The sequence below is a fragment of the Kitasatospora sp. NPDC059462 genome (genome assembly GCF_042749955.1).
Classification (GTDB): domain Bacteria; phylum Actinomycetota; class Actinomycetes; order Streptomycetales; family Streptomycetaceae; genus Kitasatospora.
Genome location: NZ_JBHYUU010000006.1, coordinates 1 through 57063, shown reverse-complemented (window position 1 = coordinate 57063; position 57063 = coordinate 1). Strand labels below are relative to the sequence as shown.

General features: G+C 74.8%; 45 protein-coding genes and 1 pseudogene (1 of these 46 only partly in view). 27 read left to right on the top strand and 19 right to left on the bottom strand.

Translation table 11 applies throughout. The annotated features are described in order from the left end of the window. On the top strand, positions 1-1925 hold the 3' portion of the coding sequence (locus ACFXAM_RS03145; RefSeq protein WP_380287261.1) for a SpoIIE family protein phosphatase. It extends 1765 nt beyond the left edge of the window; only the last 1925 of its 3690 coding nucleotides appear in the window; its start codon lies off the left edge, out of view; it ends in the stop codon at positions 1923-1925. A gap of 19 nt (positions 1926-1944) precedes the next feature. On the opposite strand, the gene ACFXAM_RS03140 is transcribed toward ACFXAM_RS03145, so the two are convergent. After that, a complete protein-coding gene (locus tag ACFXAM_RS03140; protein WP_380287260.1) occupies positions 1945-3141 on the bottom strand; it encodes an MFS transporter in 1197 nt (398 codons plus the stop codon). A gap of 143 nt (positions 3142-3284) precedes the next feature. Between ACFXAM_RS03140 and ACFXAM_RS03135 the strand changes: the two genes are divergently transcribed. From ACFXAM_RS03135 to ACFXAM_RS03125, 3 genes are all read left to right on the top strand, one after another. Beyond that, positions 3285-4187, top strand: a complete 903-nt coding sequence (locus ACFXAM_RS03135; protein ID WP_380287259.1) for a winged helix-turn-helix transcriptional regulator — start codon at positions 3285-3287, stop codon at positions 4185-4187. A 331-nt stretch (positions 4188-4518) separates the two neighbouring features. Next, the gene (gene uppS / locus ACFXAM_RS03130; RefSeq protein ID WP_380287258.1) at positions 4519-5262 is read left to right on the top strand and encodes a polyprenyl diphosphate synthase; all 744 of its coding nucleotides are present in this window, start codon (positions 4519-4521) and stop codon (positions 5260-5262) included. A gap of 25 nt (positions 5263-5287) precedes the next feature. Beyond that, on the top strand, positions 5288-6553 hold the full coding sequence (locus ACFXAM_RS03125) for a hypothetical protein (protein ID WP_380287257.1): 1266 nt from the start codon (positions 5288-5290) through the stop codon (positions 6551-6553). A 121-nt stretch (positions 6554-6674) separates the two neighbouring features. Here the strand turns inward: ACFXAM_RS03125 and ACFXAM_RS03120 are convergent, their stop codons facing one another. Next, positions 6675-7625 carry a pseudouridine synthase gene (locus tag ACFXAM_RS03120; protein ID WP_380287256.1) on the bottom strand — a complete coding sequence of 317 codons (951 nt, stop codon included), beginning with the start codon at positions 7623-7625 and terminating at the stop codon, positions 6675-6677. Between the two features lie 149 nt (positions 7626-7774). Here ACFXAM_RS03120 and ACFXAM_RS03115 point away from each other — a divergent pair, with 149 nt between their 5' ends. Next, positions 7775-8866 carry a PP2C family protein-serine/threonine phosphatase gene (locus ACFXAM_RS03115; RefSeq protein WP_380287255.1) on the top strand — a complete coding sequence of 364 codons (1092 nt, stop codon included), beginning with the start codon at positions 7775-7777 and terminating at the stop codon, positions 8864-8866. Between the two features lie 102 nt (positions 8867-8968). Then, a pseudogene (locus ACFXAM_RS03110) lies at positions 8969-9652 on the top strand (DUF5995 family protein); the annotation flags it as partial. A 107-nt stretch (positions 9653-9759) separates the two neighbouring features. Here ACFXAM_RS03110 and ACFXAM_RS03105 read toward each other — a convergent pair. Next, positions 9760-11199 carry a GuaB1 family IMP dehydrogenase-related protein gene (locus ACFXAM_RS03105; RefSeq protein WP_380287254.1) on the bottom strand — a complete coding sequence of 480 codons (1440 nt, stop codon included), beginning with the start codon at positions 11197-11199 and terminating at the stop codon, positions 9760-9762. A gap of 301 nt (positions 11200-11500) precedes the next feature. On the opposite strand from ACFXAM_RS03105, the gene ACFXAM_RS03100 reads away from it, so the two are divergent. Both ACFXAM_RS03100 and ACFXAM_RS03095 read left to right on the top strand, forming a co-directional pair. Beyond that, the gene (locus ACFXAM_RS03100) at positions 11501-13012 is read left to right on the top strand and encodes an SDR family NAD(P)-dependent oxidoreductase (protein ID WP_380287253.1); all 1512 of its coding nucleotides are present in this window, start codon (positions 11501-11503) and stop codon (positions 13010-13012) included. Between the two features lie 38 nt (positions 13013-13050). Continuing rightward, on the top strand, positions 13051-13506 hold the full coding sequence (locus ACFXAM_RS03095; protein ID WP_380287252.1) for an NUDIX hydrolase: 456 nt from the start codon (positions 13051-13053) through the stop codon (positions 13504-13506). A 99-nt stretch (positions 13507-13605) separates the two neighbouring features. Here the strand turns inward: ACFXAM_RS03095 and ACFXAM_RS03090 are convergent, their stop codons facing one another. The 3 genes from ACFXAM_RS03090 to ACFXAM_RS03080 are packed head-to-tail and all read right to left on the bottom strand — an operon-like array spanning position 13606 to position 17068. After that, complete coding sequence (locus tag ACFXAM_RS03090; protein ID WP_380287251.1) at positions 13606-15837, bottom strand: FtsX-like permease family protein; 2232 nt, start codon at positions 15835-15837, stop codon at positions 13606-13608. Then, the gene (locus tag ACFXAM_RS03085; protein WP_380287250.1) at positions 15834-16547 is read right to left on the bottom strand and encodes an ABC transporter ATP-binding protein; all 714 of its coding nucleotides are present in this window, start codon (positions 16545-16547) and stop codon (positions 15834-15836) included. Before ACFXAM_RS03085 ends, ACFXAM_RS03090 begins: the two co-directional genes overlap by 4 nt. Next, on the bottom strand, positions 16544-17068 hold the full coding sequence (locus ACFXAM_RS03080) for a PadR family transcriptional regulator (RefSeq protein ID WP_380287249.1): 525 nt from the start codon (positions 17066-17068) through the stop codon (positions 16544-16546). Before ACFXAM_RS03080 ends, ACFXAM_RS03085 begins: the two co-directional genes overlap by 4 nt. Positions 17069-17456: 388 nt before the next feature. On the opposite strand from ACFXAM_RS03080, the gene ACFXAM_RS03075 reads away from it, so the two are divergent. Together ACFXAM_RS03075 and ACFXAM_RS03070 are read left to right on the top strand one after the other, a co-directional pair. Continuing rightward, positions 17457-18128 carry a hypothetical protein gene (locus ACFXAM_RS03075; protein WP_380287248.1) on the top strand — a complete coding sequence of 224 codons (672 nt, stop codon included), beginning with the start codon at positions 17457-17459 and terminating at the stop codon, positions 18126-18128. Positions 18129-18213: 85 nt separating this feature from the next. After that, positions 18214-18741 (top strand): GNAT family N-acetyltransferase, encoded by a 528-nt coding sequence (locus ACFXAM_RS03070; RefSeq protein WP_380287247.1) that lies wholly within the window; start codon positions 18214-18216, stop codon positions 18739-18741. Positions 18742-18783: 42 nt separating this feature from the next. On the opposite strand, the gene ACFXAM_RS03065 is transcribed toward ACFXAM_RS03070, so the two are convergent. Both ACFXAM_RS03065 and asnB read right to left on the bottom strand, forming a co-directional pair. After that, positions 18784-19491: a YoaK family protein gene (locus tag ACFXAM_RS03065; RefSeq protein ID WP_380287246.1), complete on the bottom strand. Its 708-nt coding sequence runs from the start codon at positions 19489-19491 to the stop codon at positions 18784-18786. 83 nt (positions 19492-19574) lie between these two features. Next, the gene (gene asnB / locus ACFXAM_RS03060; RefSeq protein ID WP_380287245.1) at positions 19575-21407 is read right to left on the bottom strand and encodes an asparagine synthase (glutamine-hydrolyzing); all 1833 of its coding nucleotides are present in this window, start codon (positions 21405-21407) and stop codon (positions 19575-19577) included. Positions 21408-21585: 178 nt separating this feature from the next. On the opposite strand from asnB, the gene ACFXAM_RS03055 reads away from it, so the two are divergent. The 6 genes from ACFXAM_RS03055 to ACFXAM_RS03030 all read left to right on the top strand — a co-directional run bounded on the left by ACFXAM_RS03055 (position 21586) and on the right by ACFXAM_RS03030 (position 25546). Further along, on the top strand, positions 21586-22524 hold the full coding sequence (locus tag ACFXAM_RS03055) for a TIGR01777 family oxidoreductase (RefSeq protein ID WP_380287244.1): 939 nt from the start codon (positions 21586-21588) through the stop codon (positions 22522-22524). A gap of 100 nt (positions 22525-22624) precedes the next feature. Further along, positions 22625-22996: a BlaI/MecI/CopY family transcriptional regulator gene (locus ACFXAM_RS03050; protein WP_380287306.1), complete on the top strand. Its 372-nt coding sequence runs from the start codon at positions 22625-22627 to the stop codon at positions 22994-22996. After that, positions 22993-23886, top strand: coding sequence for a M56 family metallopeptidase (locus tag ACFXAM_RS03045; protein WP_380287243.1), 894 nt, complete (start codon positions 22993-22995; stop codon positions 23884-23886). Before ACFXAM_RS03050 ends, ACFXAM_RS03045 begins: the two co-directional genes overlap by 4 nt. A 274-nt stretch (positions 23887-24160) precedes the next feature. Next, positions 24161-24733: a carboxymuconolactone decarboxylase family protein gene (locus tag ACFXAM_RS03040; protein ID WP_380287242.1), complete on the top strand. Its 573-nt coding sequence runs from the start codon at positions 24161-24163 to the stop codon at positions 24731-24733. After that, entirely contained in the window at positions 24730-24942 is a 213-nt protein-coding gene (locus ACFXAM_RS03035) for a hypothetical protein (protein ID WP_380287241.1), read from the top strand. The genes ACFXAM_RS03040 and ACFXAM_RS03035 overlap by 4 nt, the downstream gene beginning before the upstream one ends. A gap of 28 nt (positions 24943-24970) precedes the next feature. Then, a complete protein-coding gene (locus ACFXAM_RS03030; protein ID WP_380287240.1) occupies positions 24971-25546 on the top strand; it encodes a hypothetical protein in 576 nt (191 codons plus the stop codon). A gap of 26 nt (positions 25547-25572) precedes the next feature. Here the strand turns inward: ACFXAM_RS03030 and ACFXAM_RS03025 are convergent, their stop codons facing one another. After that, entirely contained in the window at positions 25573-26601 is a 1029-nt protein-coding gene (locus tag ACFXAM_RS03025; protein ID WP_380287239.1) for an NlpC/P60 family protein, read from the bottom strand. Between the two features lie 256 nt (positions 26602-26857). Here ACFXAM_RS03025 and ACFXAM_RS03020 point away from each other — a divergent pair, with 256 nt between their 5' ends. The 3 genes from ACFXAM_RS03020 to meaB are packed head-to-tail and all read left to right on the top strand — an operon-like array spanning position 26858 to position 31992. Beyond that, positions 26858-28765, top strand: coding sequence for a methylmalonyl-CoA mutase family protein (locus tag ACFXAM_RS03020; RefSeq protein WP_380287238.1), 1908 nt, complete (start codon positions 26858-26860; stop codon positions 28763-28765). Next, positions 28762-30990 carry a methylmalonyl-CoA mutase gene (gene scpA / locus ACFXAM_RS03015; protein WP_380287237.1) on the top strand — a complete coding sequence of 743 codons (2229 nt, stop codon included), beginning with the start codon at positions 28762-28764 and terminating at the stop codon, positions 30988-30990. The genes ACFXAM_RS03020 and scpA overlap by 4 nt, the downstream gene beginning before the upstream one ends. Positions 30991-31002: 12 nt before the next feature. After that, on the top strand, positions 31003-31992 hold the full coding sequence (meaB, locus tag ACFXAM_RS03010) for a methylmalonyl Co-A mutase-associated GTPase MeaB (protein WP_380287236.1): 990 nt from the start codon (positions 31003-31005) through the stop codon (positions 31990-31992). Positions 31993-31996: 4 nt separating this feature from the next. Here meaB and ACFXAM_RS03005 read toward each other — a convergent pair whose 3' ends face one another. Further along, on the bottom strand, positions 31997-32476 hold the full coding sequence (locus ACFXAM_RS03005) for an ATP-binding protein (protein ID WP_380287235.1): 480 nt from the start codon (positions 32474-32476) through the stop codon (positions 31997-31999). 185 nt (positions 32477-32661) lie between these two features. Here ACFXAM_RS03005 and ACFXAM_RS03000 point away from each other — a divergent pair, with 185 nt between their 5' ends. Beyond that, a complete protein-coding gene (locus tag ACFXAM_RS03000) occupies positions 32662-32988 on the top strand; it encodes a putative quinol monooxygenase (protein WP_380287234.1) in 327 nt (108 codons plus the stop codon). Continuing rightward, a complete protein-coding gene (locus ACFXAM_RS02995; RefSeq protein WP_380287233.1) occupies positions 32985-34217 on the top strand; it encodes a helix-turn-helix domain-containing protein in 1233 nt (410 codons plus the stop codon). Before ACFXAM_RS03000 ends, ACFXAM_RS02995 begins: the two co-directional genes overlap by 4 nt. 146 nt (positions 34218-34363) lie before the next feature. On the opposite strand, the gene ACFXAM_RS02990 is transcribed toward ACFXAM_RS02995, so the two are convergent. After that, positions 34364-34966, bottom strand: coding sequence for a superoxide dismutase (locus ACFXAM_RS02990; protein WP_380287232.1), 603 nt, complete (start codon positions 34964-34966; stop codon positions 34364-34366). A 163-nt stretch (positions 34967-35129) separates the two neighbouring features. Here ACFXAM_RS02990 and tsaD point away from each other — a divergent pair, with 163 nt between their 5' ends. Then, complete coding sequence (tsaD, locus tag ACFXAM_RS02985) at positions 35130-36194, top strand: tRNA (adenosine(37)-N6)-threonylcarbamoyltransferase complex transferase subunit TsaD (RefSeq protein ID WP_380287231.1); 1065 nt, start codon at positions 35130-35132, stop codon at positions 36192-36194. 139 nt (positions 36195-36333) lie between these two features. Then, positions 36334-38667, top strand: a complete 2334-nt coding sequence (locus tag ACFXAM_RS02980) for a collagenase (RefSeq protein WP_380287230.1) — start codon at positions 36334-36336, stop codon at positions 38665-38667. 139 nt (positions 38668-38806) lie between these two features. On the opposite strand, the gene ACFXAM_RS02975 is transcribed toward ACFXAM_RS02980, so the two are convergent. Then, entirely contained in the window at positions 38807-44740 is a 5934-nt protein-coding gene (locus tag ACFXAM_RS02975; protein WP_380287229.1) for a TIR domain-containing protein, read from the bottom strand. Between the two features lie 160 nt (positions 44741-44900). Here ACFXAM_RS02975 and ACFXAM_RS02970 point away from each other — a divergent pair, with 160 nt between their 5' ends. Further along, positions 44901-46103, top strand: coding sequence for an SLC13 family permease (locus tag ACFXAM_RS02970; RefSeq protein WP_380287228.1), 1203 nt, complete (start codon positions 44901-44903; stop codon positions 46101-46103). A 27-nt stretch (positions 46104-46130) separates the two neighbouring features. On the opposite strand, the gene ACFXAM_RS02965 is transcribed toward ACFXAM_RS02970, so the two are convergent. Together ACFXAM_RS02965 and ACFXAM_RS02960 are read right to left on the bottom strand one after the other, a co-directional pair. Further along, entirely contained in the window at positions 46131-46988 is an 858-nt protein-coding gene (locus ACFXAM_RS02965; protein WP_380287227.1) for an inositol monophosphatase family protein, read from the bottom strand. Next, positions 46960-47634, bottom strand: a complete 675-nt coding sequence (locus ACFXAM_RS02960) for a hypothetical protein (protein ID WP_380287226.1) — start codon at positions 47632-47634, stop codon at positions 46960-46962. The genes ACFXAM_RS02965 and ACFXAM_RS02960 overlap by 29 nt, the downstream gene beginning before the upstream one ends. A 233-nt stretch (positions 47635-47867) precedes the next feature. On the opposite strand from ACFXAM_RS02960, the gene ACFXAM_RS02955 reads away from it, so the two are divergent. Further along, positions 47868-48509 (top strand): RHS repeat-associated core domain-containing protein, encoded by a 642-nt coding sequence (locus ACFXAM_RS02955; RefSeq protein WP_380287305.1) that lies wholly within the window; start codon positions 47868-47870, stop codon positions 48507-48509. Further along, positions 48488-48820 (top strand): hypothetical protein, encoded by a 333-nt coding sequence (locus ACFXAM_RS02950; protein ID WP_380287225.1) that lies wholly within the window; start codon positions 48488-48490, stop codon positions 48818-48820. Before ACFXAM_RS02955 ends, ACFXAM_RS02950 begins: the two co-directional genes overlap by 22 nt. Before the next feature lie 84 nt (positions 48821-48904). On the opposite strand, the gene ACFXAM_RS02945 is transcribed toward ACFXAM_RS02950, so the two are convergent. From ACFXAM_RS02945 to ACFXAM_RS02925, 5 genes are all read right to left on the bottom strand, one after another. Beyond that, the gene (locus tag ACFXAM_RS02945) at positions 48905-51442 is read right to left on the bottom strand and encodes a ricin-type beta-trefoil lectin domain protein (protein ID WP_380287224.1); all 2538 of its coding nucleotides are present in this window, start codon (positions 51440-51442) and stop codon (positions 48905-48907) included. Positions 51443-51830: 388 nt separating this feature from the next. Beyond that, entirely contained in the window at positions 51831-52844 is a 1014-nt protein-coding gene (gene adhP, locus ACFXAM_RS02940; RefSeq protein ID WP_380287223.1) for an alcohol dehydrogenase AdhP, read from the bottom strand. A gap of 153 nt (positions 52845-52997) precedes the next feature. Beyond that, complete coding sequence (locus ACFXAM_RS02935) at positions 52998-53381, bottom strand: VOC family protein (RefSeq protein ID WP_380287222.1); 384 nt, start codon at positions 53379-53381, stop codon at positions 52998-53000. Between the two features lie 82 nt (positions 53382-53463). After that, positions 53464-54387: a helix-turn-helix domain-containing protein gene (locus ACFXAM_RS02930; RefSeq protein ID WP_380287221.1), complete on the bottom strand. Its 924-nt coding sequence runs from the start codon at positions 54385-54387 to the stop codon at positions 53464-53466. Positions 54388-54458: 71 nt separating this feature from the next. Continuing rightward, entirely contained in the window at positions 54459-55361 is a 903-nt protein-coding gene (locus ACFXAM_RS02925) for a glucose 1-dehydrogenase (RefSeq protein ID WP_380287220.1), read from the bottom strand. A 149-nt stretch (positions 55362-55510) separates the two neighbouring features. On the opposite strand from ACFXAM_RS02925, the gene ACFXAM_RS02920 reads away from it, so the two are divergent. Further along, complete coding sequence (locus ACFXAM_RS02920; RefSeq protein WP_380287219.1) at positions 55511-56944, top strand: MFS transporter; 1434 nt, start codon at positions 55511-55513, stop codon at positions 56942-56944. Positions 56945-57063: the final 119 nt, after the last annotated feature.

Below are 57063 nucleotides of genomic sequence, written 5' to 3'. Positions count from 1 at the left end.
TCCGGGACGATCCGGTGCGTGCGGCGGCGGTGCACGAGCAGCAGGTCCGCTCGTTCATGGTGGTGCCGCTGATCGCCCGCGGCTCGCCGGTCGGGGTGGCCGCGTTCTACCGGACCGTCTCCGAGCACCCGTACGAGGACGACGATCTGGCGCTGGCCGGGGAGTTGGCGGTGCGGGCGGCCGTGTCGATCGACAACGCGCTGCTGTTCACCCGGGAGCGGGACGCGGCGGCCGCCCGGCAGCGGGCGCTCGACGAGGCGCGGGCCGCGCAGCAGCGGCTGTCGCTGCTCAACGAGGCGTCCGGGCGGATCGGCACCACGCTCGATCTGTACCGCACCGCCCGGGAGTTGGTGGAAGTGGTGATCCCCCGGTTCGCCGACTTCGTGACCGTCGACCTGCGCGAGGCGGTGCTCGACGGCGAGGACCCGGCGCCGGTGCCGCCCGACGGCTCGGTGCTGATGCGGGCGGTGGCCGTCGGCGACCTGGACGACCACGGCGTGATGGCCGACGCGGCCGACGGGATCGGGGAGACCTCGCAGTCGGCGCCGGTGTACGCGCAGAGCCTGCGCACCGGGCGGTCGATCCTGGTCTCGGAGGTGAACGAGGCGGCGCTGCGCCGGATCGTGGCCGCGCCGGACCGGGTGCAGCCGAGCCTGGACGCCGGGGTGCACTCGTACCTGATGGTGCCGCTGCTGGCGCGCGGACTGGTGCTGGGCGGCGCGGAGTTCATCCGCACCCGCAACCCGCTGCCGTTCGGCCCGGCGGACCGCGCGCTGGCCGAGGAGCTGGTCGCCCGCACCGCGCTGGCGATCGACAACGGCCGGCTCTACCGGCGGGAGCGGGAGACCGCGCTCACCCTGCAGCGCAGCCTGCTGCCGCAGGAGATCCACCGCACCCTGGGGCTGGAGCTCGCCTACCGGTACCTGCCGAGCAGTGTGGTCAGCGAGGTCGGCGGCGACTGGTTCGACGTCGTGCCGCTCTCCTCCGGGCGGGTCGCGCTGGTGGTCGGCGACGTGATGGGCCACGGCATCAGGGCCGCCGCGACGATGGGCCAACTGCGGACCGTCGCCCGGACGTTGATCACCCTGGAGATCGCCCCGGACCGGGTGCTGCAGCGGCTGGACGAGGCCACCACGGCGCTCGGCGAGGGCCAGTTCGCGACCTGCGTGTGCGTGGTGTACGACCCGGTCGACCGGCGGTGCACCGCGGCCTGCGCGGGCCATCTGCCGCCGGTGGTGGCCGACACCGAGGGCCACGCCGAGCTGGTCGAGCTGCCGCCCGGCGCACCGCTCGGGGTCGGCGGGGTGCCGTTCGAGAGCGTCGAGTTCACCCTCCCCGAGGAGGGCATCCTGACCGTGTACACCGACGGCCTGGTCGAGCGGCGCGGCCGTGACCTCGACGAGGGGCTGCAGTTGCTGTGCCGCACCGTCGCCGGCCGGCGCGGCTCGCTGGAGCAGACCTGCGACGCCGTGCTCGCCGAACTCACCGGGCGCACCAGCGAGGACGACATCGCCGTCATCATGGCGCAGGCCCGGCCCGCCGGTTCGGACCGGATCGCGACCCTGCCGCTCGGCGACGACCACGCGATGGTGGCCCACTCGCGGCGCTTCACCCGGGAGACGCTCACCGAGTGGGGGCTGGGGGCCCTCGCCGACTGGGCCGAGCTGCTCACCAGCGAGCTGATCACCAACGCCCTGGTGCACGCGGGATCGCCCACCCAGCTGCGGCTGTTCTGCAACCGCACGCTCACCGTGGAGGTGGCGGACCGGGATTCCGCCACGCCGCGGATCCGGCGCGCCGACGAGGAGGACGAGGGCGGGCGCGGCATCCACCTGGTGAACGAGCTCGCCCACCGCTGGGGCAGCCGGCGCACGCCGGAGGGGAAGGTGGTCTGGTTCGAGCTGGAGCTGCCGCCGGGGCGGTAGCTCCGGTCCCGCGCGGGCGTCAGAGCAGCTCGCGCATCCGGCGGACCGGGCTCGTCAGCAGGATCACCGGGCCGGCCACGCCGCCGAGCGCGAACAGCAGCAACGCGGTGCGCGGGTCCCAGGCCGAGGCGGCGGCGCCGGCGGCGAGCGCGCCGAGCGGTATCGCACCCCAGGAGACGAAGCGGACGGTGGCCGCCACCCGGGGCAGCAGCTCGGGCGGGGTACGGGTCTGGCGGTGGGTGCGGGCCACGATGCTCGTGACGACGACCCCGGCGGAGAACCCCGCGTTGCCGACCGCGAAGACCAGCGTGCCCCAGCCGGCGCCGGCCGCCGGGAGCAGGAAGGCGAAGACGGCCGCGGTCGTCGCCGCCCGGCACAGGGCGCGCCCGCCGCCCAGCCGGGCGACCAGGCGCGGGGTGAGGGCGGCGCCGATCAGGCTGCCGAGGCCGCCGGTGGCGACCAGGGCGCCGACGGCGGCGGCCGGGGCGTCGAGGGTGCGGACCAGGAAGAGCGGGGTGAGCGTCATCAGCCCGCCGCTGACGGCGTTCACCGCGGCGGCGTGGGTGGCGACCGGCCGGAGCACCGGGTGCCGGGTGACGTACCGCCGGCCCTCGCGGATCTGCGCGCGCATCCCGGCGCCGGCCGTCCGCGCGGTGAGCGGCGGTCCGGCCGGCCGGACGCTGAACAGCAGGGCCGCCGAGACCAGGTAGCTGACCGCGTCCAGCAGGATCGCCGTGGCGCCGCCGACGAGTTGCACCAGCACGCCGCCGAGGGAGGGCCCGGCCAGTTCGGTCGCCGCGGAGCTGCCGGAGAGCAGGCTGTTGCGGGCGGTGAGCTCCTCCGTGGGGACGATCGAGGGCAGGACGGTGGAGATGCCCACGTCGAAGACGACGCCCGCGAGGCCCACCAGCAGCGCCACCGCCATGAGCTGGGGCAGTCCCAGCACACCGAGGGCGGCGGCCACCGGGACCGAGGCGACGGCGGCGCCGCGCAGCAGGTCCATCGCCACCTGGGTGCCGCGCGGCGGCAGCCGCTGGACCAGGACGCCGGCGGGCAGTCCGATCAGCAGCCAGGCGGCGTAGCCGGCGCCGGTGATCAGGCCGACGTCGATCGCCGAGGCGTGCAGGGTGACCACCGCGACCAGCGGCAGGGCCACCGCGTTCACCTGGTCCCCGATCCGGCTGACCGTCGAGGCGGTCCAGTAGCGCCAGAACACCCCTGCGGATCCGCCGCCCGGCCCCGGCCCCCGCTGCCCCGCGTACGCCGGCGCGCCCGGCCTGCCCGTGTCCGCCGTCCCGGTCGACACACCCGCCCCCTCAGCAGTGAGTCTCTTTTGGGAACTCACTATAATCGGCGGTCATGCGGCACATGGAAGCGGCGGACGCCGACTGCGCGGTCTCCCGGGCCCTGGCCGTGGTCGGGGACACCTGGGCCCTGCTCCTGATCAGGGACGTCGCCGGAGGCACCCACCGGTTCGACGCCCTGCAGCACGGGCTCGGCATCAGCCGCAAGGTCCTCACCCAGCGCCTCGGGGCACTGGTCGCCGGCGACGTCCTGGAGAAGCGCCTCTACCACCCGCACCCGCCGCGCTACGAGTACCACCTGACGGAGGCCGGGCGCGGCCTGCTGCCGGTGCTGGTCGCCCTGCAGGGCTGGGGCGGGCGGTACGTCCTCGGCGACGGCTCGCTCTCCGCCACCAGCGCGGCCGGCTCCGCCGAGACCCGCCGGGTCCTGGCCCTGACCGGCCGTCGGCTGCCCCCGCTGGAACTGCCCGACGCCCGCGGCGGGCGCACCGACCCGGTCGCCGCCGACCGCGCCTGGACGGTGCTGCACTGCTTCCCCGGCGCCCACCGGCCCGGCGGCCCGGACCACCCCCCGGGCTGGGACGGCATCCCGGGCGCCGGCGACAGCGCCGCGGAGTCCCGCGCCTACCGCGACCGGACGGCCGCCTTCACCGCCCGGGGCGCCGCCGTCCACGGCGTCAGCACCCGGCGCCCGGACCAGCTGGCGGCCTTCGCCGGGTACGCGCGGATCCCCTTCCCGCTGCTGTCCGACCTCGGCCTCGACCTGGCCGCCGCCCTGCGCCTGCCGACCTTCCGGGCCGGCGGCGTGGAGCACCTCAAGCGGCTCACCCTCGTCCTCGACGCCACCCGCACCGTCCGCGGCGTGCGCTACCCCGTCACCGACCCGGCCGGCGCGGCCGACGACGCCCTCGTCCTGCTCGACGGCCTGGCGGCGGGCTCCGGCGACCGGGACGCGTGACGGCGCCCGGGGCGCGCCACCGTGCCCGGCCGGACGGTGGCCGGCCCGGCCGTAGCCGGGGGAGCGTCACGGCCGGACTCCCCCGCTGCCCCCGGTCCCCGCCCGGTGAACCACCGCACCGGCGCACGGCCGCCCTCCGGCGCGCGACGGACCCGGCGGCCGTGCGCGGGGCGGTGCTGCGTGCGCCGAGGCTTGCGCTCTGATCCCGGCGGGGTGATCACCGCACCCTGTTGGGGGCGGTCGGCCGGCGAACCACACGGTGTGGTCCCCGGCGCCGGGACCGTGGTGCGGTGACCTGCCGGGTGGAGGGCCGACCACGGGAGTGATTGACATGCACCAGTCACACGAGACCACGGTGTCCGCGACACCCGGCGCGCACGGCGGTCATCCGCCCGAGGGCCGGGATTCCCCCTTACGGCACCTCGCGGTGATCCTGGACGGCAACCGCCGGTGGGCCCGCGCACGCGGCGTGGAAGCGGTCCGGGGCTACGAGCGCGGCGGCGACCGGGCCCTCGACCTGCTGGCGTGGGCCGGGACGCTGCCGGGCCTGGAGGTCGTCACCCTGTGGCCGCTGTCGACCGAGAACCTGACCCGTGATCCCCGCGAGCTGGAACCGCTGCTGCGGGTCATCACCGACACCGTCGAGCGGATCGAGGCCGAGGGGCGGTGGCGGATCCGGATCATCGGGCGCCCGGAACGGCTGCCGTCCCCCCTGCACCGCCGGCTGCGGGGCGCCGAGGAGCGGTGCCGCGCCGCGGGGCACGCACGGACGGTGAACCTCGCCATCGCCTACGGCGGCCGTGACGAACTCGCGCGCGCGGTCGCCCGGATGATCGTCGACCAGCCGTCGGCCGGCACCGCCGGCATCTCGGACTACCTGGACACCGCCGGCCAGCCGGACCCGGACCTGGTGATCCGGACCGGCGGCGAACAACGGCTGTCCGGATTCATGCCCTGGCAGACCGCCTACGCCGAGTTCTGGTTCTGCCCGCTCCCGTGGCCGGACTTCACCCGTCGCGCCTTCGACCGGGCGGTGGCCCACTACCGGACCCGGACCCGCACCCATGGCCGCTGACGCCGGACCGGACGAGAGGATGCCGATGGAGCGCGAACCGCTGCGCAGCACACGCGAGTCGGACGCGAAGGAGTTCGCCGCGGCCATGCTCGACCGGGCCGCCGGGGCGGGGCTCCTCACCCCGACGGCGGGGGGCCTGCGCGGGGTGGAGAACTACCTGCTGCTGTCCCACTCGGTCGTCGACCCCCGGTACGGCGAGGCCGACCCACCGGTCCCCCGGTGGAGGGAGTGCGCCACGCTGCTGGGCCGGTACACCACCGCGGTGGCCGTCGGGGACTACGACGTGTTCGACGCGGTCGTCGAGCGGGAGGAGCGGGCGGAGCACCGGAGGGTGACCGAGGCCGCCCGGTACCTGGCCGCCCGGCTGTCCCGCCCGGACGACCCCGTTGCGCTGCCCGACATCGCGGGCCGGGACCTCGTCCGGGCGCTCGGCGAGGAGTACGCGGACTTGGTGCGCACCTACCGCGCCCGGGCCCACCCGCAGGTCCTGGCGGACTGGACGACCGTGATGGCGCAGCTCCTGCACGGCATGGCCCGGTACCGGACGGTGCCCCACCCGGTCTTTCCGTTCGAGCTGCTGCGCGACCTCGCCTCGGGGGCCGTCGACGTCCCGGGCGCCCTCGCCCGCGTGACGCAGCGCCACCCGGAGGGCGCCGTGCCCGAGGTCCTGCTCGGGCACCTGGCCGCGCTGATGGCCTCCCCCGATCCGGACGACCGGGACGAGCTGCTGCTCCTGCTGCGGACGGCCGAGGAGGGGCGCACCGCCGGCGCGGGGGCGTACCTGCAGACCGTCGCGCTGCACGGGCCGCCGCACGAGGTGACCGGACCCGCCCTGCGGGCCCTGCGGGACGCGAGCTGGCTGGCCGACTACGGCTCCAGGCTCGCCAACCACCGCAGCGACGTCAACAACCGCGAGCTGCGGGCGAGCGGTCACGAGGAGCACTCGGGAGAGCGCGTGTGGTACTGCCTGCTCTCCGATGCCGCGGGCGAGACCTTCGCCGACCACGACCTGCCGCCGGACCATGCCCGGCGCGTCCTGCGCGCGTGCCTGCGCGCCGAGAACCGGCTCGCCGACGCCTTCGCCGACAGCGTCCGCGCGCTGTGGCGGGCGTGGCCCTGGGTGGGTGCGACGTGCGGGCGGATGGGTCACGTGGGCAACCGCCCCTACGACGTCGGCCACTACGCCCTCCTGTCCGACGAGGGGTTCTCGGCGCTGTTCGCCGAACTCGACCACCGGGCCGAGGGCGGGTTCCTGACACGCTGCCGCCCCGGCTGGACACCGCCGCCCTGAGCCGCCGCCGGGGCCCGCCGCCCTGAGCCGCCGCCGGGGCCCGCCGCCCTGAGCCGCCGCCGGAGCCGGGCGCCCTGAGCCGCCGCCGGGGCCGGGCGCGGGCCGGTCCGCAGGACACGCCCTAGAGCGCGCCCCAGGCGGCCGGTTCCGTCCAGGCCGCCAGGCTCCGGCGGCTCTCGAAACGGCGCGGGCGGCCGGTCAGCGGGTCGGTGAACTCCACCGCCGAGGCGAGCAGCTGCAGCGGGCGGCGGAAGTCGTCCGGGGCCGGCTCCGGCAGCACCACCGGGTACACCGGGTCGCCCAGGATCGGCAGGCCGAGTCCGCTCATGTGCAGCCGCAGCTGGTGGGTGCGCCCCGTCGACGGCCTCAGCAGGTAGCGGCCCAGCCCGTCCCGGCGCTCCAGCAGCTCGATCCGGCTCTCGCTGTTCGGCGCCTCGTCGAGCTCGTGCGCCGCGATCCGCCCGCGCTCCTTCACGATGTGGCTGCGCACCGTGCGGGGCAGCTCCACCGCCGGGTCGTCCGCCGCCACCGCCTGGTACTCCTTGCGGACCAGCCGGTCGCGGAACAGCGTCTGGTACGCGCCCCGGTCCTGCGGCCGGACCACGAACATCGCCAGCCCCGCCGTCAACCGGTCCAGCCGGTGCGCCGGGCTCAGCGCGGGCAGCTCCAGGGCGTGCCGCAGCCGGGAGAGCGCCGTCTCCACGACGTGCCGCCCGCGCGGGGTGGTGGCCAGGAAGTGCGGCTTGTCGACGACCACCAGGTGCTCGTCCCGGTGCAGCACCTCCAGCTCGAACGGGACCGGCACCTCCGGCGGCAGCTCCCGGTAGAACCACAGGTGCGCGCCCGGCCGGAACGGCTCCCCCGCCCCGACGGCCCGCCCGTCCTCCCCGACCACCCCGCCGGTCAGCAGCAGCCCGTCCACCCGCTCCGCCGCCACCGCCGGCAGCCGCTCCAGCAGGTACGCCCGCACCGTCTCCCACGGCCCGCCCGCCACGGGCAGCCGCAGGTGCACCGGATCCACCCCGAACCGCTGCGGAAGCGGCGAGGCCGGCACCGTACTCCTACGTCTCATCTCGCCCGCCACCCTACGTCCTCACGGCCGCCCCGGATGCCGGGCCCGACGGGTGCGGGCCCGGCCCCGGGGGCCGTCGGGATGCCGGTGGGGCGGGAGGCGGTGGAGAGTGGACGGGAGACCGGTCGGTCGGAGGTGAGGGCGTGGCCGTGAGCGGGGACGGGGCCGAGGACGGCGCGGTGCCGCTGCCGCGGCTGCCCCGGCGCACCCGGCTGCTGCTGTACGGCGCCTTCCTGCTGCTCGTCGGGGCCGTGCTGGCCGACCTCCTCACCGGCCCCGGCACCACCCTCTCCCCCGTCCTCGCGGTGGCGCCCGTGCTGGTCGGGGCGACCACCCGGCGGGCCCGGGTGCCGCTCGCCACCGGGGCCGCCGCGATCGCCGTGGCCGGGCTCCTGGAGGAGGGCAACACCCATCTGCCGGGCTCCGTCCACCTCGCCTCGCTGATCACCATCACCGCGGCGACCCTGGCCAGCACCGCCAACGTCGTGCTGATCGCGGCCCGCGAACGCGAGCTGTTCCACGTCCGGACCGTCGCCGAGGCCGCCCAGCGGGCCCTGCTGCGCCCGCCGCCGGAACGGGCCGGGCCGCTGCGGATCGCGGTGCGCTACGTCGCGGCCGCCGCCGAGGCGCGGATCGGCGGCGACCTGTACGAGGTGGCGGACACGCCGTACGGGATCCGGATCCTGCTCGGGGACGTCCAGGGCCACGGCCTGCCCGCCGTCGAGACGGCGGCGGACGTCCTCGGCGCCTTCCGCACCGCGGCCCCCACCGAACCGGACCTCGCCCGGCTCGCCGAACGCCTCGACGCCGCCCTCGCCGACCGCCCGGCGGACGGGCGGTTCGTGACCGCGGTGCTGCTCGGCGTGGACCGGGACGGCGCCGCGCACCTGGTCAACTGCGGGCACCCGCACCCGCTGCTGCGCCGCGGGGGCCGGGTCGTCGAACTGGCCCCCGCCCGGCACGCCCCGCCGCTGGGGCTGCTCGCCCTGACCGGCGGGGGCTACCGCGCCGAGCCCGTCGAGCCGCACCCCGGCGACCTGCTGCTGCTGTACACCGACGGCGTCTCCGAGGCCCGCGACGCGGCGGACGTCTTCTACCCCCTCGCCGCCCGCCTGCCGCGGCTGCCGGCCGCCTCCCCGGACGACCTGCTGGACGCCCTGCTCGCCGACCTCGCCGGCTGGGTCTCCCCCACCGGCCTCGCCGACGACGCGGCCGCGCTGGCGATCCGCTGGGAGCGCTGAGGAGGCGGGGCCGGTGCCGGAGGACGCGTCGGGCCGGGGATCCACCGGCCCGCCGTGCCACGATGATGCGATCAGTGCACGAACGGCGCCGGAGGGTGACGGATGGCCAGGGTGTCCACGCGGACCGCGGCGGCGGCGCACGGGGTCGACGCGGTGATCCGCCGGTTGCGGGCGGTCGCGGCCGGGCTGCCGCCCGCCGACGGGGTGGCGGTGTTCAACCGGATGTACCTGACCGTCACGCAGACCGTCCGCTCCCGGCTGGACGCCTTCGCCGACCCGCCCGCGATGGCGGTGCTCGACACGCTGTTCGCCCGGCGCTACCTGCGGGCGGTGGACGCGGTCGCGGCGCGGCGGCGCCCGCCGGCCTGCTGGCGGCCGCTGTTCGAGCTGCGCGCACACCCGGGGGTGCACCCGGTCCAGTTCGCGCTGGCCGGGATGGCCGCCCACATCCAGCACGACCTGCCGCTCGCCGTCGTCGACACCTGCCGCCGGCTCGGGCGGGAGCCGGAGCACGTCGAGGACGACTACCACCGGATCAACGACCTGCTGGCCGGGGTGGAGGAGGCCGTCCGGGAGCAGCTGATGCCGGGGCCGGACCTGCTGGAGCGGTTCGAGCCGCTGACCCACCGGCTCGGCGCGTGGTCGGTGGACACCGCCCGGGACGCCGCCTGGGGGTCGGTGCGGGTGCTGTGGGAGCTGCGCGCGCGGCCCCCGGCGGCCGGGGCGTTCCGCACGGCGCTGGACGGCGCGGCCGGGCTGCTCGGCCGCGCGCTGCTGCTGCCGCTGGGCCTGGCGGGCGGGGCGGTGGCGCCCGGCCGGCTCCCCGGCCCGTTCCCCGGGGTGGGGAACGGGCCGGGCGCCGGGCGGAGCAGCGGCGCCCGGGCCCGGACGGCTCAGGACCAGCTGGAGTGCAGCGGCTTGCCCTCGGCGTAGCCGGCCGCGCTCTGGATGCCGACCACGGCCTTGTCGTGGAACTCCTCCAGGGTGGCCGCGCCCGCGTAGGTGCAGGAGCTGCGCACGCCCGCGACGATGGAGTCGATGAGGTCCTCGACGCCCGGGCGGGCCGGGTCGAGGAACATCCGCGAGTGCGAGATGCCCTCCTCGAACAGCGCCTTGCGGGCCCGGTCGTAGGAGGAGTCCTGCGCGGTGCGGTTGCCGACCGCCCGCTTCGAGGCCATACCGAAGGACTCCTTGTACTGCCGGCCGTCGGCGGTGGTCTGGAGGTCGCCGGGCGACTCGTGGGTACCGGCGAACCAGGAGCCGATCATCACGTTGGACGCGCCGGCGGCCAGCGCCATGGCGACGTCGCGCGGGTGCCGCACGCCACCGTCGGCCCAGACGTGCCGGCCGAGCCGGCGGGCCTCGGCGGCGCACTCCAGAACGGCCGAGAACTGCGGTCGGCCGACGCCGGTCATCATCCGGGTGGTGCACATCGCGCCCGGGCCGACGCCGACCTTCAGGATGTCGGCGCCCGCCTCGACGAGGTCGCGCACACCGGCCGCCGAGACGACGTTGCCCGCGACCACCGGGACCTGCGGGTCCAGGCCGCGCACGGCCCGCAGCGCGCTGATCATCGACTCCTGGTGGCCGTGCGCGGTGTCCACGACCAGCGTGTCGGCCCCCGCCTCCAGCAGGGCCTTGGCCTTGCCGGCGACATCGCCGTTGATGCCGACGGTGGCGGCGACCCGCAGCGTGCCGGCGGCGTCCACGGCCGGGGTGTAGAGGGTGGCGCGCAGGGCGTTCTTCCGGGTCAGGATGCCGACCAGGCGGCCCTCGCGGTCCACCACGGGGGCGAGCCTGCGGTGCGCCTCGCTCAGCTTGTCGAAGGCGTCGCGCGGGTCGATGTCCTCGTCGAGCAGCAGCAGTTCGCGGGACATCACCTCGGACAGCGAGGTGAAGCGGTCGACGCCCTGGCAGTCGGAGTCGGTGACGACGCCGACCGGGCGGCCGTCCTCGACGACGACCAGCGCGCCGTGGGCGCGCTTGGGCAGCAGCGAGAGCGCCTCGGCGACGGTGGCGCCGGGGTCGAGGGTGATGGCGGTGTCGTGCACCAGGTGGCGCTGCTTGACCCAGCCGACCACCTCGGCGATGACCTCGGTCGGGATGTCCTGGGGGATGGCGACCAGGCCGCCGCGCCGGGCCACGGTCTCGGCCATGCGCCGGCCGGCGATGGCGGTCATGTTGGCGACGACCAGCGGGATGGTGGTGCCGGTGCCGTCGTTGGAGGAGAGGTCGACACCCTGGCGGGAGCCCACGGCGGATCGACTGGGGACCATGAAGACGTCGTCGTACGTGAGGTCGTACGAGGGCTGGAGGTCGTTCAGGAAGCGCATGAAAACGGGGCTCTCTGGCTGGGAGAAAGATACAGCTCGGGTGCGGGTGCGGCTGGGCCGCAGGGCGCATCCGGGCGCCCCTGCACCCGACGTTCGATTGTCCGCGAGCCGTTCGGCAAAAGCCAGTTCGACCACGATTGCTGGGGCTGCACACAAGCCATGATCGAAGCTCCGCGCGTAGACCTGGAGGATCCTCCAAATACTCGGCTTTTCGCCCCGGCCGGGGCCGCTCCCGTAGCATTCACGCGGTGACGCGGCGAACGCCGTGATCGGCGAGGCGAGCGGGAAAGCGGCAGAGGGCATGACGGCGGCGGGCGTGGACATCGAGCAGGACAACGGCACCGGGACCGCCGAGGAGGAGACCGACTTCGGCCCCGGCCTGGACCCGGAGCGGCTGAGGCTCTGTCTGGAGGTGCTGGCCGAGCTGGACGAGCTGCACGTCGACCACCCGGACGCGATCACCGTCCGCCAGGCCGTCGGCGGCATATTCCGCACCCTGAAGCAGCGCCGCCGCCAGGAGACCCGGGCCCGCAAGACCGCCAACGACCGCGAGGTCACGGCGCGCACGGCCACCGGCGCCCCGACCCGGATCGACGACGAGACGGCCGGCGCGTTCGGCCTGACCACCGTCACCACCACCGAGATCGCCGGGATCCTGGAGCGCCCGCGCTCCTGCTACATCTGCAAGCAGCGCTACGTCGAGGTGGACGCGTTCTACCACAACCTCTGCCAGGACTGCGCGGTCAAGAACCGCGCCCGCCGGGACGCCCGCGCCGACCTCACCGGCAAGCGCGCACTGCTGACCGGCGGCCGGGCCAAGATCGGCATGTACATCGCGCTGATGCTGCTGCGCGACGGCGCCCACACCACCATCACCACCCGCTTCCCGAACGACGCGATCCGGCGCTTCACCGCGATGCCGGACAGCGCCGAGTGGCTGCACCGGCTGAAGGTCGTCGGCATCGACCTGCGCGACCCGGCCCAGGTGATGGCGCTGGCCGACGAGGTCGCCGCGGACGGCCCGCTGGACATCCTGATCAACAACGCCGCGCAGACCGTGCGCCGCCCGCCGGAGTCCTACCGCGAGCTGCTCGCCGCCGAGTCCGCCCCGCTGCCGGCCGGCGCGCTGCCGCAGTCCACCACCATCGGCCGCTTCGGCAGCGGCAGCGTCGACCTGCCCGCCCTGCCCCACCAGGCCTCCGGCGCCGGCGAGCGGATCTCCGCCGACGACGTCACCTCGCTCGCCCTGGTCACCGGCTCGGCGACGCCCGAGCGCATCCAGGCCGGCACCGCGATCGACGCCGGCGGCCTGGTGCCCGACCTCGCGGACACCAACAGCTGGGTGCAGACCGTCAGCGAGGTCGGCCCGGTGGAGCTGCTGGAGGTCCAGCTCTGCAACTCCACCGCTCCGTTCATCCTGATCAGCCGGCTGCGCCCGGCAATGGCCGCCTCGGCCTCCCGCCGCAAGTACGTGGTGAACGTGTCCGCGATGGAGGGCGTGTTCCAGCGCGGCTACAAGGGCGCCGGCCACCCGCACACCAACATGGCGAAGGCCGCGCTGAACATGCTCACCCGCACCAGCGCGCAGGAGATGTTCCAGACCGACGGCATCCTGATGACCGCCGTCGACACCGGCTGGATCACCGACGAGCGCCCGCACCCGGACAAGATGCGGCTCGCCGAGGAGGGCTTCCACGCCCCGCTCGACCTGGTCGACGGCGCGGCCCGGGTCTACGACCCGATCGTCCGCGGCGAGCACGGCGAGGACCTCTACGGCTGCTTCCTGAAGGACTTCGAGCGCGCCGCCTGGTAGGACCCGCGCGGGCACACCCATTCGACGGAGGAACCGCCATGACGACCGCACCGCTGCTGGGCGCCGGCGTGATCGTGCCCACCGGGGACGGCCGGGTGCTGATCGGGCGCCGCACCACCGCGGGCGAGCCGCCGACCTGGAGCCTGCCCGGCGGCAAGGTCGACCCCGGCGAGTCCTTCGAGGTGACGGCCGCGCGCGAGCTGGCCGAGGAGACCGGGATCGTGCTGCCCGCCGAGCAGATGCGGGTGCTGGCGGTGCTGCTGGACCACGAGCTGGGCCGGCCCCGGCTGACCGCCGCGGTGCTCGCCCCGCCCAGCCTGGCGCCCGCCGTGGTCACCGAGCCGCACGCGTGCGGCGGCTGGGAGCGGCTGCCGCTGGACGCGCTGCCGGAGCCGATGTTCTACCCGTCCGGGCTGGTGCTCGCCAGCTGGCGCCCGGAGCTGGGCACCGGCCTGCCCCGGACCGGGACGCACGCGTACCCCGTCGCCCGCTGACGGGCCGACGGGGTACGGGCGGGGGCGTGCGCGGCGCGCGCGGCAGGCGCGCGGGGCCCGTGCGAGCCGGGGGGCGCGGGCCCCTGCGGACGCGCGGCCTCAGCCGTTGCGGGCCGCCTCCGGGCCGGTGATCCGCCGGAGCAGCGGCAGCGTGGAGGCGATGATCCCGAGCGACAGCGCGAGCCCGAGCAGCACCAGCACGAAGTACACCGCGCCCGGCGAGACCAGGTCGTAGCTCATCTGCGACTTGAGGAACATCGCCGCCGCGCCGAAGCCCGTCCCGGTCGCGATCGCCGCCACCACCAGCAGCGGCAGCGCGCTCTCCAGGGCGATCACCCGGCGCAGCAGGCCCAGCGGCGCCCCGGTGAGCCGGAGCATCGCGAACGGCCGGCGCCGGTCGGAGAGCCCTGCGACCACGCTGACGGCGAGGCTGCAGCCGGCGATCGGCAGGGTGGTGAGCAGGACGACGTCGGCCAGTTGCCGCCAGCCGGCGAGCTGCTGCTGCTGGGCGGAGCCCCAGTCCTGGACCGTCCGGGTGTTGTGGTCCGGAAAGGCCCGGCTCAGGATGGTGCGGACCCGCTCCTTCGCGGCCGTCGACCCGTCCGTCGTCACGTAGAGCGACTGCACCGGCAGCCGGGCGGCCGCCTCGGCGGTGATCGGCGCGCTCGGCCATTCGACGGACTCCTGCGACCGGAGGTCCAGGAAGCCGTACGGCGCGACAGCCGCCACCGCGGCGCCGGGGGCGCAGTGGCCGACCACCGGGACCTGCGCGAGGTCCGAGCAGAGCGCCAGGACGGGCGCCCTCCAGTCGCGCGGATCGGCCGGGCCGCGCGCCAGGCCGTCCGGATCGGCGTGGACGATCGCCAGGCCCCGGTAGCCGGGAACGGCCCTCACCTCGGCCAGGACCCGCTCCGGCACGGCGGCGGCCATCGGCGGATCGCCGGCCAGGGCACCGTGCTCCACCGCGACCCGGGTCTGCGGGTCGCCGCTGAGCGTGCCGCGGTTGGTGTCGATGGTGCCGATGATGGCGACCGTCGCGGTGGTGACGAAGAGCGCCAGGACCAGGCCGGCCACCGAGCGGAACCCGGCCTTCGGGTCGTCGGCGAGCCTCCGCACGGCGATCAGGGTGGCCGGGCGGCCGGTCCGGGCGGCGACCGCGCGGGCGGCCGCCATGGTCAGCCAGGGGCCGGCCACCACCAGGCCGAGCATGATCACCAGGAAGCCGGTCAGGTAGGCGGCGGTCTGCCCGTTGGTGGTGTGGGGACGGCGGCCGACGAACCACGCGAGTTCGGCGAGTCCGGCCAGCAGTGGCACGATCCGCCAGACGGTCGGCGGCCCGGGGGTGACCCGGCGGCTGACGCCGAGCGGGGAGACGGTCACCCGGCGCAGCGCGAGCCGGGCGGCCACCGCCGCCGCCAGCGGGACGCCGAGCAGCACGGCCAGGGCCTGCGGCGCGGTGAGGGTGAGGTCCTCGGTGAAGAAGCGGTCCCCGGTGAACGGGACGGTCGCCACCAGCGGGCGCAGCGCCAGGTACAGCCCGAAGCCGAGGACGGTGCCGACGACGGCGGCGAGGGTGGACTCGACGGCCGCGATCAGCGTGATCTGCCGGGGTGTGGCGCCGACCAGGCGCATCGCGGCGTAGCGCTGCTCGCGGGTGGCGGCGGAGAGCCGGGTGGCGGTGCCGATGAAGATCACCACGGGGAAGAGCAGCGCCCCGGCGACCACCGAGAGGATCAGCGTCATGGCGTCGCCGCGGGTGCCGGTGGCCGGGCAGTCGGCCCGGCAGGCCGGGAGGACGGTGGCGATGGTGGTGATCGGGCGGGCACCCGGCCGGGCCGCGAGGGCCGCCGGGTCCTGGCCCCCGATCAGCACGAGGGAGTCCGGGGAGGCGAGGGCCGCGTCGCCGATCTCCCCGGCCGGCCGGCCGGGGAAGCGGTCGGCCAGCTGGTCGGCGGGCCGTTCCCGGATCAGCTTCGCGAGGGCGGGCGAGGCGTAGTACTCGCCGGGTGCGGGCAGCTTCGCCAGGCCCGGCGGGACGGGCGAGGTGGGGCCGGTGGCGGCGACCTCGATGGACAGCAGCCGCTTGCCGTCGTAGAACTCGGGCCCGCGGTCGCGCCACCAGAGCGGGTCGACGTCCGCGGTCCCGGTGCGGCTCGCCGCACCGGAGTTGGCCCAGAGCATCCGTTCGTTGGTGGCGCCGACGGCGTTCACGGCGGCGAGCGTGGAGAGCAGCAGGCCGACGCCGACGGCCACGGCGGCGGCGATGGTGAGCAGCCGGACGACGGCCTGCCGGCCGCCGCTGACGGCGAGGCGCAGGGCGAAGGCGATCACGAGGCGACCCGTCCCGCCGGGGCGGCGTGGCCCGGGTGGCCGGTGGAGAGCATCCGGGCCCGTCCGTCGCGCACCATGACCTCGCGGTCGGCGTAGGCGGCGACGCGGGGTTCGTGGGTGACCAGGACGACGGTGGTGCCGTGCTCGCGGGCGGCGGCGACCATCAGGGCCATCACCTGCTCGCCGGTGAGCGAGTCCAGCGCGCCGGTCGGCTCGTCGGCGAACAGCACCCGGGGGCGGGTCACCAGGCCCCGGGCGAGCGCGACCCGCTGGGCCTGGCCGCCGGACAGTTCGCCGGAGCGGCGGCGCTCCAGGCCGTCGAGGCCGAGCCGGGCGAACCAGGGGCGGGCCTCGGCGAGGGCGGCGGCCCGGCGGGCGCCGGAGAGCAGCAGCGGCAGGGCGACGTTCTCCTCGGCCGTCAGTTCCGGGACGAGCTGGCCGAACTGGAACACGAAGCCGAAGCGGTCACGCCGTAAGGCGCTGCGCCGGTTCTCGTCGAGGGCGTCGATCCGCTGCCCGTCGACGTGCACCTCGCCCGCGTCGGGGACGAGGATGCCGGCCAGGCAGTGCAGCAGGGTGGACTTCCCGGAGCCGCTGGCGCCCATCACGGCGAGCACCTCGCCGGCGTCGGCGGCCAGGCTCGCGCCGCGCAGCGCGGGGGTCTCGCCGAAGGCGAGTTCGAGGTCGCGGGCTTCGATCAGGGGGGTCATGCGCGTACCTCCGCGGCGAGGGCGTCGAGGCGGGCGGTGGTCAGGTCGATCCACCGCAGGTCCGCCTCCAGGTGGAAGAGGCCGTGGTCGGCGAGCAGGGCGTCGACCAGCGGGCCGGTGCGGCGCAGCTCGGTGAGTTCGCGCATCCGGCGCAGGTGGGCGGCGCGCTGGGTGTCGAGGTAGGTCTCGGCGTCGCGGCCGAGCAGCAGGGCCAGGACGACCTTCGTGAAGAGCACGGACTGGAGGGTGGGTTCGGGGGCGACGGGCTCGGCGAGCCAGTGCTCGAACTCGCTCACGCCGGCCTCGGTGATGACGTAGCGCTTGCGCTCGGGTCCGTCGCCGGGTTCGGCCTCGCCGGGGGCGACCTTCCCGTCGCGGGCCAGGCGGCCGAGGGTGGCGTAGACCTGACCGTACGGCAGGGGTTTGCCGCGGCCGAAGAAGGTGTCGTAGTCGCGCTTGAGGTCGTAGCCGTGGCTCGGCTCGCGCTCCAGCAGCCCGAGAAGGGTCAGGGGAACACTCATGGGAGGACCATACACCAGAGGTATACACCGGGTGTATACCTGCCGAGAGTACGACCCTGACCTGGAAGAACACGATGGCTGCCGCCGGTCCGGGAACGCCGCGAGCGGGGGACGGCCCCAACTCCGTCCCCCGCTCTGCACGGCGGCCCGGCGAGCCCCCACAGCGGGCCGGGCCTCCGCGTCCCCGGCACGAGAACGCGGCCGACGCCCAGCCTGCCTCCTTCGACCCCGCGCCGCCGAGGGCCGAACGTCCCGGTCCTGCGGCCCCGTCAGGGCCCTTGGGCCCGCGCCGCGTGAGCCCGCCCGGCTCTTGTGCGAGGGGCCGGTGCCGGGGGAGATTGGGATCCGACGGGCCGAACCACGCCAACAGCCGTGAGGAGCACGCATCGTGTCCAGCTCACCCCGCTCGGCCCGGACCGTGTCGCTGTCCCGACGGGCCCGCCGCCAGCTCCGCCTCGCCCTCGGCGGCCGCCGCGCCGTCCGGCGCCGGGAACCGCTCGCCCGCCCCGTCGACCGGTCCCGCAGCCGCGCCTGGCTGGTCGCCGCGCTCGCGCTGGCCGTCGGCCTGGCCGGGGTCGTCACCGCCGCCGTCCTCGGCTGCCGCGCCGCCGGGCGCACCGCCGAGTCCGACCGCGTCCGCCTGCACCGCACCGAGGCGCTGGTGCTGGGCAAGCTGCGCACCGAGGACACCGGCGCCGGCCGGTGGAGCGGCGGCTACCAGAAGCGCGCCGAGACCTCGGTGTCCTGGACGGCCCCCGACGGCCTCGCCCGCACCGGCACCGTGGAGGTCCCGCGCACCGTCGCCACCGGCTCCACCGTCGTGCTGTGGCTCGACGCCGACGGCCTGCCCGTCACCGCCCCGGCCACCCCGATCGGGCTGGCCGTCGGGGCCGTCTGCACCGGGCTGGCGGGCGCGGCGACCCTGGCCGCGCTGATCGGCAGCGTGCTCGCGCTGCGGCTGCGCGTCCTGGACCGGCGGGCGGACCGCGCCTGGGAACGGTCCTGGGCCCGCTGGGAGCCCCGCTGGTCGGGGCGCGCCAGCCAGCCGCAGGACGACTGACCGCCCGCCGGAACACGGGAACACGGGAACGCGGCAACGCGGCAGCACCGGAACGCCGGACCACCGAGCAAGGAGCGCAGCGCTGTTGTTCACCACCGACCGGCTGATCGCCCGGCTCTGGGAGCACACCGACGCCGAGCGCGCGTACGACCTGTACGCGCGGTGGGAGGTCGCGCGGTGGCTGGGCGCCGCGCCGCGGGCGCTGGAGTCGCCCGCCGAGGTGCCGGCCATGATCGACCGCTGGCGGGCGCGTTCGGCCGACCCCCGGTACGGCGTCTGGGCGCTGGAGCGGCGGGACACCGGGGTGGTGGCCGGCTCGGTGATGCTGCTGCCGCTGCCGCTGCCGGACGAGGACGGCAGCGGCAACGGCGAGGTCGAGGTCGGCTGGCACCTCCACCCCGACTCCTGGGGCCGGGGCTACGCCACCGAGGCCGCCCGCGCCGCCCTCGCCAAGGGCTTCGCCGACGGCCTCACGGAGATCCACGCCGTCGTGCGCCCCGGCAACGAGCGCTCGGCCGCCGTCTGCCGCCGCCTCGGCATGACCCCCCGGGGCCGCACCAGCCGCTGGTACGGCGGCGAGTTCGACGCCTTCCTCGCCACCCCGGACCGGTAGTCGGGCCCTCGGGTCCTCCGCTCCCCGGCACCCGACCGCCGGTCAGGGGGCGCCGCCGGGGCGGGTCCAGGGGGCGGCGGGGTGCCGGGAGGCGCGGTGGGTGAGGGCGGCCACGGCGAGGAGCAGCACGAGGGCGGCGGCGAGGGCCAGGGCGACGGTGGCGTGCAGCACGAGGACGGCGCCGAGCAGGGCGCCGGCGAACATCCAGGCGGCGGAGGCGAAGCGGCGGGCGCCGGTGCGGTCGGCGGCCAGCGCGGTGAGCGTCATGGTCAGCACGGTGGTCGTCAGGTCCGGCACCTTCAGCGCCCGGACGACCGCGTTCTGCAGCCCCATCGCGGCGCCCAGCACCCCGATCAGGGTGTACCGCACCGGGTCGGCGCCGTGCCCGAAGGCCGCGGCGAGGGCGGTGCAGACGGCGAGCAGCACCGACTGCGCGGCGACCGTGGCGACCAGCAGCCGCCCGCGGTGGTCCGGACGGCGCTCGGCGAGCCGGCCGCCCGCCAGCGCGCCCGCCAGGAAGGCGGCGAGGGCGGCCAGCGAGGCCGTCGCGGACAGTCCCGGCGCGCCGGCCAGGGCGAAGCCGAGGAAGACCACGTTGCCGGTCATGTTGGCGACGAAGACGTGCCCGAGGGCGAGGTAGCTCACCGCGTCGACCAGCCCGGTGACCACGGTGAGCACCAGCAGCATCGGCACCAGCGGACCGTGCCGCGGGTCACCGAACGGCCGAGCCGGCCGAGTCACCGTCACCATCGCACCAGCCTAACCGGGCCCGGCCGGCGGGACCCGACGGCGTCGTCGGGTCCCGCCGGCGCGGCGGGGCCGGGCCCCGGCGGTCAGACGGCGAGCGCCGGGCGGTGGTGGTCCAGCCAGAGCGCCAGGTCGACGACCCGCTCCAGCCGCAGCCGGTGGCCCCACTCCAGCTGGTCGGCCGGGGTGTCCAGGCTGCTCTTGATCACCGTCTCGTCGGCGATGTCGCGCACGTGCGGCGCGTCCAGCGCCTCGCGGGCGAGCCGCTGCAGGCCGCTGTTGTAGTCGGCGTGGTGGGTGGCCGGGTAGTGGTTCTTCGGCCGCCAGAGCACCGACTCCGGGGCGATGCCCTGGCCGGCGGCGCGCAGCAGGCTCTTCTCGCGGCCGTCGTAGTTCTTCATCGCCCACGGGGTGTTGAACGCGTACTCGACCAGCCGGTGGTCGCAGTAGGGCACCCGCACCTCCAGGCCCTGGGCCATCGAGAGGCGGTCCTTGCGGTGCAGCAGCTGGCGCAGCCAGCGGGTCAGCGACAGGTGCTGCATCTCGCGCTGCCGGTGCTCGGCCGGGCTCTCGCCGTCGGCGTGCGGGACGGCGGCGAGCGAGCTGCGGTAGGTGTCGTCGCGGAACTCGGCGATCCGCAGGTGGGCGGCGAGGTCGGGGTTGATCGGCATGGCCGCCTCGTCCCCGGTGACGAGCAGCCAGGGGAAGGTCTGCGCGGCGAGCGCCTTGGGGTTGTGGAACCACGGGTAGCCGCCGAACACCTCGTCGGCCGCCTCGCCGGAGAGCGCGACCGTCGAGTGCTTGCGGATCTCGCCGAACAGCAGGTAGAGCGAGGTGTCCATGTCGCCGACGCCGATCGGCGAGTCCCGGGAGACGACGACGGCCCGCCGGTTCTCCAGGTCGAGCAGGGTGCGCGGGTCGAGCACCACGGTGGAGTGCTCGCTGCCGATGAACGCGCCGGCCTCGGCGGCGTACGGGGTGTCGTGGCCGGTGCGCAGCACGTCGCCGGTGAACTGCTCGGCCTGGTCGCTGTAGTCGACGGCGTAGGAGCGCAGCTTGGCCTGCGGGCCCTCCTGGACGCGCAGTTCGTCGGCGACCAGGGCGGTCACGATGGTGGAGTCGAGGCCGCCGGAGAGCAGGCTGCACAGCGGCACGTCCGCCTCCAGCTGGGCGCGGGCGGCGCGGTTGACCAGCTCGCCGATCCGCTCCTTGGTGGCGTCCAGGTCCTCGGTGTGCGGGCGGGCGGTGAGCTCCCAGTAGCGGTGCTCGCGGATGCCCGAGCGGTCGAGGACGAGCAGGCCGCCGGGGTGCACCTCGCGCACGCCGGCCCAGACGGTGGGGCCGGTGTTGAAGAGCAGGCTGTAGGCCTCGCGCAGACCGTCGGCGTCGACGGTGGGGGTGATGCCGGGGTGGGCGAACAGCGCCTTGGGCTCGGAGCCGAAGACCAGGCCGCCGTCGACCTCGGCCCAGAACAGCGGCTTGACGCCGAGCCGGTCGCGGACCAGCAGCAGGCGCTCCTCGCGCTCGTCCCAGACGGCGAAGGCGTACATGCCCTCCAGCCGCTCGACGAGGGCGTCGCCCCACTCCTGGTAGGCCCGCAGCACCACCTCGGTGTCGCTGCGGGTCTCGAAGCGGTGTCCCCGGGCGCGCAGTTCGGCGCGCAGTTCGTGGTGGTTGTAGACCTCGCCGCTGTAGGTGAGGACGGCGGCCGGTTCGTCGGCGCGGTCGGGCATCGGCTGGGCGCCGCCCTCGATGTCGATGACGGCGAGGCGGCGGTGGCCGAGGGCGGCGTGACGGCCGAGCCAGACGCCGCCGGCGTCGGGGCCGCGCAGGGTCATGGTGGCGGTCATCGCCTCGATGACGGGGGCGCTGTGGCGGACGTCCTGGTGGAAGGACACCCAGCCGGTGATTCCGCACATGCGCGAGCACTCCTTGGGCGAGCAGACAATCGGATCCGGCCCAGCAGTCGGACACGCGGAGGCGGTGGTTCCACGGATTCGGACACATTTCCGGCCATGTCACAGCAGCCCCGGCATTTTGAACACGTTCAGCCTGACCGTTAGGCTGGGTACGGACGAACGACCGAGGGGGGTCTCGATGAGAATCGTCATGCCCGGGGGGACCGGGCAGATCGGGCGCATCCTGGACCGGGCGCTGACCGCCGACGGCCACGAGGTGCTGGTCCTCAGCCGCCGGCCCCGGCGCGACCAGGAGATCCACTGGGACGGCCGCTCGCTCGGCCGCTGGACGGACGCCCTCGACGGCGCGGACGCCGTCGTCAACCTCGCCGGGCGCAGCGTGGACTGCCGCCCCACCGAGCAGAACCTGCGCGACATGCGCGAGTCCCGGGTGCACTCCACCCGGACCGTCGGCCGGGCCATCGCCGGCGCCCGGCGCCCGCCCCGGGTCTGGCTGCAGATGAGCACCGCCACCATCTACAGCCACACCTACGGCGCTCCGCACGACGAGGACACCGGCGTCATCGGCGGCGGCGAACCCGGCGCCCCGCGCGCCTGGGACCACAGCGTGCGGATCGCGCGCGACTGGGAGCGCGAGCAGCGCGACGCCGCCACCCCGCACACCCGCCGGGTCGCGCTGCGCTGCGCGGCGGTGATGAGCCCGGACGCCGGCGGCACCTTCGACCGGCTGCTGCGGCTCGCCCGGACCGGCCTCGGCGGGCCGGTGGACGGCGGCACCCAGTACGTGTCCTGGATCCACGACCACGACCTGGTCCGCGCCGTGCGCTTCCTGCTCCACCGGGAGGACGTCACCGGCCCGGTGAACCTGGCCGCGCCGACGCCGGTGGCGCAGCGGGTGTTCATGCAGACGCTCCGGCGGGCCGCCGGCATCCCGGTGGGGCTGCCGGCCACCCGGTGGATGGCCCGGGCGGGCGCCTTCGCGCTGCGCACGGACACCGAACTGCTGCTGAAGAGCCGGGCCGTCGCACCGGGCCGGCTGCTGGCGGCCGGGTTCGGCTTCGAGCACCCGCACTGGTCGGCGGCCGCGGCCGACCTGGTCCGGCGGGCGCGCCGCTGACCACCCCCGTGCCGCGCGCCCGGGAGCGCGGCACGGGCACCCGGCGGCCGTACGATGGGCGGCGGCACGGCGGACAGGACGGCAGAGGAGCGGACGGGTGCTGCGCGGATTCGGCGATCTGGAGGCCGAGATCATGGACCGGCTCTGGTCCTGGGGCCGCCCGGCCACCGTCCGCGAGGTCGTCGACGACCTGCGCCGCGCCCGCCCGGTCGCGTACACCACCGTCAACACGGTCGCCGACATCCTGCACACCAAGGGCTGGCTGCGGCGCGAGAAGGCCGGCCGCGCCTGGGTGTACGAGCCGACCTGCACCCGCGAGTCGTACACCGCCCAGCTGATGCACCAGGCGCTGGAGACCACCTCCGACCGGGCCGGGGCGCTGCTGCACTTCGTCGACCGGATCAGCGGGGACGAGGCGACGGCGCTGCTCGCCGCCCTGGAGCAGGTCAAGGCCCGGGACGACGCCCGGTGACGCTGGTCCTGCTCGCCCTCCACCTGGTCCTGGTCGGCGTGCTGCTCCCCCGGCGGCTGGCCGGCTCGCGGCGGCTGCAGGCCCGGCCCGGCCTCGGCGCCGCCGTCTGGCTCGCGCTGATGGCCTCCTTCGGCACCGGCCTGCTGCTGGCCGCGCACCACCTCCTCGCCCCGCTCGGGCACGAACCGGCCGGGCTGGTCGGGCTGCTGCCGCACGTCGAACCGCCGGCCGCCGCCGGACCGCACGCCCACGACCGGTGGGTGCCGGCCGTGGCGGGCGGGGCCGTGGCGGTGGTGGCGGCGGTGGCGGCCACGCTGGCCGCCCGGGCGGCTCGGGCGCGGCGGCGGCACCGGGCGGCGCTGGACCTGGTGGCCGCCCGGGACGCCCGGCGCCGGGTGCTGGTGCTGGACGACCCGCGGCCCGCCGTCTACTGCCTGCCCGGCCGCCGGGCCCGGGTGGTGGTCACCCGCGGCGCCCTGGAACTGCTGGACGAACCCCGACTCACCGCCGCCGTCGCCCATGAGCACGGCCACCTGCGGGGGCGTCACCACCTGGTGCTGCTCGCGGCGGACACCTTCGCGCTGCTCCTCGGCCGCCGGCTGCCGCTGGCCCGCCTCGGGCGGGCGGAGGTGGCGCTGCTGCTGGAGATGGCGGCCGACGACGCCGCGCTCGCCCGGGTGACGCGCTCCGACCTGGCCGGTGCCCTGTACGCGCTGGCCACCGCCGCCCCGGACGCCGGAGCGGGCACGCTCGCCGCCGCGTCCACCGGCGCGCTCGCCCGCGTCCAGCGCCTCGCCCGCACGCCCGCGCCCCCGGCCCGCGCCTGCCGGCTGGCGGCCTTCGCCGCCCCGCTGCTCCCCTACCTCCTGGCCTGCGCCCCGCACCCGTAGCCCGGCCTCCGTGGGACGGCGTCCGCGGGACGGCGTCCGGCGACCCCGGTGCCCCGCTCCGGTCCGTCACGCCCCCAGCGGCACCGACCCGCCGTACGACGCCGCACCGATCCGCCGACCGGCCTGCCGCGCCGGCCTGACGTGGCGACGCCCCGACGCCCCGACACCCCGACGTGCCGTCAGGGAGGCGACGTCCCCTCGGACATCCGTTTACCTAACCATCATTGGCGTGTTTAATGGTTAGCGCGAAGCAGGCCGACCGACGGAGGACCCCATGCCACGCATCCCCCAACTGACCCCGGACACCGCCGGGGGTGAGCAGCGCGAGCTGCTGGAGGCGACCCGCCGCCAGCTCGGCCGGGTGCCCAACCTCTACGCCGCGCTCGCCAACTCCCCCGCGGCCCTGCGCGGCTACCTGGCGCTGCGGGAGTCGCTCGGCGGCGGCGCGCTCGACGAGCGGCTGCGCGAGCAGCTGGCGCTGCTCGTCGCCCAGGAGAACGACTGCCTCTACTGCGTCTCCGCCCACACCCTGCGCGGCGGGCGGCTGCTGGGGATGACGGACGACGAGCTGCTGGCCACCCGGTCCGCCGAGGACGCCGACCCGCACACGCGGGCCGTCCTGCGGACCGCCGCCGAGCTGGTGCGCAACCGCGGCCACCTGACCGAGGAGTCGCTGGCGAAGGCCCGGGCGGCCGGTGTCACCGACGCCGAGTTCGCCGAGATCGTCTCCCACGTCGCCCTCAACACGCTCTCCAACTACTTCAACCACCTCGCCGAACCCGACCTGGACTTCCCCCCGGTCGACTCGTTGGACGTTCCCACGGCCGGTCCGGCGGTGGGCCGGTGAACGGCGCGATGAACTGGCGGGAGGGCGCCCGCGTCGAGCTGCGGCCCGGCTACGCGCTCCTGGACGGCGCGGGCGTCGCCCGGACGCACCTCACGGGCGTCCGGCTGGCGATCGAGGGCGGCTTCGTGCACGTCGCGGTCCCGGGCGCGGACGGCGTCCAGGTGGTCTCCGCCCCGGCGGTCGCCCGCCTCTCCTATCCGGCGGAGTAACGCCCGGCGGCCCGGGTAGCCGCGCGGCATGAACGTGACGCACACGAACCGGCCACCTGCCGCAGAACAGGTCCGCGCTCCCGGGGGCGGGGCGCCGGACCGCCGGTGGCTCGGGATCTACCTGAACGACCACCTGGCCGGCGCGACGGCCGGCCTGGCGCTGTGCCGCCGGGCCGAGCGGGTCCACAGGGGAGACCCGCTCGGCCCGGACCTGCGCCGGCTGGCCCTGGAGATCGCCGAGGACCGGCGGTCCCTGCTGGACGCGATCCGCCGGCTCGGCCTTCCGGTGCGGCGGCACAAGGCCGCCGCGGGCTGGCTCGGGGAGAAGGCGGGCCGCCTCAAGCCCAACGGCCGCCTGCTGAGGCGCTCGCCGCTCAGCGACGTCCTGGAGCTGGAGGCGCTGGGCGTGGGGATCCACGGCAAGGCGATGCTCTGGCGCACGCTGCTGCGGCTCGACGGGGGACGGCCGGCGCCCTCCGGCCCCGCCCCGCTCGACCACGGGCGCCTGGAGCGGCTCGCCGAACGCGCCGCGCGCCAGGCCGGCGAGGTCGACGCCCTGCGCAGCGCCGTCGCGCTGGAGGTCCTCGGCCCGCCCCGCTCCTGACGCGGCCGCTTCGGGGACGGCCGGGCTCAGGGGCGCACGGCGCCCACGTAGGGCATGACGTCGATCGGGAGGACCTCGACGTTCTTGCCGGTGCGCGGGGCGTGGATCATCCGGCCCTCGCCGATGTAGAGGCCCACGTGGTGGAGGTCGTCGTAGAAGAAGACCAGGTCGCCGGGCTGGAGATCGGCGCGGGCGATCCGGGCGCCGGCCTTCCACTGGTCCTGGGAGACGCGCGGGAGCTTCACGCCCGCCGCGCGGTAGGCGGCGCCGGTCAGGCCCGAGCAGTCGAAGCCGGAGGGGCCGGTGGCGCCCCAGACGTACGGCTTGCCGAGCTGCGCGTAGGCGAACTGGAGGACGGTGGCGGCCCGGCCGGTGGCGGGGCCGCTGTAGGCGGGGCGCTCGGCGGCGGAGCGGGAGGCGCGGGTGGCGGCGGGCTCCTGGGCGTTGACCTTGGCGCGGTCGGCGGCGCTCAGCTTGTTGAGCAGGGCCTGCGCCTTGGCCAGCTTGTCCTGGACGGCCTTCTTCTCCGCCGCCAGGGCGGTGCCGGCCTCGTCGAGCTGCGCGAGGGTGGCGGTGGCCTCGGCGCGGTCCTGGTCGAGCCGGCGCTGTTCGTCCAGCGCCCGGCGCAGCAAAGCCGCCTGGGAGTCGACGACCTGGTTCTGGGCGGAGGCCCGGGCCAGGTAGCCGCCCGGGTCGGAGTCGAGCATCAGCTGGACGGAGGGGTCGATGCCGCCGTTGCGGTACTGCTCCGCCGCGATGCCGCCGAGCTGGGTGCGCAGCTCGTTCATCGCCTCCTGGCCGCGGGCCACCTTCTCCTGGATCCGGTTGGCCTCGCCCTGGAGCGCCTGCTGCTTCTCCTGGAAGCCGTTGTAGCGCTCGATCGACTGCTCGGCCTCCTCGTTGAGCTGGTCCACCTGCTCCTTGACGGCGGCGAGGCCGGGCGCCGGTTCGGCCTGCGCGGGGCCCGCGGTGAGGACGACGCCGCCGGCCATCGCGGTGGTGACGACCGCCAGGCGGGCCCGGCTGGGCGGGCTGGGCTTGCGGCGCTTTCCCATGGCGGCTGACTCCTCGGAGGCGGGGGAAAAGGGGGGAGGCATGGCGGGGCGAACACGGGCAGGGGGTGTTCCGGGGAGAGCCGCCCCGCAGCCCGCGTTCTTCTAAGCAAGTTAATAGATGACGCCCGCTGTTCCGCAAGCCGACCGCCGCGCACCGCCCACCGCACACCGGCGTTGCAACCGGGTGCAGAGCGAGGGAAAGGTCACACCGTCCGCCTCTCCTGCGCCCCCGTTCACGGGCGCTACCCTGCGTGGCATGACGGTCCCGCCCGAAGGGCTTCCCCTGGCCGCCGAGTTCCCGGCCGCCCACCGCGAGCAGTGGCAGACCCTCGTCGAGGGTGTGCTCCGCAAGTCGGGGGCGCAGCCCGAGGACGGCGCAGCGGCCGAGCACGCGCTCAGCACCGCCCTCCAGGACGGGCTGCGCGCCCGCCCGCTGTACACCGCCGAGGACGCCCCCGCCGACCCGGGCCTGCCCGGCTTCCCGCCGTTCGTGCGCGGCGCCCGCCCGCAGGGCGCCTCGATCGCGGGCTGGGACGTCCGCCAGCGGCACAGCGACCCCGATCCGCGCCGCACCAACGAAGCCGTACTGGCCGATCTGGAGCACGGCGGCGGCTCGCTCTGGCTGGAGCTGGGCGGCGACGGCCTGCCGGTCACCGCCCTGGGCGAGGCGCTCACCGGCGTCTACCTGGACCTCGCCGGGGTGGTGCTCGACGCGGGCGCCGAATTCCCGGAGGCCGCCGCGCAGTTGTTCAAGCTGTACCAGGAACGCGAGGTCTCCCCCGGCGCCGCCGCCGGCACCCTGGGCGCCGACCCGCTGGGCCTGCAGGCCCGCACCGGCGACGCCGCGCGCACCGACGCGCTGCTCACCGAGGCCGCCGCGCTCGCCACCCGCTGCGCCGAGGGCTTCCCCGGCCTGCGGGCGCTGGCCGTCGACGCGCTGCCGTACCACGAGGCCGGCGCCTCGCCCGCGCAGGAGCTGGGCGCCTCGCTGGCCACCGGCGTCGCCTACCTGCGCGCGCTGACCGGCGCCGGGCTGCCGGTGGACGCCGCGCTCGGCCAGCTGGAGTTCCGCTACGCCGCGGACGCCGACCAGTTCCTGACGATCGCCAAGTTCCGTGCCGCGCGCCGTCTCTGGGCCCGGGTCGCACAGGCCTGCGGGGCCTCCCCGGACGCCTCGGCGCAGCGTCAGCACGCCGTCACCTCCGCGGTGATGATGACCGCCCGCGACCCGTGGGTGAACATGCTGCGCACCACGATCGCCTGCCTGGCCGCCGGTGTCGGCGGGGCGGACGCGGTCACCGTGCTGCCGTTCGACGCCGCGCTCGGCCTGCCGGACGCCTTCGCCCGCCGGATCGCCCGCAACACCCAGGCGATCCTGCTGGAGGAGTCGCACCTGGCCCGGGTGGTCGACCCGGCCGGCGGCTCCTGGTACGTGGAGCGGCTGACCGACGAGCTCGCGCACGCCGCCTGGGCGTGGTTCCAGGAGATCGAGCGGGCCGGCGGCCAGCGCGCCGCGCTGGAGTCGGGCCTGGTCGGCGAGCGGATCGCGGCCACCTGGGCGGAGCGCTCGGTGCGGCTCGCCAAGCGGCGCGAACCGGTCACCGGCGTCAGCGAGTTCCCGAACCTCGGCGAGACGGCGCCGGTCCGCGAGCCGGCCCCGGCCGGCCCCGGCGGCGGGCTGCCGAGGGTGCGCCGGGCCGAGGCCTTCGAGGCGCTGCGCGACCGCTCGGACGCGCACCTCGCGGCCACCGGGGCGCGCCCGGCGCTGTTCCTGGCGTCGATCGGCACCGCCGCCGCGCATACCGCACGCACCACCTTCGCCGCCAACCTGTTCCAGGCCGGCGGGATCGCCACCACCGCGCACGAGGGCACTGAACCCGCGGCGTTCGCCGAGGCGTTCACCGCGAGCGGAGCCTCCGTGGCCTGCCTCTGCTCCAGCGACGCCCTCTACGGCGAGCACGCCGAGACCGTCGCCGTCGCGCTGCGGGCGGCCGGCGCCCGGCAAGTGCTGCTGGCCGGGCGGCCGGGCCCGACGCCGCCCGCGGGCGTGGACGCGTTCGTCTTCGCCGGCGGCGACGCGGTCGCCGTCCTGACCTCCCTGCTCGACCAGCTCGACGTGCCCGAGCCGGTCGCCGTGCCCGACGCGATCGGAGTGGCCCGATGATCCCCGACTTCACCACGGTCGCCCTGGACGGCACCGCCCCGGCGGACGCCCCCGGCGAGGCCCCCGAGGGCGTCACCGGCGCCCAGTGGCGCGCCGCCTGGCGCGAGGCCACCGGCAAGGACGTCGACGAGCAGCTCTGGGACACCCCCGAGGGCATCGGCGTCAAGCCGCTGTACACCGCCGAGGACCTCACGGGCCTGGACTTCCTGGGCACCTACCCGGGCATCGCCCCCTACCTGCGCGGCCCGTACCCGACGATGTACGTCAACCAGCCGTGGACGGTGCGCCAGTACGCCGGCTTCTCCACCGCCGAGGAGTCCAACGCCTTCTACCGCCGCAACCTGGCCGCCGGCCAGAAGGGCCTGTCGGTCGCCTTCGACCTGCCGACCCACCGCGGCTACGACAGCGACCACCCGCGCGTCACCGGCGACGTCGGCATGGCAGGCGTCGCGATCGACTCGATCTACGACATGCGCCAGCTGTTCGACGGCATCCCGCTGGACCGGATGTCGGTGTCGATGACGATGAACGGCGCGGTGCTGCCCGTCCTCGCGCTGTACATCGTGGCCGCCGAGGAGCAGGGCGTACCGCCCGAGAAGCTGGCCGGGACCATCCAGAACGACATCCTCAAGGAGTTCATGGTCCGCAACACCTACATCTACCCGCCGCAGCCGTCGATGCGGATCATCTCGGACATCTTCGCGTACACCTCGCAGAAGATGCCCCGGTACAACTCGATCTCCATCTCCGGCTACCACATCCAGGAGGCCGGGGCCACCGCCGACCTGGAGCTGGCCTACACCCTGGCCGACGGCGTGGAGTACCTGCGGGCCGGGCTGGACGTCGGGCTGGACGTGGACGCGTTCGCCCCGCGGCTGTCGTTCTTCTGGGCGATCGGCATGAACTTCTTCATGGAGGTCGCCAAGCTGCGCGCGGCCCGGCTGCTGTGGGCCAAGCTGGTCAAGCAGTTCGACCCGAAGAACCCCAAGTCGCTGTCGCTGCGCACCCATTCGCAGACCTCCGGCTGGTCGCTCACCGCGCAGGACGTGTTCAACAACGTCACCCGCACCTGTGTGGAGGCGATGGCCGCCACCCAGGGCCACACCCAGTCGCTGCACACCAACGCGCTGGACGAGGCGCTGGCGCTGCCGACCGACTTCTCCGCCCGGATCGCCCGCAACACCCAGCTGCTGCTCCAGCAGGAGTCCGGCACCTGCCGGGTCATCGACCCGTGGGGCGGCTCGGCGTACGTCGAGAAGCTGACGAACGACCTGGCGAACCGCGCCTGGCAGCACATCCAGGAGGTCGAGGCGGCCGGCGGCATGGCCAAGGCGATCGACGCGGGCATCCCCAAGCTGCGCGTCGAGGAGGCCGCCGCCCGTACCCAGGCGCGCATCGACTCCGGCCGCCAGCCGGTGATCGGCGTCAACAAGTACCGGGTGGAGAGCGACGAGCAGATCGAGGTGCTCAAGGTCGACAACTCCGCGGTGCGCGCCCGCCAGATCGAGAAGCTGCGCCGGCTGCGCGAGGAGCGCGACGAGCCGGCCACCCGCGCCGCGCTGGAGGCGCTGACCCGGGCCGCCGGGGCCGGGCCCGCGCGCGGCGGTTCGCTGGACGGCAACCTGCTGCACCTGGCGGTGAACGCGGCCCGCGCCAAGGCCACCGTCGGCGAGATCTCGGACGCCCTGGAGCAGGTGTACGGCCGCCACTCCGGCCAGATCCGTACCATCTCGGGTGTGTACCGAGACGAAGCGGGCCCGTCGGCCCCCCTGCAGCGCACCCGGGAGCTGGTCGAGCGGTTCGAGCAGGCCGAGGGCCGCCGCCCGCGCATCCTGGTCGCCAAGATGGGCCAGGACGGCCACGACCGCGGCCAGAAGGTGATCGCCACCGCCTTCGCCGACCTGGGCTTCACCGTGGACGTCGGCCCGCTGTTCCAGACCCCGGCCGAGGTGGCCCGCCAGGCCGTCGAGGCGGACGTGCACATCGTCGGCGTCTCCTCGCTGGCCGCCGGCCACCTCACCCTGGTGCCCGCGCTGCGCGCCGAGCTGGCCGCCGCCGGCCGGGAGGACATCACCATCGTGGTCGGCGGGGTGATCCCCCCGCAGGACTTCGACGCGCTGTACGAGGCGGGCGCCGCGGCGGTCTTCCCGCCCGGCACGGTGATCCCGGAGGCCGCCTACGACCTGCTGAAGTCGCTCGCCGCCGACCTCGGCCACGAGCTCTGAGGCGCTGAGCCGATGGCGCCCCGGACGATCGACCTCGACAGCTACGCGACGGGCGTGCGGGAGGGCTCGCGCGCGTACATCGCGCGGGCCATCACCCTCGTCGAGTCCACCCGGCCGGACCACCGCGCGCTGGCGCAGCAGCTGCTGACGATGCTGCTGCCGCACGCGGGCGGTGCGGTGCGGGTGGGCATCACGGGGGTGCCCGGAGTCGGCAAGTCGACTTTCATCGATTCCTTCGGCACCATGCTCACCGGCCTCGGGCACCGGGTCGCGGTGCTGGCCGTCGACCCGACGTCCAGCCGCACCGGAGGCTCGATCCTGGGCGACAAGACCCGGATGGAGCGCCTGGCGGTCGACCCGCACGCCTTCGTGCGCCCCTCCCCCACCTCCGGCACGCTCGGCGGGGTGGCGAAGGCCACCCGGGAGTCGATGCTGGTGATGGAGGCGGCCGGCTACGACGTGGTGCTGGTGGAGACGGTGGGCGTCGGCCAGTCGGAGACCACGGTGGCCGGCATGGTGGACTCCTTCCTGCTGCTGTCGCTGGCCCGCACCGGGGACCAGTTGCAGGGCATCAAGAAGGGCGTGCTGGAGCTCGCCGACGTCATCGCGGTCAACAAGGCGGACGGCCCGCACGAGACCGACGCCAAGGGCGCCGCCCGGGAGCTGGCGGGCGCGCTGCGGCTGCTCCAGGCCCCGGACGCGCCGTGGACGCCGCCGGTGCTGACCTGCTCCGGGCGCGACGGCGCCGGTCTGGACACTGTCTGGGAGCGGCTCCAGCAGCACCGCAAGGTGCTGGACGCGACCGGCGCGCTGGCCGCCAAGCGGCGCGACCAGCAGGTGGAGTGGACCTGGGCGATGGTGCACGACCAACTGCTCGCCCGGTTGCACGCCCACCCGGACGTGGCCCGCCTCGTCCCGGACCTGGAACGCCAGGTCCGCGAGGGCACCCTCACCGCCACCCTCGCGGCGGACCGCATCCTGGACGCCTTCGGCCTGCACTGACCCACTACGCCACCACGAGACCCAGCGCCGTGCCCCACCCGTACGTGGGGCACGGCGCTTCACACTGCTCGGCGAACTCGAACCACACCACCTTGCCCGCGCCCGCCGGATACCAGCCCCACGTTCCCGCCAGCGCCTCCACCAGCACCAGCCCCCGCCCGCCGGTGTCTTCGGCCTCGCGCTCCCGTCTCGGGAGCGCGGGGCACCGGTCGGCCACCTCGACCCGAAGCCGCCCCGCGCACCGGAGTACGGTCACGACACAGCGCTCCCCGGTGTGCAGCAGCGCATTGGCGATCACCTCACTGGCACACAGCTCCAGGTCCGCGAAGGCCTCTCGCGAGAGCGGAACACCCCACTCCCGCACGATCGCCGCCACCAGCCACCGCGCCGCCGGCACCGCCTCCGGCCCCGGCGGCACCCCCCATTCCAGCGGAACCGGGAACCGGGCATTGCTGAGCGGGCTGACCATCACGTTCGTTCCCATCGATCCTCCACCACCACAGATGGACACCACTGCCGGTCGACGGCAGCAAGAGGGAGCCTTCGTGGCGCTCGGCCACGGAGCCGACACTGAACGTAGTCGCAGAAAAACTGCGAGTCAAGAATTTCTACTACTCGCAGTTCTCCACTGAGCCATGCGAGACTCAACCGATCCAGGAAGGGGAGAACATGGGATTCGGCCTTGTTGTACGCTTCGTCGCCCGTGACGTGACGGCCGCTCACGCCTTCGACGAGCTGGCGCGGGAGGCACTCGAAGGGATCCGCGCAGAAGAACCCGGCACTCTCGTCTACGTCAATCACGCCGTACCGGACGAGCCGCGTGTCCGGGTCTTCTATGAGCTGTACGCGGACCGCGAGGCGTTCGAGGAGCACGAACGACAGCCTCACGTCCGCCGGTTCCTGGCCGAGCGTGGCCAGTACCTCGAATCGTTCGAGGTCACGTTCCTGGACGAGATCGAGGGCAAGGGGCCGTCCGCCCACGGAAGCGGCCGATGACCCCCGAGGAGCAGCGAGCGTTCGGTGCCCGGGTGGCCCAGCTCCGCAAGGCGCGTGGCATGCGCCAGGATCAGCTCGCCACAGCCGTCGGCCGGACCGCCAGCTGGGTGTCGCAGGTCGAACGCGGTGTCCAACCGGTCGTACGTCTCGACGTACTCCAGTTGCTCGCGGACGGTCTGGGAGTCTCCGTCCAGACGCTGCGACCGGATGCCCCGCCACCCTCCCGATCCGCGGCGGCCTCGGACCAGGTCAACGACCTCGACCTCGTCCGGCTCGCACTTTCGGGGCATCCAGCACTCGATGCCGTGCTCGACGGGCACCCCGCCGCACCCGACACGACCGAGCTGGGCACCGCCGTTGCGGAGCTCTGGCACCTGACACACAGCGCCCGGTTCGCGGAGCTCGGCACAGCCGTCACCGAAACCCTGCCACGGCTCGAACGCGCCGTTCGGACCGCTGCGCCTGAGCAGCGGCCAGGGCTCCAGCTCCTCCTGAGCCAGGCGTATCAGGCGGTCGCGGCGGCATTCGTCCGCCAGGACGAGGCCGATGCGGCCTGGGTGGCCGCCGATCGGGCGATCCGGGCCGCGGAGCAGTCCGGCGAGCCTCTGCAAGTCTTCGCGGGCATCTACCGCTTGGCCCACGCCTTCGTCCGGCTCCAGCGGTTGGACCAGGCGGAACACGCGGCCGGGAAGGGCGTGACGGCCCTTCGGACCTACATCTCGGCGGCCGGACCACCCTCGCCGGAGGCCCTTTCCGTGCTCGGCTCGCTCCACTTGGTCCTCGCATTGGCCGCCGCCCGCGCCGGCCAACGCGAGCAGGCCCGGAAGGAACTCACCGCCGCGCGAGAGGTCGCGGCGCTACTCGGAGAGGATCGCAACGACTTCAATCTGGAGTTCGGCCCCACGAACGTCGAGATCCAGGCGGTGTCGGCAGCGATCGACCTCGGCGACGCGGGCGAGGCACTGGACCTGGGGCAGCGGATCGACGCGAGTCGGCTCTCACCCGAGCGGAGATCACGGCTACTGGTCGACCTCGGACGGGCCCACGCCCAGCGGCGGCACCTCGGCGAGGCCGTCGACTGCCTCCTCCAGGCCGAGGAGCTGGCACCGGAAAGTGTCCGGAGCCACCTGGCAGCCCGGTCGGCCATCCGTGAGCTCGTGCTCCTCGCGGGCCGGAGCGCACCGCCGGAGCTGGTGAAGCTCGCCAAGCGCGCCGACGCCACGGGCTGACGGGGAACCCGGGGCCGAGGCCGTTCGCACGGACCGAGGCTCCCGCCCGGAACAAGAGGCCCCCGGCCGGTGCGCACCGGCCGGGGGCCATCGTTACCTGCCCTGCCCTGGGTCAGGTGTTCGCGGGCGCCTCGTCCCGCAAGGGGTCAGGCGCTCTTGACGGCCGCGAAGCGGGCCGAGACGTCCTGCCAGTTGACGACGTCCCACAGGCGGGTGACGTAGTCCGGGCGGACGTTGCGGTACTGCAGGTAGTAGGCGTGCTCCCAGGCGTCGAAGGCCAGCAGCGGGGTGGTGCCCTGGCCGACGTTGCCGTGGTGGTCGTAGACCTGCTCGACGATCAGGCGGCCGGCCAGCGGCTCCCAGGAGAGGATGCCCCAGCCCGAGCCCTGCACGCCGGTGGTGGCGTTGGTGAGCTGCTTCTTGAAGGCCTCGAAGCTGCCGAAGTGCTCGGTGATGGCGTCAGCCAGCTCGCCCTCGGGGCGGTCGCCGCCCTCCGGGGAGAGGTTCTGCCAGAACAGCGAGTGCAGCACGTGGCCGGAGAGGTGGAAGGCGAAGGTCTTCTGCAGGCCGACCAGACCGCCGAACTGCTCCTTGTCACGCGCCTCGGCCAGCTGCTCCAGGGTGTCGTTGGCGCCCTTGACGTACGCGGCGTGGTGCTTGGAGTGGTGCAGCTCCAGGATTTCCGCGGACATCGCGCGCTCCAGCGCGGAGTAGTCGTACGGCAGGTCGGGAAGCGAGTAGGTGCCCATCAGGACACGGCCCCTTTCGGCGAGTTCAATGATGTCGATCGTGCCGGGTCAACACTATTGCGTATGAGTTGCAAGAACGAACAAGGGGCTCCTGCGTATTCCTCACGCCGTGTCGGGCACAATGGCCGCGGCCATGTGTAATGATCGACAAGGGTGAGTGACCATGACGGACACGCCGGTGGTACTGGGCATCGAGTCGTCCTGCGACGAGACCGGCGCGGGCCTGGTGCGCGGCGGCGTCCTGCTCGGGCAGGCGGTGGCCTCGTCGATGGACGAGCACGCCCGCTTCGGCGGGGTGGTGCCCGAGATCGCCGCCCGCGCGCATCTGCACGCGATGGCGCCGGTGGTCCACGAGGCGCTGGACCGGGCCGGACTGACCCTGGCCGACGTCGGCGCCGTCGCGGTGACGACCGGTCCGGGCCTGGCCGGGGCGCTACAGATCGGCGTGGCGGCGGCCAAGGCGTACGCCTTCTCGCTCGGCGTGCCGCTCTACGGCGTGCACCACCTGGCGGGACACGTCGCCGCCGCGACGCTCGACGGCGGGCCGCTGCCCGACCCCTGCGTGGTCCTCGTCGTCTCCGGCGGGCACACCTCGCTGCTGCTGGTCCGCGACCTGGCCCGCGATCCGATCGTCCACCTCGGCGACACCCTGGACGACGCGGCCGGCGAGTGCTTCGACAAGGTCGCCCGGATCCTGGGCCTGCCCTACCCCGGCGGACCGGCGATCGACCGGGCGGCCCGCGAGGGCGACCGGCGCGCGGTGCGCTTCCCGCGCCCCCTGTCCGGGCCGGCCGACCCGCCGTACGCCTTCTCCTTCTCCGGCCTCAAGACCGCCGCCGCCCGCTGGGTCGAGGCGCAGCGGGCCGCCGGCGCGGAGCCGCACGTCCCGGACGCCGCCGCCGCGCTCCAGGAGGCGATCGCCGACGTGCTGACCCGCAAGGCCGTCAGGGCCTGCCTGGACCACGGGATCGGGACCCTGGTGGTGGTCGGCGGGGTGGCCGCCAACTCGCGGGTGCGGGAGCTGGCCGAGCGGCGCTGCGCCTCGGCCGGGATCGCACTGCGGGTGCCCCCGCTGCGGCTGTGCACGGACAACGGGGCGATGATCGCGGCCGTCGGCGACCTGCTGGTGCGCGCGGGAGCCGCGCCGGCCCCGGCGGACCTGTCCGTCGACCCGTCGGCGCCGCTGGAGTCCGCGGCGCTCACCCCGGCTGCGCGGCGGGCCGCCTGACAACGTTTCGGTTGCGGCGATCAGTTTTTCGGTCCGGGGCCTTCCCGGGACACTGTGACGTGTGCCATTTTACATGTCACACATCGAGAGGTCGCGTCCCCCATACCGCGGCCCCGAACGGCCCCGGAGGCCCCCACAGATGCGTCCCTTCCGGATATCAACGGCCAACGCGCGCAGGCTCCCCGCGCTCGGCGCCGCCTTCTTCATCGCGCTCGGCCTCTTCGCCCCGCAGAGCCAGGCCGCCCCGGCCGGCCAGACCGCCACCGCGTCCCCGGCCGGCAGCAGTGCCGCCCCGTCGACGCCGCGGTCGATCCCGGTGCCCAAGTCGCCCGACGCCAGGAGCACCAGCCCCTTCAAGCTCTCCGCCCAGGACAGCACCGAGGAGCAGGCTCCGCCGGCCGCCCCGGCCACCCAGCCCGCCGTGGCCGCCAAGGGCTTCTCGGCCGCCGCGGCCGATCCCTGTCCCGACCTCTCCGGAGTGATCAACGCCACGGGCAGCGCGCTGGTCCAGCAGCTCAAGGCGCTGCCGCGGGTCGACTGCACCTACCCGCTGTTCAACCTCACCGGGGACAGCGTCAAGGCCTTCCGCGAGTCCAACATGGTGACCGTCGCCAACGCACTGCGCGACGCCTCCCCGGCCTACCCGGGCGACAACAGCACCAACATCGGCCAGCTGGTCCTGTTCCTGCGCGCCGGCTACTACGTGCAGTGGAAGTACCCGGCCGCCGTCGGCGCCTTCAGCCCGGCGCTGAACACCGCGACCGCCGCCGCCCTGGACGCCTTCTTCGCCTCCCCGCACGGCAAGGACGTCACCGACGCCAACGGCGCGCTCCTCGTCGAGGTCGTCAAGGTGATCGGCCAGAGCGACACCCTCGGCCGCGAGGCCGGCGTGTTCAAGTGGCTGCTCTCCAGCTACAACGGCAGCTGGCCCACCCAGATGACCAACACCGTGTCGGAGTTCGACTGGGTCCTCAAGGACGCCTACGAGTCGAAGACCGACGCCGCCGGGTGGAAGGCCGCCCTCAAGGCCGACCCCTCCCTCCTCACCGCCTGGTCCGGCTTCATCACCCGCAACGACTCGCAGCTGAACCGCTGGGACGTCGTCAGCAACATCGGCCGCTACCTCGGCTACGCCCTGGAGGTGCCGGAGCTCAGGACCACGCTGCGCCCGATCCTCAAGGACCTGATCAACCGCTACCCGAACGTCGGCCCCACCGCCCCGATCACCATGAACCTGGGATGGGCCACCCGCCAGTTCGACAAGGGCAACTGCGCGGCCTACGGCATCTGCGACCTGAGCACCCGCCTCATGCCGGTGATCCTGCCGATCCAGCGCGTCTGCAACGACGGCCTGAAGATCAAGGCCCAGGACATGTCGCCCGCCCAGCTCGACAGCACCTGCACCAGCCTGATCAACCAGGACGCCTACTTCCACAAGATCATCGGTGACAAGGGCGCCATCCCGGGCGACGTGAACACCAACCTGGAGGTCGTCGCCTTCGACGACTACGACCAGTACTCGCTGTACGCCTGGGCCTTCTACGACATCGACGTCGACAACGGCGGCATGTACGAGGAGGGCAACCCCGCGCTGCCCGGCAACCAGGCCCGCTTCATCGCCCACGAGGCGTCCTGGCTGCGGCCGTCGTTCTCCATCTGGAACCTCAACCACGAGTACACCCACTACCTCGACGGCCGCTACAACATGGCCGGCGACTTCGAGGCCAGCCAGACCACCCCGACCATCTGGTGGGTCGAGGGCATCGCGGAGAACATCTCCTACGGCTACCGCAACGAGCGCAACGCCGACGCGATCACCGAGGCCGGCAAGAAGACCTACAAGCTCAGCGAGCTGTTCGACACCGTCTACGGCCAGACCGCCGACGCCGACGAGAACTCCAACCGGGTCTACCGCTGGGGCTGGCTGGCCGTGCGCTACATGCTCCAGGAGCACCGCTCCGACATCGACGCCGTGCTCGCCAAGTACCGCGCCGGTGACTGGAACGGCGCCCGCACCATCCTGAAGCAGACCATCGGCACCCGCTACGACGCCGGCTTCGACGCCTGGCTGACCAAGTGCGCGAGCAACGACTGCGGCCCGCTGCCGGAGGCGCCGACCGGCCCGGTCACCCCGACCACCCCGGTCTGCACCATCGCCGACCCGCGCCAGTTCGACAACAACTGCCGCCGTGACAACCTCACCGCCACCACCGGCAACTACAGCTACCACTTCGTCAACCTGCCGGCCGGCGTCAAGACGCTGACCCTCACCAGCAGCGGCGGCACCGGCAACGCCGACCTCTACTACGGCGGCTCCACCTGGGCCACCACCGGCAACGCGCTGGCCAAGTCCACCAACGCCGGCAACGGCGAGACGCTGACCATCACCAACCCGCCCTCCGGCTGGGTCTACTTCAGCCTCGCCGCGCAGCAGGACTTCGCCGGCGTCACCCTCTCCGTGCAGTACCAGTAGCACCGGGCAGCACCTCTAGCACCGGGTGCCATGGCTAGCACCACCCAGAACACCTAGCACCACCTGAACACGAGGGCCCCGCCGGTGTGCGTCCGGCGGGGCCCTTCGTCGTACCGCCTTCCCCCCGCGCCCGCCCCGGCTACAGCTGCGCCTCCGGGGGGAGGCGGTGCACGCCGGGCAGGTGGGAGTCGAGTTCGCCGGGCTCGAAGCGGCACATGCCGACGGCGTGCCAGAACTCGCCGGCCACGTCGCCCTCGCACTTGTAGGCGCCGGAGGGCAGCAGGGTGGCCCAGCCGTCGGGGGCGCCGAGGAGGGTGGCGAGGGCGGTGGGGCGGCCGTCGGCGGGCACGCGCCAGAGGCGGACCGTGCCGTCCTCGCCGCCGCTGGCGAGCAGTGAGCCGTCCGGGCTGAAGGTGACGGCGAGGATCCGGCCGGTGTGGCCGCGCAGCCCGGCGAGTTCGGTGCCGCCGACCGGGTCCCAGATCCGCACCACCCGGTCGTCGCCGGCGGTGGCGAGCAGCGGACGGTGCGGGTGGGCGGCGGCGGTCCACAGCCGGCCGACGTGGCCGGTGAGGCGGTGGCGGACGGCGCGGCCGGCCCAGATGAGCGCGGTGCCGTCCCAGGAGACGCTGGCCAGCCAGGTGCTGTCGGGCGAGGGCGCGACGGCGTACACCCGGTCGGTGTGGCCGTCGAGTTCGGCCTCGACCCGCCCGCCGGCGATGTCGGAGATGCGCACCTTGGCGTCGTCGCAGCCGGTGAGCAGTTGCCGCCCGTCCGGGCTGAAGGCGATGGAGCGGACCCGGCCGCGGTGTTCGCGCAGGGTGGTGAGGTGCGCGCCGGTGCGGCGGTACCAGATGCGGACGGTGTCGTCGTCGTTGGCGGTGGCGACCAGGACGCCGTCGGCGCTGAACGCCTCCGCCCAGACGTGTTCGGTCTCGACGTCCATCTCGCGCAGGTACTCGCCGGTGCGGGCGTTCCACAGGCACAGGTCGCCGTCGTTGGTGGCGGTGGCCAGCACGGCTTCCTCGGGGCTGAACACGGCGGAGACCAGCCGGCTGCTGCGGCCGGACAGTTCGCGCAGCCGACGGCCGGTGGAGGGTTCCCAGAGGCGGATCGCGCCGTCGTTGCCGCCGGCGGCGAGCAGGGTGCCGTCGCCGCTGAAGGTGAGCGAGCCGATCCGCCGGCCGTGGCCGCGCAGGAGCTGGCGGCTGCGGCCGCTGGAGGGGTCCCAGAGCCGGACCCGGCCGTCGTTGCCGCCGGTGACGAGCAGCGGGTCGCTCTCGGCGCCGCCGCGGCCGGCGCCGGGGCGGAAGCGGCAGGCCCACACCGAGCCGCGGTGCTCGGGCGGCTGGCGGCGCAGTGGCGCGATCTCGCGGGCGCCGGTCGCGGCGCCGCCGACGGCGCCCTCGGCGGCGCCGACCCGCCAGACGCGGACGCCGCCGTCGCTGTCGCTGGCCGCGAAGCGGGTGCCGGCCTCGTCGAAGGTGACCTGGTAGATCTTGCCGGTGGAGTCCTCGGCCCGGCCGGTGGACGTGCCGTCGAGGGGGTTCCAGAAGCGGATCTGGCCTTCGGTGTCGCCGCTGGCGAGCAGGTCGCCGTCGGGGTGGAAGGCGAGGGTGTAGATGCGTCCGGCGTGGCCGGGCATGCTGTGGCGCAGCCGGCGGCCGGCCGCCTCCCAGATGCGTACGGTGCCGCCGGTGCCATCGTCGGGTCCGCCGTCGGCGGTGGCGATCAGGGTGCCGTCGGGGCTGAACGCGGAGCGGTAGACGGTGCCGCGGTGGCCGGGGAGGACGGCGAGGCGGCGGCCGTTGGCGGTGGACCACAGGCGGGCACCGCCGCCCTGGTCGCCGGTGACGATCATGGTGCCGTCGGGGTTGAAGACGGCGGTGTAGACGGGTGCGGCGTGGCCGGGCAGGCGGTGGAGGGGTTCGCCGGTGGCGGTGTCCCAGAGGGTGACGACGCCGTTGAGGTCGCCGGTGGCGACCATCCGGCCGTCGGGGGCGAGGGAGACCGGCCAGACGCCGCCGGGGTGGACGTCGAGGCGGTGACGGCATTCGCCGGAGACGGGGTCCCAGAGCCGGACGGTGCCGTCGGCGCTGCCGGTGGCGAGGGTGTCGCCGGCGAACTTGACGGCGTAGACGCGTCCGATGTGGTCCTTGAGGGTGCGCAGGGCGGTGCCGGTGACGGCGTCGCAGACGAGGACGCTGCCGTCCTCGGAGCCGACGGCGAGCAGGTGGCCGTCGCGGCTGAAGGCGACGGGTTCGGGCAGGCGGGTGGAGCGGACGTCGAAGCCGTAGGGGACGCCGACCTCGGAGGGGCTGAAGCCGGCTTCGACGGGCAGGCCGGGGGCGATGGCGGCGGCGCGCAGTTCGGGGGCGGCGAGCACGGTGTCGTCGGTGACGGCGGAGATGAGGGCGGCGCGTTGCCAGCGGCTGCCGCGCAGTTTGGTGCCGCGCAGGTCGGTGCGGATCAGCCGGGCGCCGTGCAGGTCGGCGAAGCGCAGGTCGGCGCCGGAGAGGTCGGCGGAGTCGAGGCGGGCGCCGGCGAGGCGGGCGCCGCGCAGGTCGGCGCCGGCGAGGTTGGCGCCGAGCAGCCGGGCGCCGCGCAGGTCGGCGCCGAAGAGGTCGACGCCCGACAGGTCGCGGTGGGAGAGGTCCTCACCGGCGAGGGTGGCGCCGCGCAGGTCGGTGTGGGCGGGGACCCGGAGCCGGTCGAGGACCTTGACGGCGTTGAGCCGGGCGGCTTCGGTGGCGGGTTCGGTGGCGTCCAGGACGGAGCGGGCCCACTGCTGGCAGACCTGGTGGTCGGCGAGGTCGCAGAGGAACTCGACGGCGAGGCGGCTGAGCGGGCCGCGGGCGAGCAGGGTGGCGTCGCCGCGCAGAAGCGCTTCGGCGGCGGCGCGGGCGACCAGCCATTCGACCACGGAGCCGTGGATGAAGTGGAACATGCCTTCGTCGGAGCGCACCAGCAGGCTGCCGGAGCCGACGGCGTGGGCGACCTGCGGGGTGGGCATGCGGTTCTCGGCGAGGCCGCTGAGCACGCCGGCGATGTCGACGATCTCGTCGAGCGGGATGGAGGTGCGGCCGCTCTCCCACAGGCGCAGCGCGAGCAGGGTGACGGCCTGCCAGAGCTGGTCGAGGTGCAGGCCGGGGGCGGCGCCGGGGCCGCCGTGGCCGCGTTGTTCCTCGAAGCGCAGCCAGGCGGTGAAGACCTCCTGGTAGAGGCCGGCGGCGCTGAGTGCGCGGCCGGCGCCGGCGACGGCGCGCAGCCGGTCGTGGTCGAGGTCGGCGACGAAGCTGAGCAGGCGGGGGTTGCGGCACAGGGCGAGGAGGTCGGGGATGCCTTCGAGCAGGCGCATCCGGCGGTCGGCGGCCTCCTGGTCGCCGTAGCGGTTGCCGAGGTAGCCGCGGATCTGGTGGGGGGTGAAGTCCTGGACGGCGATGAGGCGGCGTTGCGGGAGCAGGCCGACGCGTTCGCCGAGGGCGGTGAGGACCTGTTCGTGGGAGCTGAAGTGCTGGGTGCGGCTGGTGACGACGATCTTGGCGTTGTCGACGGCGGCGTCGAGGAGGACCTGGAGGTGGTCGGCGGCGCGTTCGTAGCTGACGCGGTTGACGAGTTCGTCGAAGCCGTCGAAGAGCAGGACGATGCGGCCCTGGCGCAGCATGTAGCGGAAGGCGCGCAGGTCGAGGGTGTCGATGCCGTGCTCGGTGAGGTGGGCGGCGACCAGGCCGTCCAGCGAGTGGGCCTTGTCGAGTGCGCTGAGTTCGATGAACAGCGGCGACAGGTGCGGGAGTTCGGCGGGTAGGCGGCGGGCGAGCTCGCGCAGGGCGAAGGTCTTGCCGCGGCCGAAGTCGCCGAGGAGCAGGACGAAGCGGCCGTGGTCGGAGTCGAGGAGGCGCAGCAGTTCCTCGACGAGGCCGTCGCGTTCCTCGGCGCCGGGGCGTTCGGCGTCGCGGTAGCGCTGGGGCAGGTAGAGGCCGGGGTGGTACTGGCTGTCGGTGGCGAGGCGTTCGGTCTGGGCGGTGACGTGGCCGCGCAGGTCGAGCAGGCCCTGGAATTCCAGGAAGCTGCGCAGCCTGACGCCGCGGCGGCGGGCGCGGTCGCGCAGTTCGCGTGCGGGCGGGGGGCCGTCGTGGACGAGTTCGGCGTCGAGGGTGGTGCCGTCGGCGTGCACCGCGTCGGCGAAGCGTTCGACCTCCTCCTCGGTGGGGGTGCCGACGCAGGCGGCGACGCGTTGCTGGCGGACCAGGCCGGATTCGGCCCAGGTGACGAAGAGTTGGGCGGTGGTGCCGGCGACGGGGCGGATCTGGGCGCCGGGGTGGCGGGTGCGGCAGACTTCGGCGACCCGGGCGAGCAGGGCTTCCTCGGGGGTGGCGAGGGCGCGGGTCTCGTGGTCGGTGGCGGCGGGTTCGCGGACCTCTTCGAGTTGGGGCGGGCCGGCCTGGGGGGCGGGTTCGGGGGCGGGGAAGGCGCGGGCGGCGCGGCGCCAGGGGACGGTGAGGCGTTGGTGTCCGGCGGCGGGGGCGGGCCAGCGGGTGAGGCCGTCGCGGGTGAGCCGCAGCAGTTGGTGGGCGCCGGGGGTGGCGGCGGCGAGCACGGGCAGGTCGCCGGCGGAGGTGGTGAGGGTGCGCGGGGCGGTGCGGCCGTCGCCGGGGCCGTGGAGCAGCAGGTGGAGGCGGGGTGCGGTGAGGCGGGTGAACCGGTCGGCGTCGCGCAGGGGTGCGGTGGCCGGCTCGTGGGGGGCGCGGCTGGGGGCGAGGTCGGCGGGGCGTGCGCCGGAGCCCGGGGTGACCGGGTGGCGTACGGCGCCGATCCGCAGCCAGCCGTCGTTCTCGTAGGGGCGCAGTGCCTGGGCGAACCAGGCGGCCTGTTCGGGGCCGAGCCAGCCGTAGTGGTCCTCGGGCCGGTGGGTCCAGGCCATGGAGGAGTTGAGGGCGGCGACGACGGTGCCGAGTTCGGGGACCGGGAAGAGGGTCCAGGGCTGGGCGCTGTCGAAGACGATGTCCAGGCCCTGGTAGAACTCCTGGAAGAGGCGGGCGTAGTGGCGCCATTTGGGCCAGTAGGGCGGGGCGGGGCGCAGTTCGTCGGCTTCGCAGGTGGCGAAGTAGGCGCGGGAGGCGGCCTGGCTGACGTCCTGGCCGCCGGGCAGGACGGCGACGCGGTGCGGTTCGAGGCCGAGCAGGGCGCGGATGCCGGTGAGGAAGGTGAGGGCCTGCTCGCATTCGCGGGGGCTGCCGGAGGCGGTGAGGTCGCCGGTGACGACGACGAGTTCGGGGGCGGGGGCGCCGGCGTCGGTGAGTTCGACGAGGTCGCCCCAGATGGCGGCCTGGAGGGCGACGGGGTCGTGGCCGCTGCCGAACGAGGGGCCCGCGAGGTGGAGGACGGTGACGGCTTCGCGTGCGCCGGGGCGGCCGGCGGCCTGGGGGTACTCGGGTTGGACGGTGGGGCGGCGGCGTCCGGCGCGGCCGGTGCCGGCGGCCTGGCGCGGGGCGGGGACGGGGTGCTGTGCCTGGAGCGGGCCCCCGGGCGGGGTGCCGACGGCGCCGGTGCCGGTGCCGCCGGTATCGCTGCCGGTGCCGCCGGTGCCGTCGCCGTGGCCGGGGTAGCCGGGGACGAGGTCGGGGCGGGCCCGGCCCTCCAGGGCCTGGCCGACCCGGGTGAGCAGCAGGTCGCGGGCGCGGGCGGGTTCGGTCACGCCGACGAGGTCGATGTAGGTGAGGGTGGCGAGCAGGCCGTCCACCGGGATGTCCTCGATCCGGACGGTCAGCAGCCGCCGTTCCGGGGCGTCGGGGTCGGCGCGCAGTGCGGCCTGCCACTCCATCCGGCCGTAGCGCGAGCGCTCGTAGTTGCGCGAGAGCAGGGCGATGACGGCGGCGGACTCGGTCACGCCGCGGTCCATGAAGTCGACGAAGTTGGTGCCGGGTACGAAGTCCCAGGCCTGGAGCAGGGCGCGGTAGCCCGCCTCCTCCAGCGTCCAGGCGATCCAGGCCGCCCAGCGTTCGTCGGCCGGCGAGTAGCTGATGAAGAAGTCGATCGGCCCGGGGCCACCCGGGGTCGCGTCAAGAGCCCCCATGGGAGGAGCTTATGACCGATCCGGACCGGCTCAACCCTCTTTCACCGCAACGGGTCCGGGTGGATTTCGGCCGCGACCCGCCGAACGCACGAGCGGACGGCGCCCCTCCGTGCGACCCTCGGCCTCGACCGGTAACCCCTCGTGTGCGACCCTGACGTCCGTGTTCGCGTACTGGCCCGCCGTGAAGCGGCTGCACCCCCTGGATCTGCTGGCCGCAGGCCTCCTCGCCTGCGGCCTGCTCCTCCTCGCCACCGGTCTTCTGCCGACGGACTCCGCCGGGGCGGCCGTCGAACGGGTCGCCCCGCTGCTGGCGTTCCTCGCCTCGGTGATCGTGCTCGCCGAACTCACGAGCGCCGCCGGGGTGTTCGACGTGGTGGCGGCCTGGGTGGCACGGGCCGGCCGGGGCAGCTACCCCGCGCTGTTCCTGCTGTGCGTCGGCTTCGCCGCGCTCACCACCACGGTGCTCAACCTGGACACCACGGCCGTGCTGCTCACCCCGGTCATGCTGGCGCTGGCCGCCCGGGTGGGCATCGCCCCGCTGCCGCTGGCGATGACCACGGTCTGGCTGGCCAACACGGCGAGCCTGCTGCTGCCGGTCTCCAACCTCACCAATCTGCTGGCCGCCGACCGGGTCGCGCTCTCCCCGGCCGGCCTGGCCCGTGCCATGTGGGCGCCGCAACTGGCCGCGCTGCTGGTCACCATGGTCTGCCTGTGGGGCTTCTACTGGCGGCGCGGACGGCGCGGCGCGGACGTCTACACCCCGCCCGAGCCGCACCGGCCCGGGGACCGGGTGCTGTTCCGGATCTGCGCGCTGGCCTGCACCGGCTTCCTGGCCGCCAGCCTGGCGGCGGTCGTCCCGCTGTGGGCCGCCTCGGGGGCGGCCGCGGCCGTGGTGGTGGCGGCGTTCGCGGTGCGCCGCCCGGAGGCGCTGCGGCCCTCGCTGGTGCCGTGGCGGCTGCTGGTGATGGTGCCCGGCATGTTCCTGGTGGTGCAGACCGTGGACGCGCACGGGCTGCACCGGCTGCTGGCCGACGCCGTCGGCACCGACGGCGGCACGCTCGGCCTCTTCCGGGCCTCGGCGGTCGGGGCGGGCCTGTCGAACCTGCTGAACAACCTGCCGGTGTACCTGGCGGGCGAGGCCGCCGTGCCGGAGGGCAACCACACGCAGTTGCTGGCCCTGCTGATCGGCACCAACGTCGGCCCGCTGGTGACCCCCTGGGCCTCGCTGGCGACCCTGCTCTGGTACGAGCGCTGCCGCTCGGCGGGCCTGCGGGTGCCGTTGCGCGGCGTGGCGGCGACCAGCTCGGTGCCGGCGCTCGGCGCGGTGGCACTGGCGACGGCGGCGCTGGCCCTGACCGGGTGAGCCGGGCCGGGCGCGGCGCGGGCGGCCCTACCCCGGCAGCGCGGACCGGGCGACGAGGCCGAGCAGGTACGGCAGCACCTCGGGGCGGGCGGCGACGTAGCCGCGGTCGGTGTCCGGCCGCCCGATCCGGGGGACGAAGGGGCCGCCGTCCAGCGCGCGGACCTCCACGCCGGCCTCGGTGGCGAGCAGGACGCCGGCCGGCAGGTCGATCTCCTCCGCCCGGTAGCCGACGAAGCCGTCGATCAGCCCGCAGGCCAGCAGCGACCAGGTGAGCAGCGGCGCCCACAGCTGGAGCACCCGGCGCGCACCGCTCTCCAGGCCGTCCTTGAGCGCCCGCGCCACCGGGTCGCCGGGCGCCAGGCCGTGGCCCTGGGTCCAGCCGATCACCGGCCGGGCGGCGGCGGCCGGGCGCCGCGGTGACCACAGCCGCCCGGCCGGACCGTACGCTCCGGCGCCGTGCACCGCGCGCCAGGTGCGGCCGGCCACCGGGTCGTGCACCACCCCGAGCACCGGCTCGTCGTCCACGCACAGCGCGATGCCGACCACGTAGGCGGGCAGGCCGATCACCACGTTGTTGCTGCCGTCCAGCGGGTCGACCAGCCAGGTGCGCCGGGCACCGGGCGCGCCGGGGCGCCCGCCGCCCTCCTCGGCGAGGATCCGGTCGGCGGGGAAGCGCTGGGCCAGCCGCCGGGTGAGGAGTTCCTCGGCGAGCAGGTCGAGTTCGGTGACCACGTCGCCGTGGGCGCCCTTGGTGTCCACCCGGAAGGCGCCGTGGAAGCGCGAGCGCAGCAGGGCGCCCGCGTCCTCGGCGGCGCGCACCGCGACCCGGCACTCCTCGGCGTACGCCCCGGCGCCGTCACCCGGGTCCGCTGTCGTACCGTCCACCGATCCTCCTGACTGCCTCGTCGGCGATCCGGGCCGTGCGGTCCGTGTCGCACAGCCGCCGCACCACCCGGCGGGCGGCGCCGTCCACCGGTCCCAGCACCACGTCCACCGGCCCCGGCACGGTGCGCCCGAGCACGACGGTGGCGGTGGGCGTGCCGTCGGGCAGCACGGTGGCGTGGAACTCCCCCGCCCCCAGGGTGTAGGTCTCGCCGCGCCCGCTGGTCTGCTCGGCCAGCGTCCGCCAGCGCACCAGCCGCGCGGTGGGCCGCACCTCGTCCACCCCGGCGGCGGCGTCGCTGTGCACCTCGTAGGCCCGGTGGGTGGGCCGGGCGGCTTCGTCGTACACCCCGATCCGCACGTTGCCGATCCGCCCGTAGAGCACGCTGCTCTTCAGTTCCCAGCTGTGGCAGTGGATCTCCCGCTGCCCGGCGGCGGTCACCGGGTCGAACACGTGCACGCAGACGCCGAGCGCCCCGTCGCGCACCACCGGCAGGCAGTAGAACCCGAGCGGGTGGGCCACCGCCCGCAGCACCCGCGTCCCGCGCGCGATCTGCGTCAGCAGACCGCCCACCAGCGCGTCGAGACCGGGTTGTGCGGTGGTGCGCCCGGCTGCCCGGTCGAGCGTCGTGAACAGGTCGTTGCTCATCGCTCCCCCTTGCTCCCCGCCCAACATGCTAGGACCGGCGTGAAGTTGACGGCCAGCGAGTTGACGGCCCGGGCCGCGGTTTCCCGTTGCCGAAGGCCGCGGGCCCGCGACGCGTGGTGCGTCGCGGGCCCGCGGGCCTGGTGGGGGCGCCGGTCAGGCGGTGTTGACGGAGAGCCTCCAGCGCTGGTTGGCGTTGACGTTCCCGTAGGCGTCCCGGTTGCACTGCCGGGACGATCCAGGTCGACGCGGCCACGAAGGCCATCACCCGTCGCCCGTTCGACCCGTACGGCAACGTCCGTGGTGACGGTCAGCCCCAGGCGTGGACCGGCAACAACGGGTACCTCGGCCAGCCGGTCGACCGCAGCACCGGCCTCAACCTCCTGGGCCACCGCAACTACGGCGCGGTCCTCGGCCGCTTCCTGACCGTCGGTCCGTTCCTGGCCGCCGGCAACCCGGACCAGATGGGCGGTTGCACCTACAGCAGCAACGACCCCGTCGACCGGTCCGGCGGCGGTGGCGCTCCGAAGCCGCCTAAGCCCGATACCGGGAGCGCGGACCCGCGCGTACCGACAGAAGAAGGGGAAGGCCGGCGACGACGACTGGACGATCAACTCGGCGCACGCAGACGATCGCGAACACGATATGGGTGGAGGCAGGAAGAGTCCGTCTCCGGCGTCCACGGGAATCTCCGCCGACGACATCGAGAAGGAAATCGTCGCCGATGTGTACCGGCGGATGGAGGGCGGCCAGGAGGTACCGGGGCCCGGCTCCAAACCGTCGCACCTGCAGGAAACGGTAGAACCGCTACAGCCTCGGCACGTACTGGCTCGAAAAGTAAGGTAAGGGCGACACCATGTCAGGACTCGACAGGTTGACCGGGGATTTCATCGAATCAACCTACGGAGAAAACGCGGAGAGCGTTTCGGATGCCACCAGGTATTTCATCGAGAAGCTCACGTTCGCGAGCCCCGAGGAAATTCTCGCCGTGCTCCGGGGTGTTCTTCGGGAGGACATTCTGGGAATTCCGGTGTGGGCCCGTAACCTGGCCTACCGGCTCGCCTGTCTGCAGCGGCCCGACGATCCGGACCTGCTCCGGGAGGCGGCGGCCGACATCCTCTTCGTGGGTCCCGACTGGGACGACCAGGCGGAGGCGATGATGGAGCAGGCCGCACGACTGGAGTCCTGACCGGCCGCCGTCACGGCCCTCGGAAAAAACGCTCGGCCCGACCGGAGACTCCGGTCGGGCCGAGCGCGTCCCGGGCGAAGCCGGTCAGGCGGTGTTGGGGTAGAGGGTCCAGCGCTGGTTGGGGTTGCCGTTGCAGCCCCAGATGCCGAGGGCGGTGCCGTTGGCGTCGTTCCAGCCGGGCAGTTCCAGGCAGGCGTTGGCGGCGGGGTTGCGCAGGGTGCCGTCGGCGCCGTAGGTCCAGATCTGGCCGGTGCCGGCCCGGCAGTCGGTGAGGACGGCCTGGGCGCCCCAGTGGGTCGCGTTGTCGCGGACCGTCACGCAGCGGCCGCCGGCGCGCAGGGTGCCGTCGGAGCCGAAGGCGAACTTCTGGTTGGCGCCGTTCCAGCAGTCGTAGAAGCGCAGGCTGCCGCCGGCGGGCGCGCCGTAGGTGTCGAGGCAGCGGGCCGGGCTGTAGACGGAGTTGACGTTGAAGGCGGCGGAGCGGTCCCACGGGACGTCCTGCGGCGCGGCGAAGCGCGGCCGGCCGGCCAGCGGGGCGGTACCGGCGTAGCGGACCAGCCGGCCGTCGGAGACGGTGGCGAGCACGTCGGGGTGGCCGTCGGCGTTGAGGTCACCGGGCGAGTCCACGGTCGGGAAGACGTTGGCGGCCAGCGCGAGCGGGAGCACGGGCTGGGCGTCGGGGTACGTCCACGCCTCGCTCTGCGTCTTGCCGCAGTCCCTGATCACCAGGCGGGCGCCCAGCGGGGCGCTCGCGTCGGCGTCGAGGCACTTGTCGGCGTTCGGGTTCCGCAGGGTGTGCGGGTGGGGGCCCGGGAGCCACTGCTGGGCCGGGCTGCCGTTGCAGTCCCACAGGTTGACTGGCGAGCCGTTCGCGGTGGCGCCGCCGGTGACGTCGAGGCACTTGCCGAGGACGTGCAGCGAGCCGTCGGTGCCGAAGGTGAACTGCTGGTTGGGGGCGGCGGAGCCCGCGTCGGCGCAGGTCCACAGCAGGGCGGCGGTGCCGTTGCCGGTCCAGCCGTGGTCGATGTCGGCGCAGATGTCCTGGCCGGCGGACTGCAGGCCCCAGACCAGGGGCCGGTGGGCGGGCACAGTCAGCGGGGTGAAGCCGACGACCGGCTTGCCCGTGGCGTCCAGCGGCAGCGCCAGGCCGGTGACGGCCCCGGTCACGGTGTCGCGCACCCAGAGCGTCGGCACGCCGTTGACCTCGCCGGGCGACATCAGGGTGAAGCCGCTCCAGTCGGCCCCGGCCGCGCCGAGCTCGACGCCGGCACCGAGGGTGCAGGCCGACTCGGCGGGGTAGTAGCGCAGGTGGCCCTGTTCAACGGTGACGAGCCCGGTGCCCCCGGTGCCGCGCTGGACGGCCGTCATCTGGGCGATGTGGTTCCAGGTCCGGTCGATGCCCTGCGGGCACGCGCTGCTGGTGCCCAGCTGGAGGGAGGTGTCGGTGAAGTGGCCGGCGACGGCCTCGCCCGGGTAGGCGTTCGCGTCGTTGACGTAGACGTAGAGCTGCTTCTCGCTCCTGTGGTACGCGAACAGCGAGTCGCCCTGGCCGTTGACGGCGCCGCGGTGGGCCACCAGGTAGTTGTTCCAGTCGTCGCGCCGGGGGCTGCGGTCGGCCGGGGAGGACGTCTCGGGCGTGCGGAAGGTGCCGTCGGCGCCGCCCCGGAAGAGGGTCAGCGAGCCGTCGGCGGCCGGAGTGAGGTGGTCGGCCACGCCGTCGAAGTCGACGTCGCCCGCCACGGCCGGTCCCAGCGTCCGGGCGGGGGCGTAGAAGGAGTAGGTGGACGCCTGGGGCTCGGTGTTGCCGGCCGCGTCGACGGCGCGCACGTTCAGCGTGTGGCTGCCCCAGTTGAGGACGCCGACGCTGATCGGGACGTCGGCGTAGGCGGTGCCGTCGGCCGCGAAGGAGGCCGGGACGCTGGAGCCGCCGGAGACCGGGATGTTGTCGTCGAGCGCGTACGTGAACGCGCGGACGCCGCCGGCGGCGCAGGGGCCGTCGGTGCAGCCGCCCGGGACCGGGTCCTTGCTGGTGACGCGGACGGTGACGCCGGTGTCGCCGGCGTGGCCGGTGGGCGTGGCGCCGCTGCCCTGCGGCGGGAACACGGTGGAGGGGGCGATGGACGCCTGGGTCGGCGCGGTGAGGTCGACGGTGAAGGCGCAGTCCGCGGTCGCGGGGCTCTTCGCGTCCCCGGCGGCGGACCAGGCGTTCCAGCCGTACCGGTGGCCGTCGGCCAGCGCGCGGCCGACGTAGGCCCGGCCGGTGCCCCCGCCGGAGGGGACGACCCGGGCGGTCGGCCAGGTGCCGGCGGCGGAGTCGCGGCTCTCGCCGGCCGTGGTGTCCCACAGGTGGAAGCCGAGCGCGAGGTCGGTGCCGGGCTGCCCGTCGGCGTAGGCGGACAGCTGGACGTTGGAGGTGCCGTCCGGGAGGGGCACCGTCCGGCCGATCCACCCGGGGGTGCCGCCGCCGCACGCGTTGTCGGCGGGGTTGACGGGCTGGGGGCTGGTGGTCAGCGCGCTGGGGGTGTTGGGCCCGGAAGCGCTCGCCGCCGGGGTGTCCGCGAACGCGGCTCCGGGGGCGGCCAGCACGAGGCCGGCCGCCCACAGCGGCACCAGGCCTCTCACCAGCGGGCCCCCCAGCCGTCCGGGGGGTCGGGATTCACGCATGATGTGTCAGTTCGCCTTCGCACAGGTTCCCCCGGCCGACGGCCGGCCGCCGCGCGCCCCGCGGGCGGACGACGGACGGAGGACGGCAGACGGAGGGGAATGGTCCGATGTGATGCGCTCTCCGATCGGCCGACAGCTGACCGGCCCTCATGCTCGCGATCGGTGCGCGGTCGAACGCTAGTGCGTGGGGCGGGGGCCTGGCAATCCGCTTCCGCGATCACCGGGGAGCCCCGCGCCGGGTGAACGGCGCAGGTCAAGGGGGCCCCGGGACGGCGAAGCGCCCGGCCCCCGACCGGAGGGGGGATCCCGTCGGGGGCCGGGCGCCGTCGTGGTGCCGCGGGCGGGGTCAGCGCAGGTCGAAGACCAGGCGGGCGGAGACCTTGCCGTCGAGGACCTCCTCGAAGCAGGTGTTGACGTCGGCGAGCCGGCGGGTCTCGCGGATCACCCGGGTGCGGCCGAGGGCATGGAGGCGGAAGACCTCGGCGAGGTCCTCGCGGGTGCCGACGATCGAGCCGATGACCTTGGTGCCGTTGAGAACGGTGTCGAAGACGGGCAGCTCCAGCTTGCCCTCGGCGGGCAGGGCGACCAGGACGAGGCTGCCGCCGCGGCGCAGCGCCCCGTAGGCGGCCCGGAAGGAGGCGTTGCTGACGGCCAGGGCGATCGCGGCGTGGGCGCCGCCGAGCTTCTGGACCTCGGCGGCGACGTCCTGGACGCGGGCGTCCAGGACGTGGTCGGCGCCGAGCTCGCGGGCGAGGGCGAGCTTGTCGTCGGTGACGTCGACGGCGATGGTCTCGGCGCCGGCGATCCGGGCGTACTGGAGGGCGAGGTGGCCGAGGCCGCCGATGCCGGAGATCAGGACGCGGGTGCCGGGGCCGGCGCCGGAGACCTTGAGGGCCTTGTAGGTGGTGACGCCGGCGCAGGAGAGCGGGGCGGCGTCGAGGGGGTCGATGCCGTCGGGCACCGGGACGACGTAGTCGCCGTGGGCGAGGGCGTACTCGGCGTAGGCGCCGTCGACGGAGTAGCCGCTGTTGTGCTGCTGCGTGCAGAGCGTCTCCCAGCCGGTGACGCAGTGGTCGCAGCGCCCGCAGGCGTCGGCGAGCCAGGCGATGGCCACCCGTTCGCCGACCCGGACGTGGCGGACCTCGGCGCCGGCCGCCTCGACGATGCCGACGCCCTCGTGGCCGGGCACGAACGGCGGGCTGGGCTTGACCGGCCAGTCGCCGTGGGCGGCGTGGATGTCGGTGTGGCAGAGGCCGGAGGCCTCGATCCGCACCCGTACCTGGTGCGGGCCGGGGTCGGGCACCGGGCGCTCCTCGATCACGAGCGGCTGGGTGAAGTCGTGGACGACGGCGGCCTTCATGTTCTGCTCCTGCCCTTCGCACCGGCGGGGCCGTTCCCGGGCCTCCGGGACCCCGTTCACCTCCATCCCACGCCACGGCCGCGCGGGCCGCCAGGGCCGGACGGGTGAACCCGGCGGGACCATGGTCCCGCCCCGCCGGTGCCGGACCAGCGGCTACGAGGAGCGGTGCACGATGCGGCGGACCAGTTCGGGGACCCACTCGACGTATTCGACCTCCGCGCCGTCGGCGTGGCGGGCGTAGAGGAAGCGGCCGGTCGGCGAGGCGGTCTCGGGGGTGGTGACGACGGCGCCCGCGGCCTCCAGGGCCTCGCTCAGCTCGTCGAGGTCGGAGACCACGACGGTCGCCGAGGCGTGCGCGTACTTGGCGCGTTCGGAGGGCGGGCCGGCGATCACCAGGAAGTCGCCGATGGCGGCGAGTTCGATCTCGTGGAAGCGGAACAGCAGGTCCGGCTCGGCCCCGGTGAGGGTGCGCAGCAGCGGGAGCGAGTGGTCCAGGCCGTCGGCCCAGAGCCGGGCATAGGTCTTGAGGATGGGCATGGGTGCTCCGAGTCGTCCGACGAGGTACCGGATCACCGTAAGCGGGTGAACTCCCGCACAGAAGACCGCACTTTGCGGTGCGTCAGTGCCCGACGGTAACCGACCCGCCACCTGCGGCGGAGCGGCCGGGGCCGGTGCGGTCGGCGTCCCAGGCGATCAGCATCCGCAGGGCGTCCTCGGAGGGGCTGCCGGGGTCGGGGGCGTAGGTGATCAGCGCCTGGTCCGGGTCGTCGGCGGAGCGCAGCGTCTCGTAGACCAGTTCCAGCCGGCCGACCAGCGGGTGGTGGAACACCTTGCGTCCCGAGGTCTTGTCGCGCACCGGGTGCTCCGCCCACCACTGGCGGAACTCCGGGCTGCGCACCGAGAGTTCGCCGATCAGCTCGGCGAGGCGGGGGTCGTCGGGGCGGCGGCCGGCCTCCAGGCGCAGGAAGGCGGCGTTCTCGCGGGCGCAGCCGACCCAGTCGTCGTAGAGGGTGCGCGAGGCCGGGTCGAGGTAGGTGATCCGGGCGATGTTGCGCTCGGCCGGGGGGAGCGCGCCGTAGTCGCCGAGGAGGGAGACGGCGGCGCGGTTCCAGGCCAGGACGTCCATCCGCCGGCCCATCACCACGGCGGGCACCTCGGGCATCGCCTCCAGCAGCCGGGCCATCGTGGGGCGGACCTTCTGCGGGCCGGAGCCCCGGGCGCCGGCGGCCCGGGCGGGGCGGGTGCGGGCGAGGCGGTGCAGGTGGCCGATCTCCTCGGGGTCGAGGCGCAGGGCGCGGGCGACCGCGTCGAGCACGGAGTCCGAGGGGTTGCCGACCCGGCCCTGTTCGAGGCGGGTGTAGTAGTCGACGCTGACGCCGGCGAGTTGGGCGAGTTCCTCGCGGCGCAGCCCGGCGACGCGGCGGCGGCCGCCGAGTTCGGGCAGGCCGACGTCCGCGGGGCGCAGCCGCGAGCGGCGGGTGCGCAGGAACTCGGCGAGGCTGCCGGCGGTGCCGGCGACGCGGGTCGGGCTCGTGCTGCTCATGCGGTCATTCTCGCCGTTCGGCGCCCCCGCAGCCTGGCCCTGCCAGGACCAGGCTGCGGGACGGGCGGTGATCACCAGCCGTTGGCGACCGCGACCACGCCGCCGTCGATCACGAGGTCCTGGCCGGTGATGTAGGAGGCGCGGGGCGAGAGCAGGAAGGCCACGGTCTCGGCGACGTCCGCCGCCTCGCCGAGCCGGCCGAGCGGCACCAGGGTGCGCACGGCCGCCTGCTGGGCCGGTTCGGTGATCACCTCGTGGAACATCTCGGTGACGATGTAGCCGGGGCTGACCGAGTTGATGCGGATGCCGCGTCCGGCGAAGTCGCTGCCGAGGGTGCGGGCGAGGTTGTGCACGGCCGCCTTGGTCGCCGCGTAGACGGGGGCGTTGGGCAGGCCGCGGTGCAGCGTCCAGGAGGCGTTGAGAACGACCGACGCGCCGCCGGCGGACTTCTCCAGCAGGGGCAGGGCGTGCTGGACGGTGAAGAAGACGCCCTTGAAGTTGACGTCCACGGTGCGGTCGAAGCTCTCCTCGGTGACGTCCTGCGGGGTCTCGAAGACGCCGACGCCGGCGTTGGCGAACACGCCGTCGAGGCGGCCGTGGCGCTCCCCCACCAGGGCGGCGAGCCGGGCCAGGTCGGCGGGGCGGGCAGAGTCGGCGCGGACGGCGAACAGCCTTTCCCCGGCGTCGAGTTCGGCTTCGGCGCGGCGCAGCCGGGTGTCGTCGCGGCCGGTGATCACGACATCGGCGCCGCGGTCGAGCAGCAGCCGTGCGGTGGCGAGGCCCATGCCGCTGGTGCCGCCGGTGATCAGGACCGCCCGGCCGTCGAAGTCGCGGGCGCCGTCGGGGGTGTTCTCGTCGGTGGTGTTCTCGTCGGGGGTGTTCTCGTCGGTGGTGTTCTCGTCGGGGGTGTTCTCGTCGGGGGTGTTCTCGTCGGGGGTGTTCTCGTCGGGGGTGTTCTCGTCGGTGGTGGTCATGCGTCCACCCTCGCGGCGGCGGGGCGGGCGGACCAGGCCCGCCCGGACCCGGGGTCCGGCAGGACCACCCTTGCGCACAAATACCCCCTGGGGGTATGTTTCCTGACGCCTCGAAGACATACCCCCACCCGGTATAGGAGAACGTGGTCATGCCCAAGCCCACCACCGCGTCCGCGGCACCGGCCGCACCGCCCGCGGCACCCTCGCCCCGCCGCTGGACGGCCCTCGGGCTCATCGCCCTCGCCCAGTTCATGGTGATCATGGACACCTCGATCATCGGGGTCGCCCTGCCCGGGATGCAGTCCGCGCTCGGCTTCACCCAGGAAGGCCTGTCCTGGGTCTTCAACGCCTACGTCGTCGCCTTCGGCGGGCTCCTGCTGCTCGGCGGCCGGCTCTCCGACCTGTTCGGCGCCAAGCGGCTGTTCGCCACCGGCTGGGCCGTGCTCGCGGCCGGCTCGCTGCTCGCCGGCCTCGCCGGGAACCCCGGGCTGGAACTCACCGGCCGCGCCGTCCAGGGCGCCGGTTCCGCGCTGATCGCCCCGGCCGCGCTCACCCTCCTGATCAGCCTGTTCGGCGCACGCCCGCAGGAGCTGGGCAAGGCGCTCGCCCTCTACGGCGCGGCGGCCCCGGCCGGCGGCACCGCCGGTGTCTTCCTCGGCGGCGTGATCACCCAGTACCTCAGCTGGGAGTGGGTCTTCTACGTCAACATCCCGGTCGCCCTCGGCGTCCTGCTCGCCACCCCCGGCGTGATGCCCGCCGCCTCCGCCCGCCGCGGCTCGGTGGACTGGCTCGGCGCGCTCACCGTCACCGCCGGACTCGCCGTCTCCGTCTACGCCGTCGTCCGCGCCCCGGAGACCGGTTGGGGCTCCGCGAGCACCTGGCTGGTCCTGGCCGGCGGCGCGCTGCTGATCCTCGCCTTCGTCGCCCTCCAGGCCAAGCGGCGCGAACCGCTGATGCGCCTCGGCATCTGGCGCAGCCCCAACCTGGCCGGCGCCAACCTCGCCCAGCTGCTGATGGCCGCCGCCTGGATCCCCATGTGGTTCTTCCTGAACCTCTACCTCCAGCAGGTGCTCGGCCTGAAGGCCTTCGCCTCCGGGGCCGCGCTGCTGCCGATGACCGCCGCCATCATGCTGATGATGATCGTGCTGGCGCCCCGGCTGATCGCCCGCTTCGGCCCCAAGCCGCTCGTCGTCACCGGCCTGCTCGCCCTCGCCGGCGGCATGGTCTGGCTCTCCTTCGCCCGCCCCGACGGCTCCTTCGCGGTCGACGTGCTGCCCGCCTCGCTGCTCGCCGCCGTCGGCATGTCGCTCGCCTTCATCCCCTCGCTCGGCACCGCGCTCGCCGTGCCGGACCCGGCGGAGGGCGGCCTCGCCTCCGGCATCGTCAACACCAGCTACCAGATCGGCTCGGCGCTCGGCCTCGCCGCGATGACCGCCGTGGCCGCCGCCAACGGCTCGCGGGAGCTCGGCGACCCGGTCGCGCTGACCGACGGCTTCTCCGCCGCCTTCCTCGGCGCCGCCGCCCTCGCCGCGCTCGGGGCGCTCGTCTCGGCGCTCACCATCCGTACCGCGAAGAGCCGTTGAGGACGGCGCTCCGCTCCCCCGGCCCGTCCGCCGGGACGCCTCCACTCCTCGGAGCGCCCCCGCTCACCGGAAAGCCCCCGCCCTCGCCGGAATCGGCGAGGCCGGGGGCTGTCCCGGGG

Excerpts from the sequence above, each read along its gene's own strand:
- asnB (WP_380287245.1), bottom strand. The coding sequence starts at position 21,407 with ATGTGCGGAATCACCGGCTGGGTGTCCTTCCACCAGGACGTCCGCCAC.
- ACFXAM_RS03105 (WP_380287254.1), bottom strand. The coding sequence starts at position 11,199 with ATGCGCTTCCTGAACGACCTCCAGCCCTCGTACGACCTCACGTACGAC.
- ACFXAM_RS02975 (WP_380287229.1), bottom strand. The coding sequence starts at position 44,740 with ATGGGGGCTCTTGACGCGACCCCGGGTGGCCCCGGGCCGATCGACTTC.
- scpA (WP_380287237.1), top strand. The coding sequence starts at position 28,762 with ATGATCCCCGACTTCACCACGGTCGCCCTGGACGGCACCGCCCCGGCG.
- adhP (WP_380287223.1), bottom strand. The coding sequence starts at position 52,844 with ATGAAGGCCGCCGTCGTCCACGACTTCACCCAGCCGCTCGTGATCGAG.
- ACFXAM_RS03040 (WP_380287242.1), top strand. The coding sequence starts at position 24,161 with ATGCCACGCATCCCCCAACTGACCCCGGACACCGCCGGGGGTGAGCAG.
- ACFXAM_RS03065 (WP_380287246.1), bottom strand. The coding sequence starts at position 19,491 with ATGGTGACGGTGACTCGGCCGGCTCGGCCGTTCGGTGACCCGCGGCAC.
- ACFXAM_RS03055 (WP_380287244.1), top strand. The coding sequence starts at position 21,586 with ATGAGAATCGTCATGCCCGGGGGGACCGGGCAGATCGGGCGCATCCTG.
- ACFXAM_RS03000 (WP_380287234.1), top strand. The coding sequence starts at position 32,662 with ATGGGATTCGGCCTTGTTGTACGCTTCGTCGCCCGTGACGTGACGGCC.
- ACFXAM_RS02925 (WP_380287220.1), bottom strand. The coding sequence starts at position 55,361 with ATGACCACCACCGACGAGAACACCCCCGACGAGAACACCCCCGACGAG.
- ACFXAM_RS03085 (WP_380287250.1), bottom strand. The coding sequence starts at position 16,547 with ATGACCCCCCTGATCGAAGCCCGCGACCTCGAACTCGCCTTCGGCGAG.
- ACFXAM_RS02960 (WP_380287226.1), bottom strand. The coding sequence starts at position 47,634 with ATGAGCAACGACCTGTTCACGACGCTCGACCGGGCAGCCGGGCGCACC.
- ACFXAM_RS03095 (WP_380287252.1), top strand. The coding sequence starts at position 13,051 with ATGACGACCGCACCGCTGCTGGGCGCCGGCGTGATCGTGCCCACCGGG.
- uppS (WP_380287258.1), top strand. The coding sequence starts at position 4,519 with ATGCACCAGTCACACGAGACCACGGTGTCCGCGACACCCGGCGCGCAC.
- ACFXAM_RS02995 (WP_380287233.1), top strand. The coding sequence starts at position 32,985 with ATGACCCCCGAGGAGCAGCGAGCGTTCGGTGCCCGGGTGGCCCAGCTC.
- ACFXAM_RS02980 (WP_380287230.1), top strand. The coding sequence starts at position 36,334 with ATGCGTCCCTTCCGGATATCAACGGCCAACGCGCGCAGGCTCCCCGCG.
- ACFXAM_RS03020 (WP_380287238.1), top strand. The coding sequence starts at position 26,858 with ATGACGGTCCCGCCCGAAGGGCTTCCCCTGGCCGCCGAGTTCCCGGCC.
- ACFXAM_RS03100 (WP_380287253.1), top strand. The coding sequence starts at position 11,501 with ATGACGGCGGCGGGCGTGGACATCGAGCAGGACAACGGCACCGGGACC.
- ACFXAM_RS02990 (WP_380287232.1), bottom strand. The coding sequence starts at position 34,966 with ATGGGCACCTACTCGCTTCCCGACCTGCCGTACGACTACTCCGCGCTG.
- tsaD (WP_380287231.1), top strand. The coding sequence starts at position 35,130 with ATGACGGACACGCCGGTGGTACTGGGCATCGAGTCGTCCTGCGACGAG.
- ACFXAM_RS02930 (WP_380287221.1), bottom strand. The coding sequence starts at position 54,387 with ATGAGCAGCACGAGCCCGACCCGCGTCGCCGGCACCGCCGGCAGCCTC.
- meaB (WP_380287236.1), top strand. The coding sequence starts at position 31,003 with ATGGCGCCCCGGACGATCGACCTCGACAGCTACGCGACGGGCGTGCGG.
- ACFXAM_RS03025 (WP_380287239.1), bottom strand. The coding sequence starts at position 26,601 with ATGGGAAAGCGCCGCAAGCCCAGCCCGCCCAGCCGGGCCCGCCTGGCG.
- ACFXAM_RS02935 (WP_380287222.1), bottom strand. The coding sequence starts at position 53,381 with ATGCCCATCCTCAAGACCTATGCCCGGCTCTGGGCCGACGGCCTGGAC.
- ACFXAM_RS03120 (WP_380287256.1), bottom strand. The coding sequence starts at position 7,625 with ATGAGACGTAGGAGTACGGTGCCGGCCTCGCCGCTTCCGCAGCGGTTC.
- ACFXAM_RS02920 (WP_380287219.1), top strand. The coding sequence starts at position 55,511 with ATGCCCAAGCCCACCACCGCGTCCGCGGCACCGGCCGCACCGCCCGCG.
- ACFXAM_RS03030 (WP_380287240.1), top strand. The coding sequence starts at position 24,971 with ATGAACGTGACGCACACGAACCGGCCACCTGCCGCAGAACAGGTCCGC.
- ACFXAM_RS03135 (WP_380287259.1), top strand. The coding sequence starts at position 3,285 with ATGCGGCACATGGAAGCGGCGGACGCCGACTGCGCGGTCTCCCGGGCC.
- ACFXAM_RS02950 (WP_380287225.1), top strand. The coding sequence starts at position 48,488 with ATGTCAGGACTCGACAGGTTGACCGGGGATTTCATCGAATCAACCTAC.
- ACFXAM_RS03080 (WP_380287249.1), bottom strand. The coding sequence starts at position 17,068 with ATGAGTGTTCCCCTGACCCTTCTCGGGCTGCTGGAGCGCGAGCCGAGC.
- ACFXAM_RS03125 (WP_380287257.1), top strand. The coding sequence starts at position 5,288 with ATGGAGCGCGAACCGCTGCGCAGCACACGCGAGTCGGACGCGAAGGAG.
- ACFXAM_RS03005 (WP_380287235.1), bottom strand. The coding sequence starts at position 32,476 with ATGGGAACGAACGTGATGGTCAGCCCGCTCAGCAATGCCCGGTTCCCG.